The sequence below is a fragment of the Aquimonas sp. genome, from assembly GCF_044377145.1.
Classification (GTDB): Bacteria; Pseudomonadota; Gammaproteobacteria; order Xanthomonadales; family Xanthomonadaceae; genus Aquimonas.
Map to the genome: position 1 here is coordinate 1 of NZ_JBILJQ010000017.1, position 57,671 is coordinate 57,671.

General features: G+C 67.4%; 43 protein-coding genes and 1 pseudogene (1 of these 44 running past the window's edge). 26 read left to right on the forward strand and 18 right to left on the reverse strand.

Annotation, left to right across the window (positions count from 1 at the left end):
* Positions 1-382 precede the first annotated feature (382 nt).
* From fabG to ACIQ7H_RS07505, 8 genes are all read right to left on the reverse strand, one after another.
* Positions 383-1,114, reverse strand: coding sequence for a 3-oxoacyl-ACP reductase FabG (gene fabG, locus ACIQ7H_RS07470; RefSeq protein WP_395789969.1), 732 nt, complete (start codon positions 1,112-1,114; stop codon positions 383-385).
* Positions 1,115-1,378: 264 nt separating this feature from the next.
* Positions 1,379-1,828 carry a phosphotransferase gene (locus tag ACIQ7H_RS07475; RefSeq protein WP_395789971.1) on the reverse strand — a complete coding sequence of 150 codons (450 nt, stop codon included), beginning with the start codon at positions 1,826-1,828 and terminating at the stop codon, positions 1,379-1,381.
* On the reverse strand, positions 1,821-4,184 hold the full coding sequence (locus ACIQ7H_RS07480) for an MMPL family transporter (protein ID WP_395789973.1): 2,364 nt from the start codon (positions 4,182-4,184) through the stop codon (positions 1,821-1,823). The genes ACIQ7H_RS07475 and ACIQ7H_RS07480 overlap by 8 nt, the downstream gene beginning before the upstream one ends.
* A complete protein-coding gene (locus tag ACIQ7H_RS07485) occupies positions 4,174-4,863 on the reverse strand; it encodes a LolA-related protein (protein ID WP_395789975.1) in 690 nt (229 codons plus the stop codon). Before ACIQ7H_RS07485 ends, ACIQ7H_RS07480 begins: the two co-directional genes overlap by 11 nt.
* Entirely contained in the window at positions 4,781-5,767 is a 987-nt protein-coding gene (locus ACIQ7H_RS07490; RefSeq protein ID WP_395789977.1) for an acyltransferase, read from the reverse strand. The genes ACIQ7H_RS07485 and ACIQ7H_RS07490 overlap by 83 nt, the downstream gene beginning before the upstream one ends.
* Positions 5,764-6,069 carry a hypothetical protein gene (locus ACIQ7H_RS07495; RefSeq protein ID WP_395789979.1) on the reverse strand — a complete coding sequence of 102 codons (306 nt, stop codon included), beginning with the start codon at positions 6,067-6,069 and terminating at the stop codon, positions 5,764-5,766. The genes ACIQ7H_RS07490 and ACIQ7H_RS07495 overlap by 4 nt, the downstream gene beginning before the upstream one ends.
* Before the next feature lie 129 nt (positions 6,070-6,198).
* A complete protein-coding gene (locus ACIQ7H_RS07500) occupies positions 6,199-6,876 on the reverse strand; it encodes a ketosynthase (RefSeq protein WP_395789981.1) in 678 nt (225 codons plus the stop codon).
* Positions 6,873-7,142 (reverse strand): phosphopantetheine-binding protein, encoded by a 270-nt coding sequence (locus ACIQ7H_RS07505; protein ID WP_395789983.1) that lies wholly within the window; start codon positions 7,140-7,142, stop codon positions 6,873-6,875. Before ACIQ7H_RS07505 ends, ACIQ7H_RS07500 begins: the two co-directional genes overlap by 4 nt.
* A gap of 164 nt (positions 7,143-7,306) precedes the next feature.
* Here ACIQ7H_RS07505 and ACIQ7H_RS07510 point away from each other — a divergent pair, with 164 nt between their 5' ends.
* The 10 genes from ACIQ7H_RS07510 (at position 7,307) to ACIQ7H_RS07555 (ending at position 23,324) form a co-directional block, all read left to right on the forward strand.
* Positions 7,307-8,611 carry an NAD(P)/FAD-dependent oxidoreductase gene (locus ACIQ7H_RS07510; protein ID WP_395789985.1) on the forward strand — a complete coding sequence of 435 codons (1,305 nt, stop codon included), beginning with the start codon at positions 7,307-7,309 and terminating at the stop codon, positions 8,609-8,611.
* A complete protein-coding gene (locus tag ACIQ7H_RS07515) occupies positions 8,608-9,618 on the forward strand; it encodes a pteridine-dependent deoxygenase (RefSeq protein ID WP_395789987.1) in 1,011 nt (336 codons plus the stop codon). Before ACIQ7H_RS07510 ends, ACIQ7H_RS07515 begins: the two co-directional genes overlap by 4 nt.
* 689 nt (positions 9,619-10,307) lie before the next feature.
* Positions 10,308-12,611 carry an N-6 DNA methylase gene (locus ACIQ7H_RS07520; protein ID WP_395789989.1) on the forward strand — a complete coding sequence of 768 codons (2,304 nt, stop codon included), beginning with the start codon at positions 10,308-10,310 and terminating at the stop codon, positions 12,609-12,611.
* Positions 12,608-13,645 carry a virulence RhuM family protein gene (locus tag ACIQ7H_RS07525; protein WP_395789991.1) on the forward strand — a complete coding sequence of 346 codons (1,038 nt, stop codon included), beginning with the start codon at positions 12,608-12,610 and terminating at the stop codon, positions 13,643-13,645. The genes ACIQ7H_RS07520 and ACIQ7H_RS07525 overlap by 4 nt, the downstream gene beginning before the upstream one ends.
* A complete protein-coding gene (locus ACIQ7H_RS07530; RefSeq protein ID WP_395789993.1) occupies positions 13,642-15,036 on the forward strand; it encodes a hypothetical protein in 1,395 nt (464 codons plus the stop codon). The genes ACIQ7H_RS07525 and ACIQ7H_RS07530 overlap by 4 nt, the downstream gene beginning before the upstream one ends.
* Positions 15,033-15,659: a helix-turn-helix domain-containing protein gene (locus tag ACIQ7H_RS07535; protein ID WP_395789995.1), complete on the forward strand. Its 627-nt coding sequence runs from the start codon at positions 15,033-15,035 to the stop codon at positions 15,657-15,659. Before ACIQ7H_RS07530 ends, ACIQ7H_RS07535 begins: the two co-directional genes overlap by 4 nt.
* A 220-nt stretch (positions 15,660-15,879) precedes the next feature.
* Positions 15,880-18,900 carry a type I restriction endonuclease subunit R gene (locus tag ACIQ7H_RS07540; RefSeq protein WP_395789997.1) on the forward strand — a complete coding sequence of 1,007 codons (3,021 nt, stop codon included), beginning with the start codon at positions 15,880-15,882 and terminating at the stop codon, positions 18,898-18,900.
* A gap of 249 nt (positions 18,901-19,149) precedes the next feature.
* A complete protein-coding gene (locus ACIQ7H_RS07545) occupies positions 19,150-19,272 on the forward strand; it encodes a hypothetical protein (RefSeq protein ID WP_395789999.1) in 123 nt (40 codons plus the stop codon).
* 332 nt (positions 19,273-19,604) lie between these two features.
* Entirely contained in the window at positions 19,605-21,659 is a 2,055-nt protein-coding gene (locus ACIQ7H_RS07550) for a sodium-translocating pyrophosphatase (protein ID WP_395790001.1), read from the forward strand.
* Positions 21,660-22,133: 474 nt separating this feature from the next.
* Positions 22,134-23,324, forward strand: a complete 1,191-nt coding sequence (locus tag ACIQ7H_RS07555) for an SdrD B-like domain-containing protein (RefSeq protein WP_395790003.1) — start codon at positions 22,134-22,136, stop codon at positions 23,322-23,324.
* Positions 23,325-23,830: 506 nt separating this feature from the next.
* Here ACIQ7H_RS07555 and ACIQ7H_RS07560 read toward each other — a convergent pair.
* Positions 23,831-24,766 (reverse strand): serine hydrolase domain-containing protein, encoded by a 936-nt coding sequence (locus tag ACIQ7H_RS07560; RefSeq protein WP_395790005.1) that lies wholly within the window; start codon positions 24,764-24,766, stop codon positions 23,831-23,833.
* 341 nt (positions 24,767-25,107) lie between these two features.
* Positions 25,108-26,199, reverse strand: a complete 1,092-nt coding sequence (locus tag ACIQ7H_RS07565; protein ID WP_395790007.1) for a helix-turn-helix domain-containing protein — start codon at positions 26,197-26,199, stop codon at positions 25,108-25,110.
* 193 nt (positions 26,200-26,392) lie between these two features.
* Between ACIQ7H_RS07565 and ACIQ7H_RS07570 the strand changes: the two genes are divergently transcribed.
* The 3 genes from ACIQ7H_RS07570 (at position 26,393) to ppa (ending at position 29,998) form a co-directional block, all read left to right on the forward strand.
* The gene (locus tag ACIQ7H_RS07570; RefSeq protein WP_395790009.1) at positions 26,393-27,391 is read left to right on the forward strand and encodes a GlxA family transcriptional regulator; all 999 of its coding nucleotides are present in this window, start codon (positions 26,393-26,395) and stop codon (positions 27,389-27,391) included.
* A gap of 94 nt (positions 27,392-27,485) precedes the next feature.
* Positions 27,486-29,006, forward strand: coding sequence for a serine hydrolase domain-containing protein (locus ACIQ7H_RS07575; protein WP_395790011.1), 1,521 nt, complete (start codon positions 27,486-27,488; stop codon positions 29,004-29,006).
* 443 nt (positions 29,007-29,449) lie between these two features.
* A complete protein-coding gene (ppa, locus tag ACIQ7H_RS07580; protein WP_395790013.1) occupies positions 29,450-29,998 on the forward strand; it encodes an inorganic diphosphatase in 549 nt (182 codons plus the stop codon).
* Between the two features lie 326 nt (positions 29,999-30,324).
* On the opposite strand, the gene ACIQ7H_RS07585 is transcribed toward ppa, so the two are convergent.
* Entirely contained in the window at positions 30,325-32,004 is a 1,680-nt protein-coding gene (locus tag ACIQ7H_RS07585; protein WP_395790014.1) for a hypothetical protein, read from the reverse strand.
* A gap of 704 nt (positions 32,005-32,708) precedes the next feature.
* Positions 32,709-33,716 carry a DUF2333 family protein gene (locus ACIQ7H_RS07590; protein WP_395790015.1) on the reverse strand — a complete coding sequence of 336 codons (1,008 nt, stop codon included), beginning with the start codon at positions 33,714-33,716 and terminating at the stop codon, positions 32,709-32,711.
* A 531-nt stretch (positions 33,717-34,247) separates the two neighbouring features.
* Here ACIQ7H_RS07590 and ACIQ7H_RS07595 point away from each other — a divergent pair.
* The 5 genes from ACIQ7H_RS07595 (at position 34,248) to ACIQ7H_RS07615 (ending at position 39,807) form a co-directional block, all read left to right on the forward strand.
* Positions 34,248-35,891, forward strand: a complete 1,644-nt coding sequence (locus ACIQ7H_RS07595) for a dihydroxy-acid dehydratase (protein ID WP_395790017.1) — start codon at positions 34,248-34,250, stop codon at positions 35,889-35,891.
* A 62-nt stretch (positions 35,892-35,953) separates the two neighbouring features.
* Positions 35,954-36,979 carry a ketol-acid reductoisomerase gene (ilvC, locus tag ACIQ7H_RS07600; protein ID WP_395790019.1) on the forward strand — a complete coding sequence of 342 codons (1,026 nt, stop codon included), beginning with the start codon at positions 35,954-35,956 and terminating at the stop codon, positions 36,977-36,979.
* Positions 36,976-38,736, forward strand: coding sequence for an acetolactate synthase 2 catalytic subunit (gene ilvG, locus ACIQ7H_RS07605; protein ID WP_395790021.1), 1,761 nt, complete (start codon positions 36,976-36,978; stop codon positions 38,734-38,736). Before ilvC ends, ilvG begins: the two co-directional genes overlap by 4 nt.
* On the forward strand, positions 38,720-38,956 hold the full coding sequence (locus ACIQ7H_RS07610) for an ACT domain-containing protein (RefSeq protein ID WP_395790023.1): 237 nt from the start codon (positions 38,720-38,722) through the stop codon (positions 38,954-38,956). The genes ilvG and ACIQ7H_RS07610 overlap by 17 nt, the downstream gene beginning before the upstream one ends.
* Positions 38,947-39,807, forward strand: coding sequence for an aminotransferase class IV (locus ACIQ7H_RS07615; protein ID WP_395790025.1), 861 nt, complete (start codon positions 38,947-38,949; stop codon positions 39,805-39,807). Before ACIQ7H_RS07610 ends, ACIQ7H_RS07615 begins: the two co-directional genes overlap by 10 nt.
* Positions 39,808-40,003: 196 nt before the next feature.
* On the opposite strand, the gene ACIQ7H_RS07620 is transcribed toward ACIQ7H_RS07615, so the two are convergent.
* From ACIQ7H_RS07620 to ACIQ7H_RS07640, 5 genes are all read right to left on the reverse strand, one after another.
* On the reverse strand, positions 40,004-40,585 hold the full coding sequence (locus tag ACIQ7H_RS07620) for a class I SAM-dependent methyltransferase (protein WP_395790027.1): 582 nt from the start codon (positions 40,583-40,585) through the stop codon (positions 40,004-40,006).
* 157 nt (positions 40,586-40,742) lie between these two features.
* A complete protein-coding gene (locus tag ACIQ7H_RS07625) occupies positions 40,743-41,948 on the reverse strand; it encodes a sensor histidine kinase (RefSeq protein ID WP_395790029.1) in 1,206 nt (401 codons plus the stop codon).
* Positions 41,945-42,640, reverse strand: coding sequence for a response regulator transcription factor (locus ACIQ7H_RS07630; RefSeq protein ID WP_395790031.1), 696 nt, complete (start codon positions 42,638-42,640; stop codon positions 41,945-41,947). Before ACIQ7H_RS07630 ends, ACIQ7H_RS07625 begins: the two co-directional genes overlap by 4 nt.
* Positions 42,633-43,682: a type 1 glutamine amidotransferase domain-containing protein gene (locus ACIQ7H_RS07635; protein WP_395790033.1), complete on the reverse strand. Its 1,050-nt coding sequence runs from the start codon at positions 43,680-43,682 to the stop codon at positions 42,633-42,635. The genes ACIQ7H_RS07630 and ACIQ7H_RS07635 overlap by 8 nt, the downstream gene beginning before the upstream one ends.
* A 363-nt stretch (positions 43,683-44,045) precedes the next feature.
* The gene (locus ACIQ7H_RS07640) at positions 44,046-45,380 is read right to left on the reverse strand and encodes a hypothetical protein (RefSeq protein WP_395790035.1); all 1,335 of its coding nucleotides are present in this window, start codon (positions 45,378-45,380) and stop codon (positions 44,046-44,048) included.
* A 320-nt stretch (positions 45,381-45,700) separates the two neighbouring features.
* Here ACIQ7H_RS07640 and ACIQ7H_RS07645 point away from each other — a divergent pair.
* Positions 45,701-45,913: pseudogene (locus ACIQ7H_RS07645) on the forward strand (transcriptional regulator); the annotation flags it as partial.
* 2,154 nt (positions 45,914-48,067) lie between these two features.
* The gene (locus ACIQ7H_RS07650; RefSeq protein ID WP_395790037.1) at positions 48,068-50,062 is read left to right on the forward strand and encodes a VTT domain-containing protein; all 1,995 of its coding nucleotides are present in this window, start codon (positions 48,068-48,070) and stop codon (positions 50,060-50,062) included.
* Positions 50,063-50,127: 65 nt separating this feature from the next.
* Here ACIQ7H_RS07650 and ACIQ7H_RS07655 read toward each other — a convergent pair whose 3' ends face one another.
* Positions 50,128-51,300: a cystathionine gamma-synthase gene (locus tag ACIQ7H_RS07655; protein ID WP_395790039.1), complete on the reverse strand. Its 1,173-nt coding sequence runs from the start codon at positions 51,298-51,300 to the stop codon at positions 50,128-50,130.
* 178 nt (positions 51,301-51,478) lie between these two features.
* Here ACIQ7H_RS07655 and dusB point away from each other — a divergent pair, with 178 nt between their 5' ends.
* The 6 genes from dusB to ACIQ7H_RS07685 all read left to right on the forward strand — a co-directional run.
* Positions 51,479-52,471: a tRNA dihydrouridine synthase DusB gene (dusB, locus tag ACIQ7H_RS07660; protein ID WP_395790041.1), complete on the forward strand. Its 993-nt coding sequence runs from the start codon at positions 51,479-51,481 to the stop codon at positions 52,469-52,471.
* Positions 52,472-52,532: 61 nt separating this feature from the next.
* Complete coding sequence (locus ACIQ7H_RS07665; RefSeq protein ID WP_395790043.1) at positions 52,533-53,759, forward strand: ABC transporter permease; 1,227 nt, start codon at positions 52,533-52,535, stop codon at positions 53,757-53,759.
* On the forward strand, positions 53,756-54,937 hold the full coding sequence (locus tag ACIQ7H_RS07670) for an ABC transporter permease (protein WP_395790044.1): 1,182 nt from the start codon (positions 53,756-53,758) through the stop codon (positions 54,935-54,937). The genes ACIQ7H_RS07665 and ACIQ7H_RS07670 overlap by 4 nt, the downstream gene beginning before the upstream one ends.
* Positions 54,938-55,157: 220 nt before the next feature.
* Positions 55,158-56,075 carry an EamA family transporter RarD gene (gene rarD / locus ACIQ7H_RS07675; RefSeq protein WP_395790046.1) on the forward strand — a complete coding sequence of 306 codons (918 nt, stop codon included), beginning with the start codon at positions 55,158-55,160 and terminating at the stop codon, positions 56,073-56,075.
* 180 nt (positions 56,076-56,255) lie between these two features.
* Complete coding sequence (locus ACIQ7H_RS07680; RefSeq protein WP_395790048.1) at positions 56,256-56,537, forward strand: accessory factor UbiK family protein; 282 nt, start codon at positions 56,256-56,258, stop codon at positions 56,535-56,537.
* Positions 56,538-56,558: 21 nt separating this feature from the next.
* A protein-coding gene (locus ACIQ7H_RS07685; protein WP_395790050.1) for a YifB family Mg chelatase-like AAA ATPase crosses the window boundary here: on the forward strand, positions 56,559-57,671 show its 5' portion. 393 nt of this gene lie beyond the right edge of the window; 1,113 of the gene's 1,506 nt are visible here — the first part of the coding sequence; the start codon lies at positions 56,559-56,561; the stop codon falls past the right edge of the window.

Consider the following 57,671-nt stretch of genomic DNA (forward strand, 5'->3'; position numbering starts at 1 on the left):
GCCCGAAGGGTCGCCGGCAGGGATGCCGGCGAGGTTTTCGACAGGCCATGGATGGCCTGTCCGAAAACCCCGACCGAATCACGCGTACCCGGAGTGCAGGATGCACGCAGGGCGCGGACGTGGGGTGCCCTTCTCTTTGGTTACTTTCTCTTGGGCAAGCAAGAGAAAGTGACTCGGCTGGCCCGCAGGGCCAACCGAAAGCTCTTGATCTTGATCTTCGCCCCGACCACGACAAACATCCGAAACAAGCGATACCGAGGTCGCAGCACCGCTCCGGTGGGTCAAGACCCACCCTATGCAATCCAGCAAAAACGAACCTCAGCCCGAGGACAGGCAACTGCCATGCGCCGGCAGTGACCAGGCGCAAGCACCCCTCACCCCCTCACCCCATCCCCCCATTCACCCCAATCACCTGACCATTGACGTAAGACGCACCGTCGGACGCTAGGAACGCGACAACAGAGGCGACCTCCTCGGGGCGACCCGCGCGGCCGGCAGGCACCGTGGTCTTGATCATCTCGGGCGGAAACGCATCCGCCGCCATGCTCCCGGCGATGACCCCGGGTGCGACCACATTCGCGGTGATGCCGCGGCTGGCCATCTCGCGGGCCAGCGACAGGGTGGCGCCGTGCAGGCCCGCCTTGGCCGCGGCGTAGTTGGTCTGGCCACGATTGCCCAGCACGGCGGCCACGGACGAAATGCTGATGATGCGGCCCCAGCGGGTGCGCGCCATCGGCAGCAGCAGCGGTTGGGTGACGTGGAAGAAACCGTGCAGGCTGACATTGATCACGCGCTTCCACTGCGCCTCGCTCATGCCCGCCATCGGCGCGTCGTCGTGGATGCCCGCGTTGTTGACGACGATCTGGATCGGCCCTGCTTCGAGCATCGCCGCGGTGGCCGCGCTACAGGCCTCGGCGTCGGCCACATCGAAGGCGATCGCCTCAGCCGACAGCCCCGCAGCGCGCAGCTCGTCGACCAGGGCCTGGGCACGGTCAAGACCGCTATTGGCGTGAACATAAACATGGTGGCCGGCGGCCGCCAGCGCGCGACAGATCGCGCTGCCAAGATCGCCGCTACCGCCGGTGACCAGCGCGCGCTTCTGGGGGGTCGTCATGATTGCGTTTTCCAGATCAGCAAAGTCGAAGCCGGGCGCGATGCACGGCACATTGAAACCAGCGCGAATCGTAGGTTGGGTTGAGCCAAAGGCGAAACCCAACATCGCCACCTTGGACGCTTGCGCCGACAATGGAGCGCAGGCATTTGGGCCGCGCTGCGCTTAGGCCAACCTACCAACAGCACACCCCACCCCGCCGGCTCTTGATCCCGAGTCCCGAATCCCGAATCCCGATCGCAGAACTCCAGCCGCCGCTACACCGCCCTAAGCCTCCGGCCTCCGCAACACCGCCGCGCGACCGTTGGCAATCAGCTCGCCGGCGTGTTCGATCCGGAAGCTGCACTGCCAACCGGCGCCACTGTCGGAAACGTCCTCGGCGTAGACGTCCAGCGGCCCCGCAAGGTCGTCGATGCGCTTGCACAGCAGCTCGACGCCACGCAGCGACACCAGCAGGCCGGGCGGCGCGGCGTGGCCCGCGCGCGCCGCCAGCAGGCCGCCGTGCACGGCCATCGCCTGCGCGCCGTACTCGCACAGGTGCAGAGCAGACAGCTCGCCATCGCGGCGCAGCGGATTGTCCGCTGCACGGTGCGAATCGGTTTGCGCGTGCAGGCGGGTGTCGTCGAAGGCGATCACCCGTTCGAGCAGGCACATGCGGCCGGCGTGCGGAATCAGCGCCTCGATGTCGGCACGGCAGGACGGCAGGGACTCAAGCACGAGCGGAGTCCGCAGTCGGTGTGGATGGCCTCGCCAAAAGCAGCAGGCAAAGCACGAAATGGCAGCACACGCCCAACGCGACCGTGCTGCCGATTGCGCGCAGTACCGGGATGCTGGACAGGCCGAGCAGGGCGAACACCAGCAGGGTTGAGATCGAACACACCAGCAAGGCGTGCAGGGTGCGGCGCTGGATCTCGGCGGAGTGGCTGGCGTGCTCGAAGAACAGCGCGTAGTCGAGGCCCAATCCCGCCGCCAGCACCAGCGAGACCAGATGGAACAGGGTCAGCGGCACGCCCGCGCCGTGCAGGATGGCCAGCAGCAGGGCGGTACCGAGCGCCATCGGCAGCAGCACGCGGGCGGCGCGGCGCAGATCGCGCAGGCCCGCCCACACGGTCAAGGACAACAGCAGGGCCGCGCCGACCAAGGCCCACAGCACCTGCCCGCGCCAGGCACTGGCCAGCGATTCCGCGGCGGCCTTGAGGTCGAGTGCGCTCAAGCCCGGATGTGCGTCCGCCAGCGCCTGCAGTGCCGCTGGGTCACGCACGCCGCTGAGCGATACCAGCGCCAGCGCGCGACCCTCGCGTTCGACCAGCAGCGCGCCGGCACGCAGTTCCAGCGGCGTGCCGGCGAGGTCCTGCAGCCGCAGCGGCGGCAGCGTGCGGGCATGTTCGACCTCGGCCAGGAAGGCGTCGAACGCACCCGGTTTGAACGGCGTTCCGGCCTGTGCGCTGGCCAATGCCTGGGCCAGCGCAGCCGGCTCCGGCAATGCGGCGCGGCGTGTCGCCTGCACGGCCGCGCTGGGCAGGTAGCGTGCAGCAAGGTCAAAACCTTCGATCGCGCCGGCCGCGCGCAGATCCTGCAGTGCCGGCAGCAAGCCTTCGCTGCGCTGCAGCGCCTGCTCGGCGTCGGCGGCGTCCTGCACCAGCATCCAGCGCACATCCGGTGCGCCGAGCTCAGAGCGCAGGGCGCGGTCGCGGGCCAGCAGTTCGGGCGGCACCGGCGTGAGTCGGGCCAGATCGTCCTGCCACCACGGCGCCGGCCCGAACAGCAGCACCAGCGCGCACCCTGCCGCCAGCAGCGGCGCCAGCCAACGCATCCGCGGCACGCGCTGCAGGGCGCCCTGCAGCCGGCGCGGCCAGACCCCGTCGCCGACATCACGCCGCACCGGCCCCAGCAGCCGCGGCAGCGCGTAGCGGGTGGTCAGCGCCGCGGTGCCCAAGCCGACGATGGTGAACACCGCCAGCTGCTGCAGCCCGGGCACGCCGGAGGCGAAGAAGGTCAGATAGGCCACGCAGGTCGAGCCCACGCCGGTGGCCAAGGTCGGCCACAGCGCGCGCGCCGAAACCTGCGCAGGCTCGCCCAGCCGGCGATGACTGAACAGATGGACCGGATAGTCCTGGGCCACGCCGATCAGGGTGAAGCCGAATGCGAGCGTGATGCCGTGCACCTCGCCGAACACCAGTGCGGTGGCGAGCAGGCCGGCCACGGCCGCGCTGGCCAGCGGCAGCGCGCCCAGCAGCGGCGCCTGCAGGCCGCGGTAGGCCAGCAGCAGCAGCAGGAACAGGCCGATGCTGGCGGCGCCGCCGAGCAGGGTGGCCTCGCCACGAGTGCGCTCGGCCATCAGCACCGCGAACGCGCCCGGCCCGCTGGCCTCCAAACTGTCGGTCGCGCCATCGCCCTGCCCCGCCAACACCTCGGCATGTGCCGCCTGCAGCACCGCGACTGCGGCCGCCTGGCCCTGCGGATCGAAACCGGCCGCGGTGGTCTCGGCCAGCAGCAGGGCACGCGTGCCGTCGGCGCTGAACCACACGCCGTCGAACAGTGTCGGCGAGTGCTCGGGCGTCCAGGCGTCGAGCACGCGCAGGGTCTCCAGGGTGGGATCGTGTGGCAACAGCGGCGCCACCAGCATCGACGCGGGCGAGCCCAGATCGGCCAAACGCGAACGCAGCGCGGTGTGCAGCGCGGCCGCGTCGAGACTGCCCTCGGACGGGCCGGGCGAGAGCACGAAGCGATAGGCCCGCAACGCTTCGGGGATCGCCTCCAGGCCTTCGTCACCGTTGCCGACCCAGGCGAATTCGGCGCGCTCGATCAGGGCCTCGCGCAGCGCGCGCGAGCGCTCGGCGAGCTGCTCCGGCTCGGCGCCCTGCAGTGCCAACAGCAGCAGGCGCGCGCCCGGGCCTTCGCCCAGTTCATTCATCAGCAGGCGCTGGGCCGGCGTCTGCGGCGCCGGCATGAACAGGCGCAGGTCGCCGCTGGTCTGCAGGAACAGCCCGGCAAACGCGGCCGCCAGAGCGAGCAGCACCGCCCAGGCGAGCGCGAGGGACCAGCGCCGTGCGGCGGTCGCCTCAGTCGGCATGCGTGGATTCCGCCGCCGGGCCGCCGCACAGGGCGATGCGCTCGACCGCCGTCGGCAGCGCCGCCGCGGCGGCAGCGGCCTCGCCCAGCCACAGCCACGACTCCGCCCCATCGGCCTGGCGCAGGTGCATGCAGCGCAGCACAGCCTCGGCTCCGATCAGACGCAGGCCATCGACGCGCTTGGCCAGGCGCCGTTGGTGCGGGGTCAGTTCGAGGCTGAAGCCGGAGGCATCGCCATCCAGACTCAGCGTGTAGTGATGTTCGAGCAGGCTGCGATCGGCTTCGATCAGGGCCTGGAAGCTGGCCAGCAGGCCGCCCAGCTCGGGTGCGCGGCGCAGCGAGAACCGCCGCGGGCGCTCGCCCTCGCGCTCCAGCAACACCTGCTCGGCCTGCAGCGTGGTGCGCTCGCGGTAGGGCAGCTCGACTTCGCGCACCAGGGTGCCCGGTGCAGGACGCGACAGCTGACCCTCGAGCACCAGCACTTCACTCAGTAGGGCGGAACTGCGTTCCTCGCGGAAGCGCAGGTAATCGGCCGCACCCTCGGCGAGCCGTGCCAGCAGCACATCGACCCGGGCAGCGGTCGAGCCGGGCGGCGCGTCAGCGGCGAGGCTCGACAGGCTCGACAGGCTCGACAGCAGGAGCAGCGGGGTGAGCCAGCGGCAGAGTCGGGTGCGGGTCATCGGTACGCCAGAAGTCATAGAAATTGAACCAGTTGTAGGGCGCCAGCCGCACGTAGTGTTCCAGCCGCTCGACATAGCGCTGCTGCAGGCCCAGCAGCTTCTGCGCCCGCTGCGCGCGCGGCAGGTCGATGCCTTCGTCGAACAGCTCGAAGTGCAGCCCGTACTGGCGCCCACCGCGGTACAGGGCGAAACAGATCAGCACCGGCACCTTCAGCGCCGCGGCGATCAGGAAGGGCGCGCTCGGAAACGGCGCCGGCGCGCCTAGAAACGGAATCCACTGCACCGGCTCGGCACCGCGCGCGCGGTCAACCAGCAGGCTGACCAGGGCACCGGATTCGGTGGCATCGCGAATCGCCAGGGTGATCGAAGTACCGTCCTGGCTGGCATCGATCACGGTCTCGGCGATGTCCGGACATAAGGCTTCGAGCAGCTGGGTGACGGTAGCGTTCTGGCCGCGGTCCATCACCACCCGCACCCGCACATCGGGACGCTCGCGCGAGAGCACGCGCAGGGCTTCGAAGCTGCCGTGGTGGGAGCCGAACAGCAGCACCCCGCTGCGGTCGATCCGCTCATGCAGGGTCTCAAGACCGGTGATCTCCAGATCGAAACTGCGGAACTGGCCCGACAGCATGAACACGCGATCGAGAATGGTCGAAGCGAAGCAGTGGATGTGCCGCGCCGCTTCCCACAGCGTGGCCGGGCGACCCAGCACGCGCTCGAGATAGGCGCGCGAGGCGCGCCGCTCCGGCCCGCGCACCAGCATGAAGTACACGGTGATCGGGATCAGCAGCGGCCGGCTCATCAAGCGCCCGCCGTAGCGCGCGATGCTGCGGATCAGCCAGATCGCAAAGCGGCTGCCGCCCTCGGGGCGCTGCTGCCATTGGCCGTCGGCAGGCGCGCTCACGGGCTGGGCAGAACGCGGTCGAACACCAGCTCGCCGCTGGCGATCAGGCTGGATTCGCGCAGCACCCGAAAACGCAGACGTTCGCCGCGCGGCTCGAACTCGACCTCGGCGTCCTGTTCCGGCAGCAGAGCGCTGACGAACTTCACCTGTGGCAAGCGCAGCAGCCGCAGCGGGCCGAAGCATGCGCCGGCCAAGGCCAGAACTGAATCCAGCACCAGCACGCCCGGCACCACCGGCTGGCCCGGAAAATGGCCGGGCAGGCAGGGATGTTCGGCGGCGATGCGCAGCAGCAGCGGATTCATCGGAGCGGCGCGCGCGGGTGATGACACATGAGTCGAGCCCTCAGACATCGAGTGCGTGCGGCCGGTATCGGCGCAGCAGCGGCGAACACCTTAAGCCGCGGAGCGACGGCAGCCGACCTGTGCGATCGCTCAAACACCGTCGGCACGCCAGAACGCCGGCCCCAGGCGGGCGATGCGGCGCAGAAAGCCGACGAAGCCACCGTAGTCGTGACGCGGAAAACGCCGCCCGCGGTAGACGTACTCAGCGACGAACACGATCGCCACGATCGCGTAGTTGAGGAAGTTCGCGAACAGCGACCAGACCGCCAGCGGCACCGCCGGCACCGGGGTGATGCCGAATGCGTGCAGCAGGCCAGACGGGGTCGCCAGCAGCGCCAGCAGCAGGTTCAGCGTCGCCAAGCTGAGCAGCAGCACCGCCCAGGAGCGGGTCCAGGCGCGTGCGTAGGCCGGCACGTCGGGATGGTGCACCTGACCATCGTTCAGCGCCCGCACGATGCGCTCGATCAGCGGCATCCGCCCAGGCCGCAGGCTGCGCAGAAAGAACAGCCCGGCGGCAGCGTTGAACAATACCGGCGGCAGCATCAGCGGCAGATGCGCGTGACCGCTGCGCAACAGAAGTGCCAGACCCAAGGCGGCGAGGATCAGCACGCCCAGCCACAGCGGCGGACGCGCGCGCAGCGGCAGGCTCAGCAGCAACACCAGACAAGCGACAGCAGCGGTGGCCAAGGGCAGCGATTGCCACAGCGCCGAGGCATGCGCGAGCAGCGGGAATGCCAGCGCCAGAACCAGAGCCAGCAAGCGAATCACGCGGCGCGGTGCTGCTCGACGTGCGCCGACAGCGAAGCCAGCGAGCCGAAGATGCGCCGGTTGTCGGCATTGTCCGAGCGCAGCTGGAAGCCGTAGCGCTTGGAGATCGCCAGCGCCAGCTCCAGGGCATCGATGGAATCCAGCCCCAGACCATCGCCGAACAACGGCGCCTGCGGGTCGATCGATGCGGCTTCGACGTCTTCCAGATTCAGGGCTTCGATCAACAGCTCGGCAAGCTCGAGTTCGGCAGGCGTTTGGTTGGACATGGGCTTCGATGCGATGGGAGGAGGACGTAGCGCGCAGGCTGCCCTGAATCTACGGAAAACAGCGCCAGACTGTGGCAGCCCGGTTCGCCAGCGGGCGCGGAGTGTATCATCCGTGCCACTCGACACCGCCCCTCCGCACCCCTGTCCGGCCGCCCCTGCAGACCATGAGTTCCAGCACACAGACCGAAGCCAGCACCGCGCTCGACGTCGTGGTGATCGGCGGTGGTCCCGCCGGCAGCACCGCGGCCACCCTGCTCGCGCGTCGCGGCTGGCGCGTCGGCCTGTTCGAGAAGGGCCGCCACCCGCGCTTCCACATCGGCGAGTCGCTGCTGCCGATGAACCTACCGGTGCTGGAGCGACTCGGCGTGCTTGACCAGGTCGAAGCGATCGGCGTGCGCAAACCGGCGGCCGATTTTCCGTCCGAGGGCGGTGGCTACAGCAGCTTCGCGTTCTCGCGTGCGCTCGGCACGGTGCCTGACCACGCCTTCCAGGTGCGACGCGACCAGTTCGACGATCTACTGTTCAGCAATGCAGTTGCCAGTGGTGCCCAGGCGCAGCAGGACACCGAAGTGCTCGGCATCGAACGCGAGCCCGATGGCCGCATGCAGCTGCGCCTGCGCGATGCCGCCGGTGAGCGCGTCGTGCGCTGCCGCTACGTGGTCGATGCCAGCGGCCGCGACACCCTGCTCGGTCGACAATTCGGGCTCAAGCGCGCCAACCCGCGACACCGCTCGGCCGCCGTGTTCGCCCATTACCGCGGCGTCGCCCGCCGACCCGGCGAGGACACCGGCAACATCACCATCTATCGGCTGGCGCAGGGCTGGATGTGGATGATCCCGCTGCCCGACGACGTGATGAGCGTCGGCGCGGTGTGCACGCCCGAGTTCCTGAAGACCCGCCGCGGTCCGCTCGATACCTTCCTGCATGACACCGTCTGCGCGAACCCTGAGGCGCGCTCGCGGATGGCCGGTGCGGAGCGCGTGTCCGAACCCGAGGCCACCGGCAACTACAGCTATGCCTGCGGCCGCATCGCCGGCCCGGGTTGGGTGATGGCCGGTGACGCCTACGCCTTCGTCGATCCGATCTTCTCCTCCGGCGTGTTCCTGGCGATGCACGGCGCCGAACGCGCGGCCGATCTGGTCGACGGCGTGCTGCGCGAACCCACGCGCGAGGCCGCACTGCAGGCCGACTATCGCAAGCGCATCGACGGCGGCATCGGCGTGTTCAGCTGGTTCATCGAGCGCTTCACCACGCCGGTGATGCGCGAACTGTTCCAGAACCCGCGCAATTTCTGGCAGATCGAACAGGCGGTGATCTCGATGCTGGCCGGCAACGTGTTCGACCACCCGGGCGTGCTGCGTCGGTTGAAGGCGTTCCGGCTGATCTACGCCGCTACCGCCCTGCTGCAGCGCCTGCGCGGTGCAACGCGTCAGATCGCATCCACCACAGCGGCCACGGCACCGCGATGAACGCGCAGGCCCTGCACCCTCCGGCATCGGCAGCCTTGATGCCGAGCTACGCCTTCAGCCGCGATCCGCGCAGCCTGCTCGGGCCACGCACACTGGCGGTGTTCGGCTTCGGCAGCGCGGCGCCGGCAGCCGCGACGGTGGGCGATCCGCGCTATGTGCGGGTCGGACTGCAGCCGCTGGACGGCCCGGCGCCCTATGAGGTGTGGACCGTCGACAGCACCGTTGAGCTCTGGCGCGACGGCCCGCTGGCCGGCGCCCGCAGCACCGACTTGAGCTTCGGCCACCTGCAGTCGAGCGAAGAAGCGGCCGGCACCGTCGACTGCGCCGAGCAGGCCTATCACTTGCTGGACCAGCACCGCAGCACGGTCGGCAACGCGCATCCGCATCTGCTGCGGATCTGGAACTATCTGGATGCGATTACCGATGGCGACGGCGACGATGAACGCTATCGGCAGTTCTGCATCGGCCGCGCAAATGCGCTGTCGATCGCCGACCGTGCGCTGCCCGCGGCCACCGCGATCGGTCACCGCCTGGGCGACCGCAGCCTGCAGGTCTACTGGCTGTCGGGCTCTCAGCCAGGCCGCGCGGTCGAGAACCCGCGCCAGCTGCCGGCCTATCGCTATCCGCGGCGCTATGGCCCGCGCTCGCCCAGCTTCGCCCGCGCCATGCTCGGCGCCGATGCTGCCCGGCTGCCGCTGCTGCTGTCGGGCACCGCAGCCGTGGTCGGCCACGATTCGCTGCATCCGGAATCGGTCAGCGATCAGCTGCGCGAAACCTTCCGCAATTTCGACAGCCTGCTGGCCACCGCGGCCCGACAACAGCCCGGCCTCGCCCTGCATTTCGACGCCTCAAGCCTGCTCAAGGTGTACCTGCGTGACGCCGAAAGTCTGCCTGAAGCCCGCAGCCTGCTAGCCCGCCTGCTGCCCCCAGATGTGCCACGACTGATTCTGGAAGGTGACATCTGCCGGCGCGAGCTGGCGGTGGAGATCGACGGCTTTCACGGGTAGCGCATTGCGTGTGCGCGTGCGGGACTCGGCCGCGCACCCCAAGCAGCGCCACGCTGCTCTCCATAGGGTTGGTCTTGACCCACCGCAGCCGCACGCGCGACGCACCCCACGCCTTCGCAGGGCGTACCGATGCGCGGCAGCAACCGCCTTGCCCGGCGCCCCGCGGCGGACGGCGCAACGCGCGGTCAAGGACTTCAATCGGCTTCGTCAGACCCGGACGTGGCGCCGGTGTGCGAAGACCCACCCTATGCACTTCGCAGGCGACAGGCCGCCTGCGGGCAGCACGCAGTTGCGGCGGCGCAGCGACCACTTCCGACCTGGCCCAGCCCTCGCGCACAGCGCTCGGGCGTTCGGCGGCGCGCGCGGCATGCCGCGCGAACGCGCCGCCTGCCTTCGGCCCAGCCCTCGCGCACAGCGCTCGGGCGTTCGGCGGCGCGCGCGGCATGCCGCGCGAACGCGCCGCCTCACCCACAATCCCCGCTCTTTCGGTTTTCCGCTGCACCCACGCCACGCCCGCGCTGCGATAGCGTATGACCTCACTCAAGCCCTGCGATCACAGCGCCAGCTGTACTTCGGAGTGAGAATCGGTCGATTGAAATGGTGCCGTCGGGTTACAACCCGCGGAACCGAACAGAACCACCATAGGGGGCGTGCCTCCCTGCCATGAATGCGAAGGAAGCAACTGCCTGATGGACCAAGCCACCCACAACAAGATCGTCTCCTTCATCTGGGGCATCGCCGACGACGTGCTGCGCGACCTGTTCAAGCGCGGCAAGTACCCCGACGTGATCCTGCCGATGTGCGTGATCCGGCGCATGGATGCGGTGCTTGAGCCCACCAAGGCCACGGTGCTCGAAACGAAAAGGATGCTCGACGATGCGCGCATCACCGAACAGCGCGCCGCGCTCTGTGATGCCTCGGGCCAAGCCTTCTACAACACGTCGAAATTCACTTTGCGTGATCTCACCTCACGCGGTAGCCAGCAGCAGTTGCTCGCTGACTTCGAGGACTACCTCGACGGCTTCTCGCCCAACGTCCAGGACATCCTCGAGAACTTCAAGTTTCGCAACCAGCTGCAGACGCTGTCGAAGGCCGATGCCATCGGCACCCTGATCAACAAGTTCCTGGACCCCGACATCGACCTGTCGCCGGCGGGCATCGACAACCACTCGATGGGCACCGTTTTCGAAGAGCTGGTGCGCAAGTTCAACGAGGACAACAACGAAGAGGCGGGTGAACACTGGACCCCGCGTGACGCCGTGCGGCTGATGGCGAACCTGGTGTTCCTGCCGATCGAGGATCAGATCAAGTCCGGCACCTACCTGCTCTACGACTGCGCCTGCGGCACCGGCGGCATGCTCACCGTGGCCGAGGACACGCTGACCGAGCTCGCCGCCAAGCGTCGGCAGCAGGTCAAGAGCCTGCTCTACGGCCAGGAGATCAACCCCGAAACCTACGCCGTCTGCAAGGCGGACATGCTGCTGAAGGGCGAAGGCGAAAGCGCCGAGCACATCGTTGGTGGCGCGGAGTGGTCCACGCTGGCCCACGATGCCTTCCCCGCCCAAGAGTTCGATTTCATGCTCGCCAACCCGCCCTACGGGAAGAGCTGGAAGAAAGACCTTGAGGCGATGGGCGGCAAGGACGGCATGCGCGATCCGCGCTTCAAGGTCATGCACCAGGGCGAAGAGCTGTCGCTGGTGACGCGCTCAAGCGACGGCCAAATGCTGTTCCTCGCCAACATGGCCTCGAAGATGAACGGCAAGTCGGCGCTGGGCAGCCGCATCGCCGAGGTCCACAACGGCTCGTCGCTGTTCACCGGTGACGCCGGCCAGGGCGAGAGCAATATCCGCCGCTGGCTGATTGAGAACGACTGGCTGGAGGCCATCGTCGCGCTGCCGCTGAACCTGTTCTACAACACCGGCATCGCCACCTACGTCTGGGTGCTGACCAACCGCAAGCCCGAGCACCGCAAGGGCCGGGTGCAGCTGATCGACGCCAGCCAGTGGTTCAAACCACTGCGCAAGAATCTGGGCAAGAAGAACTGCGAGCTCTCGCCCGGAGACATCAAGCGCATCAGCCGAACCTTCCTTGACTTCAAGGAAACGCCCGAGTCGAAGATCTTCCCGAATGCGGCATTCGGCTACTGGAAGGTCACCGTCGAGCGCCCGCTGCGCCTCAACAGCCAGCTCACGCGCCAAGCCATCGAGACCTTGCGCTTCGCCTCCGGCGACGAGGACATCCGCGCAAAGCTGTTCGATGAGTTCGGCGACGACCTCTTCAACCACTTTGCCAAGGTCTCCGCCGCGCTGGAAAAGCGCCTGGCCGACTGGGGCAACGACGAGGACGAAGGCGACGACGAAGAAGGTGCCGGCGGCAAGAAAGGCCTCCCGGAGAAGAAGCGCAAGAAGCTGCTGGACCCCAAGACCTGGGAGCGCGACGCCCGGCTGCTGGAGGCCGCGACCCAGCTTCGCGCAGCCTTGGGCGACGCTGTGTTCGACGACCACAACCTGTTCCGCGACCGCGCGGATGCCGCCCTGAAGCAGGCCGGCATCAAGCTGCCTGCGGCCGATCTCAAGCAGATCCTCAAGGCCGTGAGCTGGCGGGTAGAGACCGCACCACCCGTCATTGCCAAGGCGCACAAGCCCGGCAAAGCGAAGGCCGACCCGCTGCGCGGCCTGTTCGAAGCGAGCGTGGACGGCAAGCCAGCCATCGTCGAGCACGAGCCCGATTCCGACCTGCGCGACACCGAGCAGGTGCCGCTACTGGAAGACGGCGGCATCGAGGCCTTCATCCGCCGCGAAGTGCTGCCCTACACAGCGGATGCGTGGATCAAGGACGACGCCACCAAGATCGGCTACGAGATCAGCTTCACCCGGCACTTCTACAAGCCACAGCCGCTGCGCACGCTGGAGGAGATCAGCGCCGATATTCTTGCGATTGAGAAGGAAGCCGAGGGGCTGTTGGATGGGTTGCTGAAGGGGGCGAAGCCATGAGCGATCTGCCGGAAAAGGCAGAGTTCCTGATCTACCAAGCCGAGAACGGCGCGATCAAGATCGAGGTGCGCTTCGAAGGCGAAACCGTCTGGCTCAGTCAGCAGCTGATGGCCGAGCTGTTCCAGACGACCCAGCAGAACATCAGCCTTCACCTGCAGAACATCTACGAGGAAGGCGAGCTGCAAGCCGAGGCAACTCACAAGGAATTCTTGTCGGTTCGTCGCGAGGGCAAGCGCGACGTGCAGCGCACGCTCGTTTTCTACAACCTCGATGCAATCATCTCGGTCGGGTACCGGATCAAGTCCCGCGTCGCAACGCAATTCCGGATCTGGGCCACCCAACGACTGCGCGAGTACATCGTCAAGGGCTTCGTGCTCGACGACGAGCGGCTGAAGAACCCGGATGTTCCGTTCGATTATTTCGAAGAGCTGACCCGGCGCATCCAGGACATCCGCACGTCCGAGCGCCGCTTCTACCAGAAGATCACCGACATCTACGCCACCAGCCTCGACTACGACCCGACCACCGCGACCAGCATCAGCTTCTTCAAGACCGTGCAGAACAAGGTGCACTGGGCCATCACCGGGCAGACCGCGGCGGAGATCATTCGCGCCCGTGCCGAACACAGCCAACCCAACATGGGGCTGACGAACTGGCGTGGAGCGAAGCCGCGCAAAGAAGACACGGTCATCGCCAAGAACTACCTGAGCGAGCCAGAGTTGGCGGCACTCAACAACCTGGTGGAGCAGTACCTCGTGTTCGCGGAAGGCCAGGCCATGCGGCGCATTCCCATGCGCATGGCGGATTGGATGGCCAAGCTCGACGGCTTCCTCAGGCTCAACGAGCGCGACATCCTCACCCACGCCGGGCGCATTTCCCACGAAGAGGCGATCGGTCACGCCGCCTTGGAGTACGACGCGTTCCATCGCGAGCGCCTCGCCGAGAAAGCCGCCCAACCCGACGACTTCGACCAGACGATGCGCGCGCTGCCGAAGGCGAAACCGCCAGGCAAGAAGAAACGGAAAACGCCATGATCGCCGACCTCAAGCCGTATGCGGACTACAAGGCGTCGGGGCTGCCGTGGCTTGGGCAGGTGCCGGGACATTGGGATGCTTTACCGCTCGCCGGCCTTGCTCGGCTGAAGTCGGTCGTGAATCAGTCAGAGCGGCAGCTTCTATCCGTCTACTTGCAACGCGGAGTCGTCAAGTTTTCCGATGTCGCTGAGAAGAGGACGAATGCAACCAGTGAAGACGTAAGCAAATATCAAGCAGTAGATCCTGGAGATTTAGTGCTGAACAACCAGCAAGCCTGGCGTGGCTCTGTTGGAGTCTCCGATCACTCAGGAATCGTTAGTCCGGCGTACCTCGTCCTTGCGCTGTCCAAGTTATACTCGGCCCCTTACGCGAATCTACTGTTTCGTGACCAGAGCATGGTTTCCCAGTATCTGGTCTGCTCGAAGGGCGTTGGCACAATTCAGCGCAACTTGTATTGGCCCCATCTCAAACGTGTGGGCGTCATTGTCCCCCCGCCCGACGAGCAGGCGGTGATTGTGCGGTTTCTGGACTGGGCGAACGGGCGGTTGGAGCGGGCGATCCGGGCGAAGCGGAAGGTGATCGCGCTGCTCAACGAGCAGAAGCAGGCCATCATCCACCGAGCCGTCACGCGCGGCCTCGACCCTGACGTCCCCCTCAAACCCTCCGGTATCCCATGGCTCGGGGATATTCCGCGGCATTGGGAGGTGCGGCGAATCAAGTATCTGCTGCGTGAAGTCGATGAGCGCTCCACTACCGGTTCCGAGCCTCTGCTTTCGATGCGCATGCACCACGGCTTGGTGCTGTTCGCGGATCACTTCACTCGCCCGCCGCAGGCAGCCACCCTTGTGGGATTCAAGATCGTACGCCCGGGGCAGTTCGTCGTGAATCGGATGCAAGCAGGCAATGGGGTGATCTTCGCATCGAGCCTGACAGGCCTGGTTAGCCCAGACTACGCGGTCTTCGACCCGATTGGTGACGCCAACGTGGACTTCCTCGGTGAGTTGTTCCGTAGTCGGAACGTTCGGGTGAAGTTCCGTGCGGAGTCCAAGGGTCTGGGCACTGGGACGTCGGGTTTCCTGCGTCTCTACAACGACCGATTGGGCGCGATCCATGTAGCGTTGCCTCCAATTGAGGAGCAAGGTGCAATCCTCGCGGGACTGGCTGGGGAGTTGTCCGGCGCAAACACGATCATCTCCCGCCTCGAACGCGAAATCGAACTCCTCCGCGAATACCGCACCCGCCTCGTCGCCGATGTGGTGACCGGCAAGCTCGACGTGCGCGAAGCTGCTGCGCGCCTGCCCGTCGAGGCGCCGCTTGAAACCATCGAGGACGACAGCGACCTCAGCGACGAGGCCGAAGCCGAAGCCGCTGACGAGGAGGCCATGGTTTGACCAGCGACCGGCCCGCCGATTACCTCGTGAGTCTGGTGCATGAGCTGTGCGCCTTGCCCCGCGAGACCGAGTGGGTGGAGTTCAAGCAGAACGATGCCGAGCCGCAGACCGTCGGCGAGTACCTCTCGGCCTTGGCGAATTCGGCGGCCCTGGTGGGCAAGGCGTTTGCTTATCTGGTCTGGGGTGTGCGCGACGCCGACCACGCGGTGGTGGGTACGTCGTTCGATCCTCGTGCCGGCCGCGTGGGCAACGAGGAACTGGAAAGCTGGCTGCTGCGCCTGCTGGAGCCCAAGCTCGACTTCCGCTTCTTTTCGGTCAACGTCGATGGGCATCGGGTGGTGCTGCTGCAGATCGCCCGCGCGGCGCGGCATAGGGCCGACCGCGTGCGTGCCTGCTACCTCCATGCTTGCCTGCGCTACGTGACGCGGCAGGCGATGACCAACGCTTCTTTGCGCCAGCGCCTTGGCATTGATGACAAGAACATCGCATCGGCCTCCCGGATTCTGGGCGAGGCCGTCGACGCGGGCCTGATCGTGATTGCGGACCCGGCAGCGGGCACCCGGATCCGCAGCTACTTGCCGTTCTGGGCTGGGCCGCGGCAGGCCGTGGGAGAGGTTGTTTGATGGATGTTCTTCGCAGGGCTCGCTCAGGAGCAGCTTCAGCAACGGAAGTCGCTGCAAATCAATCAGTTACGGCCGCGCAGATTGCTTGCCGGTTGTTTGATGGAGACGTGATGCGGCCGCCTGCGGACCGGGGGATGATGGCCGCTAAGCCATTGATGGAAATCCACTTGGTGCGTCCAGTGGTAGCTGATGTGTACTTGATGAGGACGAGTGCAGCGTTATGACCACCGACACCAGCGAGAAGGGGCTCGAAACGCTCATCGTGCGGCATATGACCGGCACCGACGGTCTGGCCGTCGCGCCCAGCACGGTCGCGGAGCGCCCGCCGGCCTACGGAGGCACGGGCTACGTCGTCGGCAGTGCGCAGGACTTTGATCGCGCCCATGCGCTCGATGTGCCGCAGCTCTTCGCCTTCCTGCGCGCCACCCAGCCTGAGGCGTTCAAGAAGCTGACCATGGCCGACGCGGATGATCCCAAGGACATCACCCGGCTCAAGTTTCTGGCGCGCCTGTCGGGCGAGATCGGCAAGCGCGGCGTGATCGACGTGCTGCGCAAGGGCGTGGGCCACGGGCCGCTGCACTTTGACCTGTTCTACGGCACGCCCTCGGCGGGCAACGCAAAAGCCGAAAAGCTGCACGCGCAGAACCGCTTCTCGATCACCCGCCAGCTGGCCTACAGCATGGACGTGACGCGCCGCGCGCTGGACCTTGGCCTGTTCATCAACGGCCTGCCCATCGCCACCTTTGAGCTGAAGAACAGCCTGACCAAGCAAACGGTCGCTGACGCCGTGGAGCAGTACAAGCGCGACCGCGACCCGCGCGAACGCTTGTTCGAGTTCGGCCGCTGCGTGGTGCACTTCGCAGTGGACGACAGCGAGGTGCGGATGTGTACCGAGCTGAAGGGCAAGGCCTCGTGGTTTCTGCCTTTCAACAAGGGCCATAACGACGGCGCCGGTAACCCACCGAATACGCACGGCCTCAAGACTGACTATCTGTGGAAAGAGGTGCTCACGCCGGCGGGGCTGACCAACATCCTGGAGAACTACGCGCAGATCGTCGAGGAGAAAGACCCTAAAACCGGCAGGAAGAAGCGCCGGCAGGTGTGGCCGCGCTACCACCAGCTGCGCCTGGTGCGGCAGGCACTGGCCGATGTGCGCGCTGAAGGCGCCGGCAGACGCTACCTGATCCAGCACTCGGCGGGCAGCGGCAAGTCGAACTCCATTGCCTGGCTGTCGCACCAGCTGATCGGCCTCAAGCGCGACGGCGACCCGACGGGGCGAGCGGTATTCGACTCGGTCATCGTGGTGACCGACCGGCGCATTCTCGACAGCCAGATCCAGGCCACGATCAAGCAGTTCATGCAGGTGGGCGCGACGGTAGGCCACGCGGAGCGCTCCGGAGACCTGCGCAAGTTCATCCAGGACGGCAAGAAGATCATCGTTTCGACGGTGCAGAAGTTCCCCTTCATCCTGGACGAGATCGCGCTGGATGCCGACAGGACCTTCGCCATCGTCATCGACGAGGCGCACTCCAGCCAGGGCGGCAAGACTTCCGCTGCGATGAGCCAGGCGCTCAGTGCACCGGCAGCAGAGGACACCGAACCGGATCCCGAGGACACGGTGAACGCCGCACTGGAGAAGCGCATGGCGGCCCGCAAGATGCTGACCAACGCCAGCTACTTCGCCTTCACCGCGACGCCCAAGAACAAGACGCTGGAGATGTTCGGCGAACCGCTACTGCCTGATGCGGAGGGCAAGGTCAAGCACAGGCCCTTCCACAGCTACACGATGAAGCAGGCGATCGAGGAGGGCTTCATCCTCGATGTGCTGAAGGCCTACACGCCGGTCGACAGCTATTACAAGCTGGTCGCCAAAACCGAAGACGACCCGGAGTTCGATACCAAGCGGGCGAAGAAGAAGCTGCGCCGCTATGTGGAAAGCCACGACCACGCAATCCGGCTCAAGGCCGAGATCATGGTGGATCACTTCCACGAACAGGTGATGGCCACCGGGAAGATCGGCGGCCACGCACGCGCGATGGTGATCTCCAGCGGCATCGAGCGGGCCATCCAGTACTTCCGCGCCTTCAAGGCTTACTTGGTTGAACGCAAGAGCCCGTATCAGGCCATCGTCGCGTTCTCAGGCGAGCACGAATACGAGGGCACCAAGGTGAGCGAGGCATCGCTCAACGGGTTTTCCAGTGGCGACATCGCGGGGAGAATCCAAACCGACCCGTATCGCTTCCTGATCTGCGCCGACAAGTTCCAGACCGGCTACGACGAGCCGCTGCTGCACACGATGTACGTGGACAAGGCGCTGTCGGGCATCAAGGCAGTGCAGACGCTGTCACGCCTCAACCGCGCACACCCGCAAAAGCACGACTGTTTCGTGCTGGACTTCCAGAACAACAGCGAGGGCGTGACCTTCGCCTTCCAGGACTACTACCGCACGACGCTGCTCGCCGACGAGACCGACCCCAACAAGCTGCATGACCTGAAGGGCGCACTGGATGCCGCTCAGGTCTACTCGCCCGAGCAGGTGCAGCAGCTGGTGGCGTTGTTCCTCGGCGGCGCTGAGCGCGACCAGCTCGACCCGATCCTCGATGCCTGCGTGGCGGTTTACGTTGGCCAGCTCGACGAGGATGGCCAGGTCGGCTTCAAGGGCAAGGCCAAGGTGTTCTGCCGCACCTATGACTTCTTGTCGTCAGTGATTGCGTACAGCAACGCTGAGTGGGAGAAGCTCGCGATCTTCCTCAACCTGCTCACTCCCAAACTGCCTGCACCGATGGATGAGGACCTCGCCAAGGGCATTCTCGAGGCAATCGACATGGACAGCTACCGCGTCGAGAAGAAGGCCGCGTTGAAGATCGCGCTGGCGGACGCTGACGCGGAGATCGAGCCGGTTCCGACCGATACGGGTGGCCGGAAGAGCGAGCCTGAGCTGGATCGGCTGAGCAACATTCTGAGCGCATTCAATGAGCAGTTCGGGACGAGTTTTTCCGACTCCGACCGGATCTTTCGCCACATTTGCGACGATATCGCGCCAAAGGTCGCCGCTGATCCAGCCTTCCTGAATGCCAAGGCAAACACGCCGCATACGGCGCGCCTTGCTCACGATCAGGCACTCGGCAAGGCGGCTCAAGGCTCGATGAAGGACTTCACCCAGTTCTACAAGCAGTTCGTCGAGAACGATTCGTTCAAGCGATTCGTTGGGGACATGGTGTACGCGCTCACGAATCCCTAGCACGGCCGTGGCAGGATGCCTCGGGCCAAGCCGACCTTGGCTGTCCGCAGCGTCGGTACAGCTTGCGGCCTGGTCACGCGGGAACGCCGCAAGCGCAGGCCGACTTCCAGCATCACCTGCCCGCACTGCGGCAGTGGCGTGCCGTGTGGCGATGAAGGCGTCGGCCTGGCTGGCAGCTGCGGCTGCGGTGTGTTTTGCGCCGCGGGACCTTACATCAGGGCGCGGACGCGCTACAGCCTCAGAGGCTCAGTGCCTGAGTGCGTGGTCGGCGGCAAGCTCGTCGTGCTGGGCGTCGAAGTGCCGCGCCTGATCCTGCAGGGCGACATCTGCCGGCGCGAGCTGGCGGTGGAGATCGACGGGTTTCATGCTTGAGGGCGGCGATTCGGGGATTCGGGATTGAGCGACCGGCTGGTTCCGCTCTCGCCCCGGTCGTGCTTCGTAGCCAGTTCCCGCAGGCAGCCCTCGACCGATTGACCTTCGGCCATCCCGAATCCCCAATCCCCAAACAAAAACCCTCACCGCCTATACTCGACCCGCTCATCTGATCGAGCGGCGGGCGTTACCGTAAGCCGGGGGGCTTGGGGACACTGATGCAGGGAAAGGCAGCCGGTAGGGGTACCGCTGCCGCCCACACCCTCACTGCGATACGTCTGTATCCGAAGGCCCGCATGCACGGGCCCACAACAGCTTTGGGGAGGGTTCTGATGCTTCAGCAGTACGGATTGTTCGCGGCGATCGCCTGTGCGGTGATCGCCATCCTCTACGGCGCGGTGTCAACGCGCTGGATTCTGGCCCAGTCGGCCGGCAACGAACGCATGCAGGAGATCGCCGCGGCGATCCAGGAAGGCGCGCGGGCGTACCTCAATCGACAGTACCTGACCATTGCGGTGGTCGGCATTGTCCTGCTGATTCCGATCGGCATCTTCCTGGCATGGACCACGGCGGTCGGGTTTCTGATCGGCGCGGTGCTGTCGGGACTGGCCGGCTACATCGGCATGAATGTTTCGGTGCGTGCCAATGTCCGCACCGCCGAAGCCGCACGGCGCGGCTTGAGCGCGGCGATGGACGTCGCCTTCCGCGGCGGCGCCATCACCGGCATGCTGGTGGTCGGCCTCGGCCTGCTCGGCGTGGCCGGCTACTACCTCGCGCTCAGCAAGATGGGCATCGGCACCGAAGACGCCCTGCATGCGCTGGTCGGCCTGGCCTTCGGCAGCTCGCTGATCTCGATTTTCGCGCGCTTGGGCGGCGGCATCTTCACCAAGGGCGCCGACGTCGGTGCTGATCTGGTCGGCAAGGTCGAAGCCGGCATTCCCGAGGACGACCCGCGCAACCCGGCGGTGATCGCCGACAACGTCGGCGACAACGTCGGCGACTGCGCCGGCATGGCCGCCGACCTGTTCGAGACCTATGCGGTCACGGTGATCGCGACCATGCTGCTCGGCTTCCTGATGGTCGACCAGGCCGGCCCGAACGGCGTGCTCTACCCGCTGGTCCTGGGCGGCGTGTCGATCATCGCCTCGATCATTGGCGCCTTCTTCGTCAAGGTGAAGCCCGGCGGCTCGATCATGGGCGCGCTGTACCGCGGCGTGATCGTGTCCGGCGTGCTGGCGGCGATCGCGTTCTATCCGGTCACCACCGAGCTGATGAGCACGGCCCCGGTTGGCGCGCTGAATCTCTACTACTGCGCCCTGGTCGGCCTGGCCCTGACCGGCGCGATCGTGTGGATCACCGAGTACTACACCGGCACGCAGTACAAGCCGGTGCGCGATGTCGCTGCGGCCAGCGTCACCGGCCACGGCACCAACATCATCTCGGGCCTGGGCGTGTCGATGAAGTCGACCGCGCTGCCGGTGCTGGCAGTGTGTGCCGCGATCTGGGGCTGCCATGAGCTCGGCGGCCTGTACGGCATCGCGATCGCGGCGACCTCGATGCTGTCGATGGCCGGCATGATCGTGGCACTCGATGCCTACGGCCCGATCACCGACAACGCCGGCGGCATCGCCGAGATGGCCGAACTGCCGCCGGAAGTGCGCGCGGTCACCGATCCGCTGGATGCAGTCGGCAACACCACCAAGGCCGTCACCAAGGGCTATGCGATCGGTTCGGCCGGCCTGGCCGCGCTGGTTTTGTTCGCCGACTTCACCCACAACCTCGATGCCATGGGCGCCGCCAAGGCGGCCGCGCAGGGCCTGAGCTACGAGGCGATGCGCTTCGATCTGTCGAATCATCTGGTGATCATCGGCCTGCTGATCGGTGGCCTGATCCCCTACCTGTTCGGCGCGATGGCGATGGAAGCGGTCGGCCGCGCGGCCGGTGCGGTGGTGGTGGAAGTGCGCCGCCAGTTCCGCGAGATCCCCGGGATCATGGCCGGCACCGCGAAGCCCGAGTACCACCAGGCGGTCGACATGCTGACCAAGGCGGCGATCAAGGAAATGATGATTCCCTCGCTGCTGCCGGTCGCCGTGCCGGTGCTGGTCGGCCTGCTGCTGGGCCCGCAGGCGCTCGGCGGCCTGCTGATCGGCACCATCGTCACCGGCCTGTTCATCGCGATCTCGATGACCACCGGCGGCGGCGCCTGGGACAACGCCAAGAAGTACATCGAGGATGGCCACCACGGCGGCAAGGGCTCAGACGCCCACAAGGCGGCGGTCACCGGCGACACCGTCGGTGATCCTTACAAGGACACCGCCGGCCCGGCGGTGAACCCGCTGATCAAGATCATCAACATCGTTGCGCTGATGATGGTGCCGCTGCTGTAAGCGGCCCCGTCATCGCAAGACCCACGCGGCCCGCCTTGTGCGGGCCGCGTGCGTTTCCCTACCGCGCCGCCGCAATGCAGGCAGCGATTCACGTGGATGCCGAACACGCGCTTTAGGCGTTGCCCCCAGATCATCGCGCAGCGGCAGCGGCAGGGAGCCTGTCGTCATTGTTCGCATTTGCGTCAGCCGGCCGTGATCTCAGCCGGCTCGGAATCTCGCGCAGGCAGCCGGGCCGCGCCTCGATGGGCTCAGCTGCGCGCGCCACTTCGGGCTCAGCGCAGAGACGCCATGGAACCGGTTGAGGTGCGCGCGCAGAGGCCGCCGGCGCGGCGAGTTTGGCTATGCAGTCGACGGGCTCGAACCGGTGGTGATGCGGTGGGTGATCGAACTGATCCGCAAGGCATCTGAGCCAACCGCTGGGCATGCGCCCGAACCTGCTAGATTGGCGCGTGATCGGCAAGGCGGGAGTCGGACATGCAGAACCTGGCGATGAAGCTGCTCGGCGTGCTCGCCATCGGCTGCCTTGCGTCCGGCGTGCAGGCGGGCGTGACGTCGATCAACGTCGGCAACTTCGTCTGGAACGACATCGACGGCGACGGCATCCAGGACGCGAACGAGCCGGGCATGAGCGGTGTCACGGTGCAGCTGTGGAACGACGCGCGCACCATGCTGATCGCGCAGACGACCACCAATACGAACGGCAACTACACCCTGCTGGCACCGGGTGCCGGAAGCTATCGGGTCCGCGTGGTGCTGCCACTCTCCAGCGACGCCTTCTCGCCGAAAGACGCGGGCGCCAACGATCTGACCGACAGCGACATCAACCCCGCCGGCGGCCTGATCGGGTTCACCGATACGATCACGCTGGCCTCCAACGTGATCAGCACCACGATCCACGATGCCGGCATCGTGCGTGCTCCGGTCGCGATCGGCGATCGCGTCTGGAACGACTACGACGGCGACGGCATCCAGGACAGCGGCGAGCCGGGCATCGCCGGCGCGGCGGTCGAACTGTGGGACGCGTCCAGGACGCTCACGCTGCGCACCACCACCACCGATGCTGCGGGCAACTACGAGCTGCAGGCGCCGGGTGCCGGCAGCTACCGCGTGCGCGTGCTCAAGAGCAGCGCCGATGCGTATTCGCCCAAGGACGTCGGCGCATCGGACCTGCTCGACAGCGACATCAATCCGGGCGGCACCGAAGCCTCGTACACCGATGTGCTGGCTGTCACCGCCGCATTGACCAGCGTCGATGCAGGCATCGTGCGTGCGCCGATCAATATCGGCAACTTCATCTGGAACGATGTTGACCGCGACGGCGTGCAGGATGCCAGCGAGCCGGGACTGGCGGGGGTCATCGTCCAGCTGTGGAATGCCGCACGCACCCAGCTGCTGGACTCAACCACCAGCAGTCCGACCGGCACCTACCTTCTGCAGGCGCCGGGGGCCGGAGACTACCGCGTGCGGGTGGTGCTGCCGACGGTGGCGGACACCTTCTCGCCGCTCGACGCGCCACCCAGCGATCTCACCGACAGCGACATCAACCCGAGCGGCGGCGCGCTCGGTTTCACCAACGTCTACACCTTTGCGTCGAGTGTGATCAGCACGACCAATATCGATGGCGGAATCGAGACCGTGCGACTGTTCAGCAACGGCTTCGAATGAGAACTGTGCGCGTTCTGGTTTGGGCAGCCAAGGCAGGATCCGCTGTGGGTGGTTTCGAGATGCGTCGGTTGACCGGTGCACGGCGGGCATCCGCGTAGCGCGGTTTGGCGCGCGCGCGTTCGCGCTTGTCGATCCACGCGTTTCGCGTCGGATGCCATGGCGTTGCCGCCACCGCCCCGCCGGACGCAGTCGGCAACACCGCCCAGGCGGCCACCTAGCAGCCTGTCGGGCTTTGGGGGTCGAGGCGAAAATCCGACTGCGCGAGGACAGTTTTTCGACGATTCGCGGGCCAATAGTGGGCTCTCTTGGCCAAGAATCGGCGGAAAAATGGACCGCGCAGGCGGATTTGCAGCCCGGCCAACCAAAGTCCGACAGGCTGCTAGGGCAATGCGATCGGTTCGGCCGACCTGGCGGCGCTGGTGCTGTTCGCCGACTTCCCCCACAACCTCGATGCCATGGGCGCCGCCAAGGCCAAGCGGGTGTCGAGGAATCGCGCCAACGTGACCTCAGTCGTGCCGCAAGACTTCGTTCACCCGCTCGAACAGCCCGTAGACATACGGGCGATCGGTCTCGACGCCTCGCCAGAGAAACCAGCCCTGCGCCAGCAGATGCGTTCCGGTATTGCGTCGGTTGACCAGGACGACGCGGCTGACCGGGTCGATGATGATGTACTGCCCGCCCCAGCCGTCGGCGCACAGCAGCCTGCGACCGCTCTGCTCGCGGCTCCACCACAGATAGCCGTAGCCGTCGAAGAAGCCACCGCCGAAGGCTTCCTTCGGATCGGTTTCCGTTGACGAGTGTGCCGCAGTTATCTCACGGATCCATTCCGCGGACACGACGGTCGCACCCCGCCAGCGGCCCTCGGCGGCCACAAGAATTCCAATCCGCAGCAGGTCGTCCGCACTCATGTAGATCACGTACTGGCGCACGCTGGATCCATCGATGCTGTCCCAGTCGACATCTCCGGGCTCGAAGTGCTCCATGCCGAGCGGCCTTGCCAGCCACGCTGCGATCAGCTCTCCGAGCGCCATGCCGGTTTCCTGCTCAAGAATCTCGCCGAGCGCGTTGAACCCCCAGTTGTTGTAGAAGAAGCGCTCGCCCGGCTTCGACGTATGGCGCGCAGGGCGCTGCCAGTTCTGCCCCGAGGCGTCGATGTACACGCCCGACCTCGAACTCAGCAGGTCACGGATCGTCGCTGACTTCTCCAAGGGCGACAGCGGCGTCACGCGGTCGTCGAAGCCGAGGGTTTCGAGACTGTCGTCGAGCTTGATCAAGCGCTTCTCCACTGCGATTCCGTAGAGCAGGGCGAGGATGCTCTTGCGCACCGAATGGGTGTTGATCTTCTCGACCGCCTGGCCCTGCCGCAGCACCAGCTGCTCTCCTTGCGCGATGAGCAAGGCGTCGGAGCGGTGAGCTTCGGCATCGCCCGCCAGGCCGAGCACTTCAGGCGAATTCCAGTGAGGCGACCGCGGGAGGTCGCCGAGTCCCGGTCCCCGCGTGCTCGACGCGCAGCCGAGCGCGAAGAACAGTACGGCCGCCGACAGCAGGAGGGTGGCGAAACGGAAGCGGGGCGGTCCGGATGTCATGGCATGAGCTTGGGTATGGACGGGGGCCCAGACTCCGGTTGCGGCCGCGGCACGCGCCTCCTGCCTGCGAAATGGATGCTCCCACCGAAAATGGGAGGGCTGGCGGTCAGAGCCGGTGAAGGACCCAGACGCGGCCGCGCGCTGCCGCCACGGGCGTCCAAAGGCGGCCGCAGTCGGCGGAGGGTTTTGACATGCTCTCAGCCCTGCTGCCGAAACTCGGTGGGCGACAGGCCGGTCGAGGCCTTGAAGACCCGATAGAAGCTCGACTCCGAATTGAAGCCACTCTCCAGCGAGATCGCCAGCACGGAGACGCTGCGGTACGCGGGGTCGCGCAGCTTCCGCTTCACCGCATCGATGCGGAACGCGTTGACGTAGTTGCGGAAATGCCCGCCGGAGCCCTCCTTGATGACGCGCGAGGTTTCCACTGCGGTCAGGCCCAGGCGCTGCGCCACGTCATTGAGGTTCAGATCGGGCTCGGCCCACAGCTGCTCGGACTGCATCAGCGTCTGCAGCTTCTGATAGGCCTCTGCGACTTTCGAATCCGGTAGAGCGGGCGGCGGCACAGGCTCGGGAAACTGCGGCAGGGCATGCAGCCGGAAGCCGAGGATCCCGACCACATAGACGAGCACGACGTAGAGCACCTGGGCTGCATGGCTAAACACGCTGCGGTCGTCGAACCCGAAGCCGTGGTGGGCGGCGAATGCCACCAGATTGACGATCGCCGTGACCAGCGCCAGCGCCATCCAGCGCTTGAGCAGCAGCAGCAGGTCAGCGAAACGCTGCGGCACCCAGGTCGAGATGCGGGCGTGGTAGCGGCGAATTCGCGCCCAGATCAGGCCCGCCAGCAGCGTGTTGAGCGCGATCGTGAGGTAGTCCTCGATGCGCTTGAACCACGGGTACTGCCACTGCTCGGCGAGCGCATCCAGACGCTGCAGGCTCGGCTCGCCGAACCCCGCGAGATAGACGAGCACCGAGTAGCCCATGAACACGGCCCACGGCAGCAGCCATAGCCCGGCACGCCGGATGGACGCGGGCGAGGCCGCCGTCAGGCTCAACGCGTACAGATAGAACAGAGGGAAGATCGCCAGGTCGAAGCTGAGCGGCAGGCGCCGCAACAGCGGATCCGCTTCCAGCCCGCCCGCGTGCGTCCACAGGCGCAGCAGGGTCAGGGACAGCGCGAGCACGCCGAGCGCCAGCCAGTGCGATCCGTTTCGACGACCCGCATGGATCAGCAGCCCTGTGCCGGTGATCGCCCCCTGGATCACGCCGAGCAGCAACAGTGTTTCCATCCGATGGCCAGACTCCGTATCCGCGTCAATCCCGGCGCCCCATCCACGGCGGCTGACACGCTTTCAGTCTGGAGAGCGCATGAAAGCCGCGCAAGTAGAAGTCCGGGCGCCGACCGGGCACGGCAACCCTAAGTGGCTGGAATCATCGCTTCCTTGTCTTTCGGACCTGCCTCGCCCGGCGCAGACTGCGGACATGAAGCCTTCCGATCGCACCCGCCAGATCGTTCTCCTCGGTTACGACGGGCTGACCGCGCTGGATCTGATCGGGCCCGCGGAAGTGTTCGCGACGGCGAACGAGTGGCTGCGCGAGCGGCGCCCGCGGGCGCGTGGTGGCTATGCCCTGCGGGTGATGAGCCTCGATGGCCCGTGCTTTACGGCGGAGAACGGTCTGCGCTTGGTGGCGGACGCGCTGCTGGAGAACCCGGCACCAGCCGACACCGTGATCGTGCCGGGCGGCAAGGGCCTGCGCGAACCCGCGCGGCTTGCGCGCGCTGCGGCGTGGCTGAAGCAGCACCATGCGGGCGTGCGACGTCTGGCCTCGATCTGTACCGGCGCCTATGCGCTGGCCGAAGCCGGATTGCTCGATGGCCTGCAGGCGACCACCCACTGGAAGCATGCCGCAGCCTTCGCCGCGCGCTACCCGGCGATTGGCCTGGTGATCGATGCGCTCTACCTGCGCCAAGGTGCGCTGTACACCTCCGCTGGAGTGACTGCCGGCATCGACCTCTGCCTTTCGCTGGTGGAACAGGACCACGGCAGCGACTGCGCGCTGGCGGTGGCGCGCGAACTGGTAGTGCATCTCAAGCGGCCGGGCGGCCAGCGCCAGTACTGCGAGCGCCTGGCCTCGCAGGGCGTGGAGGATGTGCGGCTGAGCCGTCTGACCGCGTGGATCCTCGACCATCTCGACGGCGAGCTGTCGGTGGCGGCGCTGGCCGCTCGCTGCCACTGCAGCGAGCGTCAGCTCTCACGCCTGTTCATGCGCCACTTCGCGCTGTCGCCGGCGGCCTATGTCGAGCGGCTGCGAGTGGAAGAGGCCGGGCAGCGGCTGATCGCGAGCAACCTAGGCATCGAGCGCATCGCCCTCAGCGTGGGTTACCTCAGCGCCGATGTGTTTCGACGCGCTTTCGAGCGCCACTACGGCATCGCGCCGCTGCAGTACCGCGCACAGTTTCAATCCCGACCCACACCCTGAGGCTGTCGACATGGCTCCCGCTGCACGCTCTGCCAGATCTGGCCTAACAAGCGCTGGCGCTACACGCGTTCGCGCTTTGCTGTTGCTGCTGTCGATGGCCACCGGTCTCGCCGCAGCAGCGGACGCGAGCGATCACCGCCCGTCTGAGTTCACCGTGGCCGATGCGTTTGCGCGCGCGGCGGTGGAGACGGGAGAGATCCCATCCGCGGCCTATGCCATCGCCCGCGATGGCGTAGTGCTGCATGCCGCCGCGGTCGGCAACGCCGATCGTGAGCGCAAGATCGCGGCGAGCCTGCAGACACCCTATGCGCTGGCGTCCTTGAGCAAACCGATCACCGCGACCGCGCTGCGCGTGCTGCAGCACGCCTCCGGCCTGTCGCTGGACGCACCGATCCAGGAGCTGCTGCCTGCGCTGGCGCCGGAACACGGGCAGGCCGATCCACTGCAGGGCGTCACCCTCGCGCGGCTGCTGCACCACACCGCGGGCTTGGGCACGTATGCGCAGATCCACTACGGCGATGCGATCGATGCAGCCGCGGCCCGGGTATCGATCGCGCAGCGGCCTTACCTGCGCACCGTGCAGACGCCGGGCCGGATCGCCGAGTATTCGAACCTCGGCTACGGCCTGATCGGCGATGCCATCAGCGCGCGCAGCGGCGTCTCCTTCGAGCGCTACCTGCAGCGTGCGGTGTTCGCTCCATTGGCGATGCGCGATGCGTTTGTGGCCGGCACGCAAGCCCATGCGGGCGCGGTCGCCTACGACGCGTCGCTGACACCGATCGGCCCGCTGTGGAACGACACACCGGGCGCGGGCAACGTGTTCGCGAGCGTCGACGACCTGCTGCGCTTCGGCGCCTTCCATCTGGACCCTTCGCGCTTCGAGGCGATGCTCGCGCTGCTGCCAGCAGCGCAGGTGATGGCCATGCGTAGCCCCGACAGCGACGGCGCCGCGCACCCGCTGTATGGCGAGGCCTGGTACGGCCAGGGCTGGTACGTGCGCGGCCCGGTCGCCGCACCCCAGCAGATCTGGCACGAAGGCGGCATGCCCGGCGCGAGCACCCTGCTTGCGCTCTATCCCGAGCAGGGCCTGGTGCTCACCGTGCTGGTCAACCGCAGCGACGCCCAGCCCTTCGTGCATGCACTGGCCGAACGCCTGCTGCGCACAGCCTGGCCCGAAGCGCCTGCACTGGGCTTGGACCCGCTCGCCGGCTTCGCCGCCTTGAGCACACCGACACGCTTCCGCGGCGACTGGGCCGGCACGGTCACGGTCGATGGAGAGGCGCGCAGCGTTCGCCTGCAGATCGATCCCGAAGGCGAGAGCCGGTTCGAGTACCTGTCCGGCGTCGAAGGCGAGACCGCGCCCACCGCTCGGACCTTCCAGGCAATCGTCAGGGAGAACTCGCTGGTCAGCGCCGTGCAGGGGCCCTGGCGATCGGCCGACACGCCAGAGGGCGCGGCCGCGCTGCTGCTGAAGCTGAGCCTGCGCGATGACGACGTCCTCGAAGGCGCCCTGGTGGCCTACGAGGGGCCGGAGCGGCTGCGCGTGCTGCTGCCGTTCGCGCTGACGGTGCGACGGGTTGCGGCAGAGTCAACCGGGGTCGCCGAGGAACGCTGAGCGCATGTGCATTCGACCGCAGAGCGGACCAGCGGACGCGTCGACGGGCGGGTTCACCGGTCGCAATGTGCGGGTGCGGCGGTGATGGGTCTTGTAGCGATTCGTCGCCTGCTCACAGGGCGCGTTGCAGCGGGCCGATGTGGCGGAACGGTGCGGTGAACCGTCGCGCAACCCGCGCGCACAGCGCACGGCTGATCTCCTCGCGAGGCACAACGCCATGTGGATGCTGGCTCGGGCCCGCGGTCTGCGCTGGAGCGGGTCGAACCGACAGCCATCTCCACCAAGGCCGTGGTGCGCCGCAGCAGCCGATCCCGTATCCTTCGCGCCGCGCGGGCGGCCTGCTTGATCCGGGGCCGATCGGGCTACGGCAGCGCGTCGATTCGGGTGCGCGCCTGCTGCCCCCCGCCTCCGACTTTCCTTCCCAACCCCGCAGGAGCCATTCCATGGGCCTCGAACTTGTTGCCTCCGGCCGTGATCTGCCGAACGAGATCAATGTCGTCATCGAAATCCCCAAGGACGCCGAACCGGTCAAGTACGAGGTCGATAAGGACACCGGCGCGATCTTCGTCGACCGCATTCTTTCGACGCCGATGCGCTATCCCTGCAACTACGGCTATGTGCCGCACACCCTGTGCGGCGACGGCGACCCGGCCGACGTGCTGGTGATCCTGCCGCTGCCGCTGATCCCCGGCGCGGTGATCCGCTGCCGTCCGGTGGGCGTGCTGAAGATGACCGACGAGGCCGGCAGCGACGAGAAGCTGCTGGCGGTACCGGTCGACAAGGTGTTTGCCGGCTACACCCATATCCAGGACATTTCCCAGGTCTCGGGCCACTGGCTGGAGCGCATCGGCCACTTCTTCGAGCACTACAAGGACCTGGAGAAGGGCAAGTGGGTCAAGCTGGACGGCTGGGGCGATGCCAAGACCGCCAAGGAAATCCTGATGGAGTCGGTCGCACGCTACAACGCCAGCGACGACAAGCCGAAGTTCTGAAACCGACCCATCCGTGTCACAGCTGCTCGGCGCCCGCCAAGTCGCAGATCGCACTTCAGTCGGCCGCAGCCGCCCGCTTGCGGCCGCTGTTCTTGGCCCGATACAGGGCCTGATCAAGCCGCGGCAGCAGTTCCGCGCTGGCGACGCCAGTGTGCTGCGCACTGCACAGCGCGGCCCGCCGATTGGACAGCACCGGTCAATGCGTCGGTGGCGGCTTCGAGTAAGCCGGCGCACTGGCCTGCGTTGACGCCACTGATCGGGAGCAGGGCGCGCTTGAGACGGAGTCAGCACCGCACTGTCGATCTCTCGGTCCCACGGCCGGCGAGCTATTCGAAGCCGTTCGCGAAAACCGAGTTCCCCGAACGGTCGCCGAAGACAACCTGGGCGCGGCCTTCGATGACCGCGCCGCGATCGGGCGCTGCACCGCTGTAGCCATCGGTGATGTTGGCGATGGCGACGCCAGAGTTCTTCAGGCTGCTGCCGACCGCGGGAGTCGGCAGGTGAGCGGCAGTGACTTCAAGCGAAAAGCTGGTGCCGAGCACGACCGGAGTGACCCAGGGATCCACCGTGGTGATGTGGTCCTGCTCATGGCGTCGAGGCGTGCTTGTGAACACCGGGGTGACGTTCGGCAGGCCACTGCGCGCAGCCGCGAGATTGGCAAAGCTGCCGCCGGATCGCGTCCACCAGACGGCACGGTCGGGAAACCAGGCGTTGTAGCTGAAATCGACCGGGTCATTGCCGCCTGACTCGAATGCGAACAGATCGCCGGTTCCCCGATAGATCATCACGTTGTTGCGGTAACCCCAGGCGCGCTGGGCGCCGTTGTTGAACTGCACCCAGCCCCAGTTGACATGACTGCCGCTGCCGGTCGTCCGGATGATTGTGTTGCTGTACAGAAAATGGCCGGTGTTGGTGCTGTTGAATTTGAAGGGGCTGCGCTGGGTGTTGATCGCGATGTTGCGGGCTGCCAGAAACGGCCCGCCGTACACAGGGTCGAGGGAAACCAGGGTCCCCGAGTTGGTGACACGGTTGTCGTAGAAGCTGAGGTTGCGATGCGCGTAGTCGCCTTCGAGGGCATCGTCGCCCGTGCTGATGATCTCGTTCCGGTAGAAGTGCACGCCCACCGCCTGCGCGCCACTCACGGTGTAGGCAAGACTGTCGCCGAAGCCGCGCAAGGTGTTGTTGAACACCGCGTTGCCAAAGCCCGGCACGCAGATTCCATCGTCGTTCCAGGTGGCATTGGTGGTGATCAGCGACTCGGTCCAGGTGTTGTTGCCGACCAGGGTGTTGTCGTACGCAAGAAACTCGCGAAGCGGCGCGTAGGCCTTGATGCCGACGTCCACCCCGCGGATCGTGGTGTTGCGAACAGTGATGCCGGTCTGGTTCGGCGCGCCGTTCCAGAACTCGATGCCGACCGAGCTTGCCGCGGTGCCGGAATCCACGCCCGTGCCCTGCAGGGTCAGGTTCTCGATCACCAGGTGGTTGGCGCCGAGGACTTGAAACACGAGGCCCGGCTGGCTGCGCTCCAGCCTCACACCGTCGCGGCTGGCGCCGCGGATCACGATCGGCTGCGCGGTGGTGCCGCTGCGAGTGAGTTGCAGATGCCCCGAAAGCGGATAGCTGCCCGGATCGAACTCGATGACGTCACCGGCGACGAGTGCATTCATGGCGGTCTGGATCACGGCGAGGCTTGATCCGGCGGCGATGCGTTTGTTGGCGGCTCCCGCGGCCCCCGGCAGCGGGCGGGTCGAGAACGTGCCCGAGCGCAGCGCGCTCGACGCTTCGCTGGCGATCGTCACCTCGACGTCGTAGCTGGTGCCCGGAGCGAGATCTATGATCGGCCAGGCGAATGCGTCGGGCACGCTGCCCGCCGCCGGCACCTCGGCGAAGGTCGGGCGGATGCGATGCAGCGGATGAGCGATGCGCCATTCAACGGAGCCCGCAGCGCGGTAGCGCACGCTCGCCGAGGCGCCCTGCGGCAGAGCGCCCGTGATGGGCAGGATCAAGGCCAGTTGTTCGGGCGTCGCCGGGCCGTCAAGGGCAAGCGCTCCCAGCGGAAGGTCGCCCGCCCACGCTGACGGGGCGAGCAGAACCGCCCACAGCGCCCAGGCACGCCCGCGTCCTCCGCTTCGAGTGGTCCACATTGCCGCTGTGCGGGCGCCTGGTTCAGTGATCGATGTGAACATCGCGGCAGGCGAGCCGGACTGCGTCGGACGGAGGGTGAACGAAGTGCTCATAACTATCCTTCGCAGGTACAGTCGACCCACATTCGGGTCTAAAAAGTGTGCGTGTGGCTGCTCGCTGCAGCAAATCCTTGGATATCCACGAGGCCGGCGCTGTCCTTGGTCGCCACGCGCTCGAGCCCCGGCTCGATGCGTGCCTCGCGGTCCCTCGATCAGCCAAGGCACTCCGGTTGCCAGCGGCTGCTCCGCCAATAGGATGCCCTTCGTCGGCCGCTCGGGCAGCGCGTCGGTGGAGTAACGCGGCCGATGATCAGTACCGCCAGCGGGCGGCAATTCCAGCCACCGGCCGGCGCAGCGAGCCGATGACGGATCCAGGCCCAGCCTTGCCAGCCTTCGCGGGCTGTCGCGGACAGCGGCGCCGGTGCCAGCGCTTCGGCCAACCGCTCAACCAGCAGCTACTGCGCCCATACCTGCTGCTGCGCCAGGCTCAGCCAGCACCGCGCGGCCAGCAAGGCCTACCGCATGGCTCAGCCGCGCTCCAGCAGTTTGCGCAAATCGATCACCGCGGCATTGGCGCGGGACACATAGTTCGCCATCACCAGCGAGTGATTGGCGAAGAATCCGAACGGCGAGCCGTTCAATACCATCGGGCTACCGAGCGAATGCTGGCTCTCCTCCAGCTCGCGAATGATCTGGCGCAGGCTGATCAGGGCATTCTTGTCGCGCAGCACCTGCTCGAAATCGTGTTCGACCGCACGCAGGAAATGCAGCAGCGCCCAGGTCGTGCCGCGCGCCTCGTAGAACACGTCATCGAGTTCGTTCCACGGCGTTTCAACCATGCGCGGGCTCAGGCCCGGGGTTGACTGGCGTGCTTCCGAATCGCCCGCGAGGTCGGTATCGATGCGGATCTGGCCGACGCTGGCCGACAGCCGCTGCGACAGCGAACCCAGGCGTTTCTCGACCACGGCGAGCCAGTCGGCGAGGTTGTCGGCGCGGGCGTAGAACTGTGCGCCGGATTGATCCGAATCCGACAGCCGGCCCAGGTATTCCTCGACATGCCCGATCGCCTTGCGGTACTGGCCCTCTGACGAGGGCAACAGCCAGCGGTCGCTGGGCGAGGAGAACAGCGGATCGGCTTCGGCGAGGTCGGGATCTTCGGTGCTCTGGGTTTGCGAGCGGCTGAACTCGTTGCGGAAGGCCTTGGCGAAATCGCGGGTCTGCACCAGCGCGCCGAATTCCCAGTTGGGCACGTTGTCCATCAGCACGCCGGGCGGCAACTTGTCGTTGCTGAGATAGCCGCCGCGCTTGTCGAGCAAGGTTTCGGCCACCAGGATCAGGGCCTCGGTACTGATGGTGCCCACCACCACCGAATGCCCGCGCTCGGCAGCCCGCGCCTTGCCGTGGGCCACCACATCCACCGGTGCGGGCTCGGCGTCCCACCACCACATCAGGCCGAGGATCAGCAGCAGCGGCAGCGCGAGCGCCACGATGGCGGTCCACAGCCAAACGCGACGACGAGGAGCTTGGATAGCCATCGATTGATTCTTTCCATGCAGTCTGATGCAGGGCTCGGTCGAGTGTGTTGGTCACGGCGCGAGGGCGTCAAGAAAGCGTTCGAGTTGCGGTGCAAGACGAACTGATCAAACGCTTGGCCGGGCGGGAATCAGGAGCGATCGAGCGCAAGCCCGCCCGCGCGGCAGTGCGCTGCCACTTGGGCTGTCCAGCATGGGTCACCCTCGGCAAACTGAAGTGACCCTAATGCCAAATCAGCTGTTGACAGATTCGGACTGTGCGTGTTTTGCTCCGCAACATGAATCGCCGCCCCGCCCGCATCCAAGCCGCCCGCCTGACGCAGAATCTGCGCCGTGTCCAGCTGGCTGCGACCGCCGGGCTCGCGCTGCTCGTACTCGTACTTCTTATTACCTCGCCAGCCGGTGTGGGATAGGTAGCTACGGTCCGAAACAAGCGCAACACGGACTCGAAGAACCCCAAACCCCGCCCCGGCAACGAGGCGGGGTTTTTTCTTGCCCGCCTCCCACCCTTCCACCGCCACCAGGACTCCCCCCGTGCAGAGCGACGCAATCAAGACCGGTCCCGCCCGTGCCCCCGCCCGCGCCATGCTGCGCGCCACAGGCCTGGACGACGCCGCGATCGCAAAGCCGCTGGTGGCGGTGGTTCATACCTGGTCGGACGTCAGCCCCTGCAACATCAATCTGCGCGAGCTGGCCCAGCACGTCGGCATCGGCGTCAAGCGCGGCGGCGGCACGCCGATCGAGTTCAACACGATTGCGGTCACCGACGGCATCGCCATGGGTTCGGAAGGCATGCGCGCCTCGCTGCCCTCGCGCGAAGTGATCGCCGATTCGATCGAGCTGGCGGTGCGCGGCCACTGCCTCGATGCCGTGGTGCTGCTGGTCGGCTGCGACAAGACCATTCCCGCCGCGGCGATGGCGCTGGGCCGGCTCAATCTGCCCGGCCTGATCCTGTACGGCGGCACGATTCTTCCCGGCCGCTGCAAGGACAAGGCCATCACCATCCAGGACGTGTTCGAGGCGGTCGGTGCGCATTCGGCCGGGCGCATCGACGAGGCCGAGCTGATCGAGGTCGAGAAGGCCGCCTGCCCCGGTGCTGGCGCCTGCGGCGGCCAGTTCACCGCCAACACCATGGCCATGGTGATGACCTTCCTCGGCCTGTCGCCGATGGGCCTGAACGACATCCCCGCACCCGCGCCGGAAAAGCGCGATGCAGCCGAGGCCTGCGGCGAACAGGTGATGCGCCTGTTCGCGAACCAGGGCCCGCTGCCGCGCGAGATCATCACGGCTGAGAGCCTGCGCAACGCCGCGCGCGCGGTCTCGGCCACCGCCGGCTCGACCAATGCCGCCCTGCATCTGCTGGCGATCGCGCACGAGGCCGGCGTGGCCTTCGATCTGGAAGAGTTCCAGGCTGCCTCCGAAGTGCCGGTGATCGCCGATCTCAAGCCCGGCGGCCGCTACACCGCCGCCGAGCTGTACACGATGGGCGGCACCGCGCTGGTGGCCCGCGAGATGAAGGCCGCCGGCCTGCTGGCCGATGCGCCGACCGTCAGCGGCCGCAGCTTCTTCGCCGAGATCGACGCCGCACCCGCCGGCGATCCGGACCAGGACGCAGTTCGGCCGCTGAGCAATCCGATCAAGCCCACCGGCGGCTATTCGATCCTCTACGGCAACCTTGCGCCCGAGGGCTGCATCGTCAAACTGGCCGGCCACGGCCGTCGTCGCCACGAGGGCCCAGCGCGCGTGTTCGACTCCGAGGACGCGGCCTTTGCCGCCGTGCAGGCGCGCGAGATCAAAGCCGGCGACATCGTGGTGATCCGTTTCGAAGGCCCGGCCGGTGGCCCCGGCATGCGCGAGATGCTGGCGGTGACCGCAGCACTCGTCGGCCAAGGTCTGGGCAACGAAGTCGCGCTGATCACCGATGGCCGTTTCAGCGGCGCCACCCACGGCTTCATGGTCGGCCACGCCAGCCCGGAAGCCGCGCGCGGCGGCCCGATCGCGCAGCTGGCCGACGGCGACACCGTGATCATCGACGTCGATCGCCGCGTGCTCGAAACCACCGCCGACCTGTCGCGCCGCATCCCCGCCCGCATCGCCCCGCGTGTTGAGACCGGCGTGCTGGCCAAGTACGCCCGGCTGGTCAGCTCCGCTTCGCGCGGGGCGATCACCACCGGCTGACGCTCCGCACCACCCGCCTCCGCACACCCACCCCACTACGCACCGCCGCCAAGGAAATGACGATGAGCCAGCCGAACAATCCCGCCACCACCCTGCCCCGCGTCGCCATCATCGGCTACGGCAGCCAGGGCCGCGCCCATGCGATGAACCTGCGCGACTCCGGCGCCGACGTGATCATCGGCCTGCGCCCCGGCGGCCCGACCGAGGCCAAGGCGAAAGCGGACGGCTTCACCGTCAAGTCGCCGGCCGAGGCTATCCGCGAGGCCGGCCTGATCGCCGTGCTGACCCCGGACATGGTGCAGCCGCAGCTGTATCGCGAGCACATCGAGCCGAACATCCAGAAGGGCGCCTGCCTGCTGTTCGCGCATGGCTTGAATGTTCACTACGGCGAAATCACCCCGCGCGACGATCTCGACGTCGTGCTGGTCGCGCCCAAGGGCCCGGGCGCGCTGGTGCGTCGCGAGTTCGAGATCGGCCGCGGCGTGCCCTGCGTCTACGCCGTCAATGCCGACCGTTCGGGCAAGGCCGAGCAGCTGGCGCTGGCCTATTGCGCCGGCGTCGGCGGCGCGCGCGCCAAGGCGATCAAGACCACGTTCAAGGAAGAGACCGAAACCGATCTGTTCGGCGAGCAGGCGGTGCTGTGCGGCGGCGCGACGAAACTGGTTCTCGCCGGTTGGGAAACCCTGGTCGAAGCGGGCTACCAGCCCGAGATCGCCTACTACGAGTGCCTGCACGAGCTGAAGCTGATCGTTGATCTGCTCTACGACGGCGGCTTGACCCGCATGCACGAGTTCATCAGCGAGACCGCGCAGTACGGCGACCTGACCCGCGGCCCGCGCGTGATCGACGCCGACACCAAGGCGCGCATGAAGGACATCCTGACCGAGATCCAGGACGGCACCTTCGCGCGCCAGTGGATCGCCGAGTACAAGGCCGGCAACCCCGAGTACCAACGCCTGAAGCAGGCTGATCTGGATCACCCGATCGAGAAGATCGGCAAGACCCTGCGCGCCGAAATGGCCTGGCTCAATGCCGCACCCAAGGCCGCAGAAACCCCCGCCGCCAAACCGCAGGACGCCGCCGCATGAACGCCCGCGCCGCCCGCAGCCTGAGCGCCGAGGCGCCGCAGGCCCAGACCAGTGCTGCGCCAATCGTCGGCTTCAAGCCGGCCAAGAACGGCGCCGAACTGATGGCTCGCTGTCTGGAAGCCGAGGGCACCGAGGTGCTGTTCGGCTATCCGGGCGGCGCGATCATGCCCTTCTACGATGCCCTCACCGGCTCGCCAATGCGCCACATCCTGACCCGCCACGAGCAGGGTGCGGCGCTGGCGGCGAATGGTTTCGCCCGCGCCTCCGGCCGGGTCGGCGTGTGCGTGGCGACCTCGGGGCCGGGTGCGTCCAACCTGGTCACCGGCATTGCCGACGCCTTTCTGGATTCGGTGCCGATGGTGGTGCTGACCGGACAGGTGCCGACCACCCTGATGGGCACCGACGCGTTCCAGGAACTCGACGTTTACGGCATGACCCTGCCGATCGTGAAGCACAGCTTTCTGCTGCGCTCGGTCGAGGACCTGCCGCATGTCGTTCGCGAAGCCTTTCGCATCGCCAAGAGCGGTCGCCCGGGACCGGTGCTGATCGACTTTCCGAAAGATGTGCAGGTCGCCGCGGCCACCCATCTGGCGCCGCTGCCGGCCTCCATCCATGATCCGCTACCGACGCCGCCGGCCGCTCAGCTGGTCGAGGCGATTGCGGCTATCGCCAGCGCTGAGCGGCCCGTGGTCTATTCCGGCCAGGGCGTGGTGCTGGCCGATGCGGTGGCCGAGTTCCGCGCCTTTGTCGACGCCGCGAAGCTGCCAACCGTGCAGACCCTGCGCGGCCAGGGCAACCTGCCGCCGGACCATCCCTATCTGATCGGCATGCTTGGCATGCACGGCACCCGCGCGGCCAATACCGCCGTGCAGGAATGCGATCTGCTGATCTGCATTGGTGCGCGCTTCGATGATCGCGCCACCGGCAAGCTGGCCGAGTTCGCGCCGAACGCGCGGGTGATCCATCTCGACGCCGACCCGGCCGAGATCAGCAAGCTGCGGCGCGCCGATGTGCCGCTGTACGGCGACCTGCGTGAATCGCTGCGTGGGCTGGTCGGCGCACGTTCGAACTGCGAAGACTGGCACCAGCGCTGCCAGCGGATGCGCAGCGTCGGTGCGCCGCGCTACGACGCACCCGGCAAGGGCGTGTACGCGCCGGCCCTGCTGAAGCGAATGTCCGAACTGGCCCCGCCCGACACCATCGTCGCCTGCGATGTTGGTCAGCATCAGATGTGGGTGGCGCAGCACTGGCGTTTCCACCACCCGCGCAATCACCTGACCTCGGGCGCGCTCGGCACCATGGGCTTTGGCCTGCCGGCGGCGATGGGCGCACAGTTCAGCTGTCCGGATCGGCCTGTCGTGCTGGTCTCCGGCGACGGCAGCATCATGATGAACATCCAGGAGCTGGCCACGGTCGCGCGCTGCAAGCTGCCGATCAAGATGATTCTGCTGGACAACAGCTCGCTGGGCATGGTGCGGCAGTGGCAAGAACTCTTTTTCGCCAAGAACTTCAGCGAGATCGACCTCTCCGACAACCCCGACTTCGCTGCGCTGGCCCGCGTGTTCGGCATCCCCGCCGTGCGCCTGGAGCGTCGCGAAGACACCGAAGCCGCGCTGCGCGAACTGCTGGCCACGCCCGGCCCGGCCCTGCTGCACGTGCTGATCGACGCCCGCGCCAATGTCTGGCCGCTGGTGCCCCCCAACCACAGCAATGCGACCATGCTGGACGAGGCCGAAGCGAATGCGATTCCGGCTTGACCTGACCCTGCGACCGGCCGAGGGCGCGCTGCTGCGCGTGCTGGGCACGGCCGAACGCCGCGGCTTTACGCCGCTGGCCATTGAAGGCCAGCGCTCCGAAGACGGCAGCGCCTGGAATCTCGCCCTCACCGTCGAAGGCAAACGCGCCGCCGAAGGTCTGTGCAAGCAGATGGAAAAACTCTACGACTGCCTGGCGGTCAAGGTGATCGAATGTCCCTGAGCATCTGGTACAACGGCGAGATCCGCGATATCGCCTCCACCGGCATCCACCCGCTGGCGCAAGGCCTGCACTACGGCACCGGTGTGTTCGAAGGCATCCGCGCCTACGCCAACCCCGATGGCGCGGCGGTGTTCCGGCTGCGCGATCATCTGGATCGCATGCAACTCGGCTGCGAGGCGCTCGGCATCCGCTTCTCGATCGCCGAGTTCGAAGCCGCCACCCTGGCTGTTCTGCGCGCGAACAAGCATCGCGATGCCTATATCCGCCCCTTGTCGATCTATGCGCGCGGCGGCCTGGGGCTCGATGTCGAAGTTCTGGGCGAAGATGCCCTGGTCGCCTCGATGCCGTGGAAACCGCATCTCGGCAGCGAGCGCGTGCGCCTGACCCACAGCCCGTTCCGTCGCAACACGCGACTGGCGATCCCGCCGCTGAAACTCTGCGGCGCCTACGTCAACTCGATCCTGGCCAAACGAGAGGCCACCTCGCGCGGCTTCGGCGAGGCCCTGTTCACCGACGTCGACGGCCAGGTGGTCGAGTGCACCGGTGAAAACGTGTTCATGGTGAAGGACGGTCGCGTGATCGCGGTCGAGCACCCCGACGCCCTGCCCGGCATCACTCGCGCCACCGTGATCGAACTGGCTGGGGCTGAGTCGCGACCGGTGTCGCTGCAGGAGCTGCAGGACGCCGACGAGATCTTCCTCACCGGCACCTCGGCCGAGATCGCCCAGGTCGGCTGGCTGGATGCGCGCGAACTTGGCGCCAACCCGGTGTCATTGGAACTGCGCCGCCTGTACCAGCGCGTAGTGACCGGACAGGACGCGACGCGCAGCGGCTGGCTGACGCCGTACTGATCGAGCTGCGCGTCGCGCAGGCGGCTACGGCGACGACGACGCTCTCCTGCAAATCTTCGCTGCCGCGACAGCAGGACCGGGGCACGCATCTGCCCCGGACCAGGCCAGCGACGGATCGGATCGCCCGCGCATCACCGCTCGCAAGGATGTTCAGGCATCGACCTGTTTGATCAGGGCTGTTTGTGGCTACCCGTCGCTACACCCGACGCAATGACCAAACGCTGGCCGGTGGCAGGTTGCGTGCCACCCAGGCGACGCGTTGCGCGTGCAACCCGAGCCGCTCGCGAATGGGCGTAGGCACGGGACAGCGCAGCCCGTAGCTGAACTGCACGAAGCGCGCCTGCGGCTGCGCGCAGTCGAAAGCAGCTTGCAGAATGCGTTCTATGACGAGCGCATCCATCGCCCGCAGCGGCAGGCCGGACACGATGCGCGCGACCGGCGCGTCCAGCGCCGATGGCGTCAGCGCCGCGGCATCGCCCTCGATCAGGCGCAGGCCCGGAAAGCGGGCGCGCAAGGCGGCGGCAAACGCCGGAATGCGCTCCACTACGATGAGCTGGTCCAGCGACAGGCCGCTTGCAATAAGGCCGCGGGTAAACACGCCGGTGCCGGCACCAAGCTCCAGCACCGGACCCTGCACCGGTTCGGCCGCACGCAGCATCGCGCGCGCCAGGAACCGGCTGGAAGGTGCCACCGCCCCCACCGTCAGCGGCTGCCGTAGCCAGCGGGCGAGAAACAGGCGCCAGTCGCTGGCGGCAAGCGCGTCATCCGTATCGGTCATCTGCGTTCCTTGCATGTCGCCGCGCAGCTCGCGGCGAATCCAGCCTGCACACCATTGTTCAAGCGAAGCTCAACTTGCCGGATCGCAGCTCCGCCTGTGGCGCGGGCGGGACGCGTGAGCGAGAACACCAGCGCGACCGTCAGCCCGGGCCTGTGCGCTAGCAGTCAGGGTCGACGGGCGGCGACGGCGCTGCTGCCAGACGCACGCAGATCTGATCGCCATCGCTGCGCTCAAGCTGCAGCACCCAGCCGATCCGCGCCAGCAGGCGGCGCGCCAGCTCAAGACCCAGACCGAACCCCGACCGCGCGTCGTCGAGTTCGCAGCGGTTGTGCAGGGCGATTCCGCTGCCGTCCAGAACAATCCGGATCGCGCCCGGTGCGCCATGCTGGATCGCATTCATCAGCACGTTGCCCAGCACCGCCTCGATCGCCGCCAGCGGAAGGCGCCAGCTGAGCTCGGCATCGGCTTCGATGCTGATGCGCTGATTCCGACGCGCGGCCAAGGGCTCGAACTCATCCGCCAGCGCGCGCAAGGTCGGCGTCAGTTCCTGCGGTTCCATCGCTGGAGTCGACTCGCCCAGCCACAGCACGGCGGCGCTGGCCCGCTCCAGCCGCTGCAGGGCGCGGCTCAAGCGCGCTGCCGCTGCGGGCGCCGCCTGCGCGTTCAATCCCGCGAAGGCCAAGCGCGCGCTCTGCAAGGGGGTGCGCAGCTCGTGGGCGAGAAAGCGCAGGGTGTCCTCTTCGCGCTTCAGCGCGGCCAGACGCGCGTCCAGCGAGTCCGCCAGTGCATGGCCGAAACGCTGGAACTCGGCCACCGGCTGCGCATCGGCGGCCGCACGCAGCGAGGCAGCGCCGGGTTCGCGTTCCAAGGCTTCGAGCAGGCCGGCCGCGGCGCCCTCGATGCGACCGACGAAGCGTCGCGCCAGCCAGGCGGCGTGCACAAGCAGCAGCGCAAGCAGCACAACCAGAACCGGCGCCGCACGCCACAGGCCGGTGGTGACGCGAAGTTCGTCCTGCGCCTCGAGTACCAGAAAGCGCGAGCCGAGTGCATCGGGTTTCTGCACGCGCACATGCACGTAGCGGGCGGTATCCAGCCAGAACTCTCGCAGCGCGCCCGGTGCGAGCACCGCCAGGCGCGCATGCATATGCTGAGGGAACTCGTGCAGGCGCTTCAGCTGCACCTGCGGCAGCGGCTCGCGCTCGCCGGCAAGCGCACGTTCGGCGGCGAGCAGGCGCGCGTCGATGAAACTGTCTTCCAGCACGAACAGGGCCACCGCGGCGATCGTGCAGAGGCCCAGCAGCAGGGCGCCGCCGAACAGCGCCCACTGCAGGCCCAGCACGCGCTTCAACGAGCGCTGCCTCATGCCGGCCCTCCGAAACGCACCCCCAGTCCGCGCTCGCTGTGGATCGGCGCCTCACCGAAGCTTTCGCGCAGACTGCGGCGCAGCGCGTAGAGATGCGTGCGCAGATCATCGTCTTCGCCGGGCGTGCCCCACACCGCTTCGCCCAGTTCGGCGCGGCTGACGCAGCCGGGGCTGGCCTGCATCAGGCACTTCAGCAGTCGCGTCGCCGATGCACCCAGCTGCAGCTGTTGCCCATCGCGCTGCAGCAGCCCGCGCTGTGGGTCCAGCCGCCAACCCGCGGCCTCGATCCAGCCGCCGGCGCGTGCCGGCAGATGCCTGGCCAGCGCATACACGCGCGCCACCAGTTCGGCCGGCTCGAAGGGTTTGACGACGTAATCGATCGCGCCGGCCTCGAAGCCGGCCAGCCGGTCTACAAGTGCGCCGCGCGCGGTCAGAAACAGCACCGGCGCGCTGTCGTCGCTGGCGGCCTTCAAGCGCCGGCACAGGCTCAAGCCATCCTCGCCGGGCAGCTGCACATCGAACAGCCACAGATCGAAGCGACCCTCCAGCAGCCGCGCCCGCGCCTCGCGCGCGTTGAACGCATGCTCGACCTCGATGCCGCGGGCCCCAAAGTAGTCGACCAGGCCGGCCGCGATGTCGAGATCGTCCTCGACCAGCAGCACGTGCAGGCGCTCGGGCGCGGCCTCAGGCACGCGTCAACCTCATCAATTCGAGCATGCGCGTGTACTCGCCGCGCATCGCCGCGACCACGCCGTGCATCAGCAGCAGCTGGTTGTCGACTGCGGGCAGCGCCGGCTTGGCCGCGCGTGCCGCATCAAATCCTTCGGCGTGCAGGCGCTGCAGCAGATCGACGGCGTGTTCTTCCGGGCTGCGCGGGCGCGGCGCAGGCGTGGCGCCGAGCGCACGCACCATCGCCTCGGCCAATGCCCAGGTCGACCAGGGGTTCTGGCCGGTGAGGATCCGCCCATCGCTGACGACGTGTTCGAGGTACATCGGCCCTTCGCTGAATTCGGCCTCATCGGCCAGCGCATCCTGCAGCAGAAAGCCCAGCAACTGCACGGGCTCCTGCATGAGGAAGCGCTCTTCGGCATTGCTGAAACCGGTGACCCGACGGCCCTGCAGCAGCGTCCGACCGGGTTCGATCTCGACGTCCAGCAGCGCCGCGGGCCCGTGGCAGACCGCGGCGATCACGCCGCCGCGCGCATGGACCTGGGCCAGGATGCGCTGCAGCGCCGGATGGCGGTGCAGGTCGAGCATCGCGCCCTTGCCGCCGACGATGTAGACGGCGTCGTAGCGCAACGCATCCACGTCATCCAGACGCTGGGTGCTGGCGATGGCGGACCGAGTGCTCGGGTCGTTGAGAAAGGCGTAGTCGGCATCGACCAAGCCATCGTCCACCACCTTGGGCGCCGCGCCGCCGGCCGGGCTGGCCAACTCCACCGCGTAGCCTGCGCCCTCGAACACCCACCAGGCGCGAGACAGTTCGGTCAGCTCGTAGCCCGCCTTGCCTCGGCCATCGAGCAGGCGCTCGGCACTGGTGACCACCGCCAGAATGCGGCCGCGTGGGGGCGAGGGCAGCGCCGGCAGCCAGCCAAGATCCGCACGCTGCGCCTGCGGATCGCCGCCGCTGTGGCTGAAATCAATGCCGGCCCACCAGATCCACAGGCCCAACGCCAGCAGCACCGGCAGCGCGGCCAGCCCCACAACCCAACGCAGCCAAGTCTTGCGCCACATGCTTCATGCCCCTGATCGACGGAAAGCACGAGCGTGCGGGCAGCGTCTCAAGCGGGGCTCAAGCTTTAGAGGCTGGGAATCGGGATTCGGGATTCGGGATCCAGAGCTTGAGCACTTGCGCGGGAACGGGCGCAGTCGCGGAGGTGGATCGCGTCGACGAGGACTACGCGTTCTTGTTCGATGCATTCGCGCGTCGACTCGATCGAAGGCAGGGCTTGAGCCGCCGCTTCCGCCGCCCATCGCCCGCGCACCGCAATCCCGAATCCCGAATCCCGAATCCCGATTCCCGATTCCCGATTCCCGATTCCCGATTCCCGATTCCCGATTCCCGATTCCCGACAACGACGAACGAACGCCCGCGCCTTACTCGGACACCGCCGGCCGATGGGTGAAGAATGCGACTGACACCACGCGGTCGCTGGAAACATCGATGAACAGGCCCTCGCCTGAGCGCGCGCCGCCGCCGTACCAGACCCCGGCCATCCAGGCCGGATCGACCTGGCTGGCGAGACCCTGTGCATCGCAGCGGACGGAGCCGGCATTCGGCAGCAGGCGCTGGAGGGTGTAGCCGCCGCGTCCGAAACGCGCGGAGTTTTCGCCGGTGGAATCCCAGCTGAGCTGACCGCGGCTGCATTCGCTGAACTCGATCTGCAGGCGACCCCAGCGGCGGCGTTGCACCGCGGCGGCATCGAAGACGCTGCCAAACGCCGTGCCGGTGGCGCTCTGCATGTCCTCGATCACCAGCCGGCCGGCCACGGCCGAGCCCGCGCCGACCACCCAGTATTGGCTGCCCACGTGGCTGAGATCGGGGCCGGCGGGCGGTGGCGGCAGCACGGTCAGAAAGGTGGCTCCGACCAGCCCACCCGTGCCCGCTGCAACCAGGTCCGTGCCGACCGCGCCGCTGACGGCATTCACCCGGGTGACGCGGTTGCGTCCGAAGCCGGTGACCAGCAGGGTCTGTGAATCGAGTCGGTCGATTCCCGTCGGGCGGTAGCCCGCGCCCAGATTGGTGAAGACCCGGTCGAAACTGCCGTCGGCGCGGTAGCGGAGGATCTGGTTGCTGCCCTCGCTGGTGACCAGCAGGCCTCCATCGGGCTCGAACAGCAGGCCGCGGGTGCGCCGCAAGCCACCGCTGCCACCACTGATGAACACGGAGGATTGGCCGCTGACAGGATCAAAGCGCAGCACGCTGTTGCTGTCGAACCCCGGTACGTAGATCCAGCCGTCCGGACCGGTCACCAGGCCGTTGTCGGGACCACGCAGACCGCCCGCTCCGGCGGCAAGCGCGGTGGTCGGGCTCGCCCCCGGGCCGGCGAAACGAATCACATCGTTTCGGGTGTAGCGGCCGACGTAGGCGGCGCCCGCGGCATCAAAGCTGATACCGGTGATGCCCGAATCGGCCTCCGTGGTGTAGGGCGTATCGACATGCTCCAGGGTGTCCGCCCGATAGCGCTCCACCCGGCCGAGTGCCTCGGCGATCACATAGACATGCCCCTGGTGCACGCGGATGGCCTGAGCCCCCGCCAGACGGGTCGTGGGGTCGAGGTTGCGCATGTGTTCGCCGGTGCAACCGCTGTAGATGTGCACCGTGGACTCGAAACCACTGACCAATACGCGCGGGCAGTCCTGGGCGTCCAGAGAACCCCAGGGCGCGCACAGCGCCAAGAGGAACAGCGCCGCTGTGTGGTTCGGTTTCATCGCCTGCACTCCGTGGATTGGGAGCGGCAAGCCTGCGGATGCCGCGCGCTAACCGCCTGATTTCGCTCCCGCTTACTTCTCCTTTTTTCCTCCCTGAGCAGCCGTCGGGAGACGCATGCGGGTGCGGGCTTGTTGATCGCCCCGCAGCTGCTACCGTGCGCGGGATGCGTACGCCCCCTGATGATCCACAACGGATCCCGCCTGCATCCGCTGCGCCAGCGCTCGGCCGGGCGCCAGACGACGCCGATGACGGCAAGGCCGTGCTGTGGATCGGTGACTGGGAATTGGACGCCAGCCTGCATCGGCTGCGCCGCGGCGATATGGAAAAGCGGCTGACCCGGCAGCAGGTTGAACTGCTGCAGGCGCTGGCCGAGCGCGAGGGTGAAAGCTGGAGCCGCGAGGCGCTGATCGAGCGCGTTTGGCAGCGTCGCGCCGTGGCCGATGAGGTGTTGTCGCGCGCGGTCGCGCAGCTGCGGCGTCTGCTGGAGGACGATGCACGTCAGCCGGCCTATATAGAAACCCTGCACAAGACCGGATACCGCCTGCTGGTGCCGGTGCGACGCGGAGCCCGTTCGCGGCCCTCACCTGCCGACGCGGCCGACGAGCGGCCCACAGCAGCAACTTCGGAGTTCAAGGCAGAGTCCACCGCCCGCCCCGAAGCCGTTCCCCCAGCACCGAGCCGGGTCGCCGAGGCCGGCGGCACGAACCCGCGGCGATGGCAAATTCGGCCAACAGTCGGCGGCCTGCTGATGCTGATCACGCTGCTTGCAGCGGCATGGCTGCTGCTGCCACAGCGCGTCGTGGGCACGACCGCCCAGCGCCTGGCGCAGGCGGAGAGCTTCATCAGCACCGGCGGCAGGATCGGCCAACCACGATTCTCCAGCGACGGCACGCAGGTGCTGTGGCTGGACCACAGCGCCGATGGCAGCACCTCCACCCTGCGCATCTCGGATGCCAGCGGCCGGCCGCTACAAACCCTGCCGCTGACCAGCAGCGCGCCGCGCAGTGCGGTGTTCGCGGTCGACGGGCGTTCGGTGTACTACCTCGCGCGCACCGACACCGGCTGCGATCTGCGCGAGTATGTTCTGCCGAATGGCCCGGAGCGCGCGCTCGGCAGCTGTCACGACGCCAGCCTCGGCCTCGAAGCCGAACCCGGCGGCAGCGTACTGCTGACCGGCCCGGATGGCGCGCTGCAGCGCCGCTGGACCGACCGCGCGGATGCGCAATCGCTGACCCGCCCTGGCTGCGCGAACTGCAGCGACAGCCACCCGCGCCGGGCGGCCGACGGCCGCATCGCGTTTCTGCGCGGGCACCCGGGGCAGCGCGCCGTCTGGCTGCTTGAACAGGGCGTCGAGCGCAAACTCAGCCGCAATGACGACGGCATTTCCGGGCTGGCGTTCGATCCCCACTCCGCCGACCTGATCGTTGCCAGCAATGCCTTCGGCAGCCCGGCGCTGCTGGCGGTGGACCTTCGCAGCGGCGCCAGCCGCCTGCTCGGTGCGCGCGGGGCGAGCAGTCTCGACATCAGCGTGCGCGGCGAATGGGTGTTCGAACAGCGGCGCTACGAGACCCCGCTGTGGCGGCGCACGGGCAACGCCAACGCTGTGCGCCTGACCCACTCGCTGCGCTTTGACGGCCAGCCCGCGCTGGCGCCGGACGGACGCAGGCTGGCCTACGTCAGCAATCGCAGCGGCTACGGCGGCATCTGGCTGCTGGATCTGGAGACCGGCGCCGACATCGCCCTGCCACTGCCCGCGGCCCGCGCATGGACCCGGCCACGCTGGAGTGCGGACGGCCGCTCGCTGTGGCTGACCCGCTACGACGAGCACGGCATCGATGCGGTCCGCGTCGATCCGGACAGCGCCCGCCTGCTGCCGCTGCCGACAGGCCTGCAGGAGGCCGAAGAGGTCCAGCAGCTGGCCGACGACACCTACATCTTCGCTGTGCGCCGGAACGAACAGCGCAGCCTGAGGGTGCGCCACGGCGCGCACGAGGAAGACGTTGAGGGAAGCACAGGCGTGAGTGCATTCGAGGCCAGCTCAAGCCAGCTGGCGTTCCAGCTGGGCGGCGAGCCCGGCGTCCAACTGCGTCCGCTGCTGCAGGCGACAGCCGGCGTCGACCGCTCGGTGGTGGCGGGATCACCGTGGACCCTGCAGCAGGATCGCCTGCTCTACTACAGCCCGGAACACGGCGGTCAGATCCTCTCGTCGACGAGTGATGGAAGCGCGCCCGAGGCACTGATGTCGAACTTCGGCGCGCGCCCGGAATCTCTGGCTGCCCGGCCGGGCGAGCGCCTCGATCTGATTTTTGGCCGCCTGCTCAAAGTCGAGATCGAACTGATGCGTGTGCCGGCGCCCGCACCACGCTGACAAGACACCGCAGCGTCCGAAATCGGCGCAAGCGCGCATGCTCACGGCGATCAGTGCGTCGATACGGGACGGTTGCGCCACGCACTGCTGGAGCAGCAGACAGGGCGTTCTCCCGCACCAGCGAGCATTGGCACGCGCCGACGCCGAGCGTGACGCTTCGCAATCCGGCGAACGTATCAGCGGCGTCTTTGCGGGTCTGGCGGCGTTGCTCGTCCTCGCCATCGCGCTGTCATGCCTCGTCGTCGTGCCTTGCCGGCCCCGCACATCGACTCGCGGAGAATGTCCGCGGATCGCGAAGCACCACACTACAATCCGCACATGGATTGGATCCGCTGGGACGCACTGCTGGAATGGATCGCCCGCCACCCGGTGGCGGCGGGCGCGGTGATTTTTCTGGTCGCCTTCTGCGATGCCCTGTTGATCATCGGCGTCGCGGTGCCGGCAGCGCCGATCCTGTTTGCGGTCGGCACCCTGATCGGACTGGGCCACATCGACGGCGCCTATGCGGTGGCCTGCGCTGCCGCCGGCGCGTTCTGCGGCGACGGCGTCAGCTACCTGGCCGGGCGCCGCTACGGCGACTCGCTCAAGCTGCGCTGGCCGTTCGCCCAGCATCCCGAGTGGCTGCAGCGTGGCGATGTGTCATTCCGTCGCCACGGTATCAAGAGCCTGTTGATCGGCCGCTTTGTGGGCGCGATCCGGCCCTTCATTCCGGCCATCGCCGGCATGCTGCAGATGCCTGCGCTGCGCTACTGCTTCGCGACCGGGCTTGCTGCCGTGCTTTGGGCGCTGGCCTTCCTGGCGCCCGGCTGGGTGTTTGGCGCCTCGCTGGATCTGGTGGCAGCGGTGGCGGGGCGGCTGGCGATCGTGATCGGCCTGCTGTTGCTGCTGATCGCGGCGATCTGGGCGATCGTGTTCTATCTGTGGCGCTGGCTCGGCCCACGCGCGGAAGGCCTGCTCGGCCGCTGGCTGGCGTGGTCGCACCGGCATCCGGTGATGGGCCGCTATTCGGAGGCATTGATCGACCCGCGCGGGCGTGAATCGCCGGCACTGCTGGTGCTGTCGCTGGCGCTGATCCTGGGCGGCTGGGGCTTCTTTTTGATTCTGGCTTCGGTGGGCGGTGGTTCGGCGCCCTCGCGGCTGGACCTCGGCTTCAACGCCGCGATGTTCGGGCTGCGACATCCGCTGGCCGATCCGCTGATGGGCGTGCTGGCCAGCCTCGGCGATCCACTGCTGCTATTGCTGCCGGTGACCCTGGTGTTCGCTTGGCTGAGCTGGCGCCGGCAGCGGATCGCGGCCTGGCACTGGCTGCTCGCGCCTGCGGTGGGCGCCGTGATCAGCTTCGCGCTCGGCTGGCTGATCGACCTGCCCAAGCCACCCGCCGCCACTGCGGTGGCCGGCTACAGCTTCCCGGCGATGGAAGTGACCCTGGCGACCACTGTCTACGGCTTTTTCGCGGTGCTGATCGCACGCGAGCTGCCGGGCCGCAATCGCGTCTGGCCCTATGTGGTCGGTGCGCTGCTGGTCGGGCTGCTGGGCTTCTCACGCCTCTACCTCGGCGCGCACTGGCTGTCCGACGTGCTTGCCGGCGGATTCCTCGGCCTGCTGTGGACCACCGCACTCGGCATCGCCTATCGGCGCCGCACCGCGCGTGCGTTCTGGGTCAAGCCGGTCGCCTGGCTGTTCTTCGGCAGCTTGGCGCTGATGACGGCAAGCTTGGCCGTGCATCGCGCAGCACAAACGGTCGAGACATTCGACCCACCGCTGCAGCGCAGCGCGATCGACGCCCAGCGTTGGCTCAGCGGCGACCCCACACTGGACCTGCCGCAGCGGCGCAATGAACTGCGTGACCGCGATGCCTGGCCGTTGAACGTGCAGTTCGCAGGCGATCCGGCGGCGCTGTCAGCGCAGCTGCAGGCGCAGGGCTGGCAGGTGATCGAACCCGGCGACTGGCGCGGGCTGCTGCGCATGCTGGACGAGAACGCCAGCGCGGAAACCCTGCCAATCATGCCCGCCACCCACCGCGGCCACGCCGAGCATCTGCTGCTCGGCAAGGCTGGTGCCGATCCCGCTGAGCGGGTGGTGCTGCGGCTGTGGCCTGCCCCCTATGCGCTGGTGCCGGGCGACACACCGCTGTGGCTGGGCAGCGTACACACCCTGCGTTTCTCCAGCCGCGGTGATGGCTTCGTGCGCTATTGGTCGGTGCAGTCCGGTCTGGAGGCACCCAGCGCGGTGTTGACGGCCGACACCGCCGCATTGCAGGTGCCCGCAGTGGGTTCAGTGCTGCGCCTGCGGGAGCCCGAACCGGCACCTTGATGTCCAGCACCTCCGAACCGGATCAGCTCGGAGGTGCAGGCAAAGCCCGATCAGATCGCCGCCCGTCAGATCGCGGCCAGCGCGGCCTCCAGCTCGGCACGCAGATCGGCCAGGTCTTCGACGCCGACGCTCAGCCGCACCAGGTTGTCGTCGATGCCCAGGCGGGCCCGGTTCTCGGGCGGGACGGATGCGTGGGTCATGATCGCCGGATGGTTGATCAGGCTCTCGACGCCGCCCAGGGATTCGGCCAGAGCAAACAACTTGCAGCGCTCCATCATCCGCCGGGTGCCGGCGAGGTCGGTGTTCAGCACCACGCTGAGCATGCCGCCGAAGCCGTGCATCTGGGTCTTCGCCAGCGCGTGCTGGGGGTGCGACTCGAGACCCGGATAGATCACCTTGCTGACCTTGGGATGGTTCTGCAGCCACTGCGCCAGCGCCAGGGCGTTCTCGCAGTGGGCGCGCATGCGCAGGTGCAGGGTCTTCAGGCCGCGCATGGCGAGGAAGCTGTCGAACGGCCCCTGCACGCTGCCGATGGCGTTCTGCAGGAAGGTGAGCTTCTCCTCAAGCTCCGCGTTGGCCCCGACCACCAGCATGCCGCCGACGATGTCGCTGTGGCCGTTCAGATACTTGGTGGCCGAGTGCATCACCAGATCCGCGCCCAGCTCCAGCGGCCGCTGCAGGATCGGGCTGCAGAAGGTGTTGTCCACCGCAAGCAGGATGCCTCGGGCGCGGGCGAACTCCGCCAGCCGCGCGATATCGACCAGCTTCAGCATCGGGTTGGTTGGGGTTTCGCACCAGATCAACTTGGTGTTCGGGCGCACCGCCGCGGCCACGGCGTCGATATCGTTCAAGTCGACGAAGCTGAAATCGAGACCCGCCGAACGCCGGCGCACCCGCTCGAACAATCGGTAGGTGCCGCCGTAGACATCATCCATGCACAGCACATGGCTGCCGGAATCAAGCACTTCCAGCGCGGTCGAGGTCGCGGCGAGGCCCGAGGCGAAGGCATAGCCGCGGCGGCCGTTCTCGAGTGCGGCGACGCAGGCCTCGTAGGCGAACCGAGTCGGGTTGTGGCTGCGCGAATACTCGAAGCCCTGATGGTCGCCGGGGCTGCGCTGGACATAGGTCGAGGTGGCGTAGATCGGCGTCATCACCGCGCCGGTGGTCGGGTCCGGCGACTGGCCGGCATGGATTGCAAGCGTACCGAGGCCCGGGCGGGCGGAAGCGTCGTGGCTCATGGGGATCTGCACTGGAAGGGGGCCGCCGCGGTCTGCGGCGCGGGGCGCAACTCTAGCATCGCGGCGGCGTTGCCCCTGCGTGTCGGCCGGAGTCGCGCGGCGGCACAGCCGCCTGTTGACGTCTCCGGCGCGGTCGCAGCGACGGACTCGAACGCAGCCTGCGTTTACACTCGCGCCCATGCAGATCGGCCCCTACCGCATCGACCCGCCCGTGGTGCTCGCCCCGATGGCCGGCGTCACCGACAAAGCGTTCCGGATGCTTTGCAAACGGCTGGGCGCCGGCTTGGCGGTGTCCGAAATGACCCATTCGGATCCCAAACTGTGGAACACCCGCAAGTCACAGCAGCGGATGGACCACGCCGGTGAGCCGGAGCCGATCTCGGTGCAGATCGCCGGCACCGAGCCCGAACAGCTCGCCAATGCGGCGCGCCACAACGTCGATCAGGGCGCGCAGATCATCGACATCAACATGGGCTGCCCGGCGAAGAAGGTGTGCAGCGCCTGGGCCGGCTCGGCACTGATGCGCGACGAAGCCTTGGTCGGGCGCATCCTCGACGCCGTGGTGCGCGCGGTCGAAGTACCGGTGACCCTGAAGATCCGCACCGGCTGGGCCCGCGCCCACCGCAACGGCCTTGAGATCGCCCGAATCGCCGAGGCCGCGGGCATCCGGGCGCTGGCCGTGCATGGCCGCACTCGCGAGGATCTTTACCAGGGCGAGGCCGAGTACGCGACCATCGCCGAGATCAAGTCGCGGCTGCGGATTCCGGTGCTGGCCAATGGCGATATCGACACGCCCCAGAAGGCCGCCGAGGTGCTGCGGCTGACCGGCGCCGATGCGGTGATGCTCGGCCGCGCGGCGCAGGGGCGACCGTGGATCTTTCGCGAAGTCGCGCATTTTCTGCAGCATGGCGAGGCGCTGCCCGCGCCGCCGCTGACCGAGGTGCGCGATATTCTGCTCGGCCATCTGCAGGCGCTGTACGCGTTCTACGGCGAGGCCCAGGGCCTGCGCATCGCGCGCAAACATCTGGGCTGGTACGCGAAGGAGGCGCCGGATGGAGAAGTGTTTCGTAACCGCGTCAACACAGCGACGACGGCCGAGCTGCAATATGCGCTGAGCTGCGAATGGTTCGAGGCCCGCGCGGCCGGGATGAACTGGCCGCAGGCCGCCTGAACGAAGCACCGGACCACCCCACCACCGCTCCCTGAATTCACCACCGAGGAATGCCGCCACCGTGAAGTACCTCGGTTTGATCTTCGCCGGCCTGTTCCGCAAGAAGCTGCGGACCTTCCTGACCCTGGCCTCGCTGATCGCGGCGTTCAGCCTGCTCGGCCTGCTGCAGTCGGTGAACTCACTGTTTTCCGGTGCGGCCGATTTTCTCGGCGCCAGCCGCCTGATCACCCAGGCCAGCGTCAGTTTCACAACCGCCCTGCCGATGCGCTTTCTGCCGCAGATCGAGGCCGTGCCGGGCGTTTCCGCGGTCAATCACTCGCAGTTCTTCGGCGGCCAGTACCAGGACGGGCGCGGCTTCTTTCCGCAGTTCGCGGTCAATCCGCAGCGGCTGCGCGACACCTATCCCGAATGGGTGATGGACGAAGACAGCTGGCGCCGCTTCATCAGCACCCAGGACGGCACGATCGTCGGTCGCAATCTGGCCAACCAGTACGGCTGGAAGGTCGGCGACATCGTGCCGCTGAACAGCTTCATCTGGCAGAAGACCACCGGCGGCAACAGCTGGGAGTGGCGCGTAGTCGGCATCTTCGATGGCGTCAACGAGGACTGGTCCGAGCGCGCCAACCTGATGTACCTGAACTACGGCCAGTTCGACGAGGCGCGTGCCAACGGCAAGGGCCTGGCCGGGATCTTCGTGGTGCGGATCGCCGACCCCGAGCAGTCCGACCGCATCGCCAGCGTGATCGATGCCAAGTTCGAGAACTCTTCGGACGAAACCAAAACCCAGAAGGAATCCGAGTTCCAGCTCGGCTTCATCCGCCAGCTGGGCGACATCGGCCTGATCGTCAACCTGATCACCGGCGCGGTGTTCTTCTCGATCCTGTTCCTGACCGGCGTCGCGATGAGCCAAGCGGTTCGCGAGCGGATTCCCGAGCTGGCGGTGCTGAAGTGCCTGGGCTTCACCGATCGCCAGGTGATGCTGCTGGTGCTGGCAGAAGCGCTGATGCTCTGCCTGCTCGGCGCCCTGCTCGGGATGCTGCTGGCGAGCGCGGCCACCGGCATCGTTCCGCCGGAGTTCCCGGTGCGCGCCGACCTGCGGGTGTGGCTGATCGCGGCGGCCAGTGTGGTGGTGCTGACCTTGGCGGTCGGCCTGCCGCCAGCGCTGACCGCGCGCCGCCTGAAGATCGTCGACGCGCTCGCAGGACGCACCGACGAATCCGCGTTGGAGCGCGTGCTGCGCCGGCTGGTCGGCGCATTCAGCGGCCGCAATGAGGAGGTGCGCGCATGAGCCGGATGACGCAAGTCCGCGAGGTCACCTTGATGAACCTGCGCTCGATTCCGGATCGCCTGGCCGCTTCACTGGTGATCGTGATCGGTATTGCCGGCGTGGTCGGCGTGCTGGTCGCCCTGCTGTCGATGTCGGCCGGCCTGGGCCAGACCCTCGGCAGCACCGGCGAGCCGGATCAGGTCGTGATCAGCCGCGGCGGCAGCCAAGGCGAGATTTCCAGCGGCATCAGCATTGCCGGCATGACCCTGATCAAGCAGGACCCGGCCATCGCCCGCGGCGCCGACGGCCTGCCGCTGGCCTCCGGCGAACTGGTGGCGATTACCGAGGTGCCGCGCCCAGGCCAGGACAGCGGCGCCAACGTCAGCCTGCGCGGGCTGGAGCCGGTCGGCTTCGAGCTGCGGCCGAAGTACAAACTGCTGGAAGGGCGACGCTTCCGCCTGGGCGTCCAGGAGCTCATGGTGGGCGCCGGCGCCGCGCGTCAGTTTCAAGGCCTTGAGGTTGGACGCGTGCTGCGCTTTCGCGGCTCGGACTGGACGATCGTTGGGCATTTCGAAAGCGGCGGCGCCTACGACAGCGAGCTGTGGACCGACCGCGAAACCGCGCAAAGCGCGTTTGCCCGCACCGGTGTGTCGACGGTACTGGCGCGGCTGCGCAGCGTCGACGGTCTGGAGGCGATGGAGAAGCGCCTGACTACCGATCCTCAGCTTGACGTCGACGTGCGCCTGCAGGACGCCTACTTCGCCGGCCAGAGCGGCAACCTGACCGCGACGATCGGCGGACTGGCCGGCTTCGTCGCCTTCATCATGGGCATCGGCGCGGTGTTCGGGGCGCTCAACACGATGTACTCGGCGGTGTCGGCCCGCACCCAGGAAATCGGCACCCTGCGCGCGCTCGGCTTCGGCGCGCTGCCAGTGGTCACCTCGGTGATGGCTGAAGCCCTGCTGCTGTCCCTGCTCGGCGGCCTGCTCGGTGCGGCAGTCGCTTACCTCGCCTTCAACGGCTACGCAGTCAGCACGCTCGGCGGCGGCTTCACCCAGGTCGCGTTCCAGTTCGCGGTCACGCCTGGGCTGGTCTTGACCGGCCTGGTGATCGCGCTGCTGATCGGCTTCCTAGGGGGATTGGCGCCGGCCCTGCGTGCAGCGCGGCTGCCTGTCACAGCGGCGCTGCGCGGGGGCTGAGGCACGGGCAAGGGTGCGGACCGGATCAGACTGCTGCGCAGACGTCGAGCGCGAGGTCCCTGCAGGCACGGTCGCCCAATGCGGCCCGCCGGTCCATTTCCGACTGTCGCGACTGAACGGCCATTCACACAAGCGCCGCCATACTTCACGCCCCTCCTGACGTGCCCGTCTCCGCCTGCGGCGACTGATTCCGCGCACGCCGCCTGCTCGCGAGCCACCCTTGACCACCCAGCCTGCCCCCATCGATCGCAAAGGCCTTGCGGCCGCGATCGCCGCATTCGTGATCTGGGGCGTGTTCCCACTGTACTGGGCGCTGCTGAAGCACGTTCCGGCGTTCGAGATCGTCGCCCACCGCATCGTCTGGTGCACCGTGTTCGTAGTCGCCTGGCTGTGCTGGGATCAAGGCCTGGGCTGGCTCAGCCGCGCACTGCGCCAGCCGCGCGCCGCATGGATGCTGAGCCTCAGCAGCCTGCTGATCAGCGTCAACTGGCTGCTCTACATCTGGGCGGTGAACAGCGGCCACGTGCTGGAATCCAGCCTCGGCTATTTCATCAACCCACTCGTGAACGTATTGATCGGCGTCGCGGTGCTCGGCGAGCGTCTGCGGCGCGCGCAGTGGCTGGCGGTGGCGCTCGCAGCGGCCGGGGTGCTGTGGCTCAGCCTGCAGCAGGATCGCCCGCCGTGGATCGCGCTCGGCTTGGCCGGTTCGTTCGCGCTGTACGGCTTGATCCGCAAACAGGTCGCCGTGGAGTCGATCCCCGGTCTCGGCGTGGAGAGCGTGCTGCTTTTCCTGCCGGCGCTGGCTTGGCTGTGGTGGGCCGAGCAAGCCGGCGGTGGTGCGATCTTCCACGGCCACTGGGGCACCGATGCACTGCTGATTACCGGCGGCGCGCTCACGGCCGTACCGCTGATCGCGTTCGCCTTCGGCGCCCGCCGCATTCCGTACTCGATGCTCGGCATCCTCCAGTACATCGGCCCGAGCATGCAGTTCCTGCTCGGGATCTTCGTGTTCGGAGAAGCCTTCAGCTCAGTCCAGGCGATCGGCTTTGGCCTGATCTGGCTGGCGCTGGTGGTGTACGCGGCCGAAGGCTGGCGGCAGCAGCGCCGGCGCGGCATGGCCGTGGTGCCGGCAAGCTAGTTGGCCGACCCGCCCGCTGGACGCCCTGAACAGGGGGTTGGCGCGCACGCGGCAGCTGAGACAATCCATTGGACGAATCAGGGGTAAGAAATCTCTTACCCCTAGACGGGCAATTCGCCTAGTTCCGAGTCGCTGGCCGGCGCCTAGACTGGCCCGACACCCGCACATCAAGGACGCACGATGATCCGCCTGAAAGCTCTCGATGATCTTGCTCACCGCCTCAGCGAACTGCTGCCCCCGGGGCTGGAAGACGCCCGCACCGACGTCGAGAAGAATTTCCGCGCCGTGCTGCACTCGGGTTTCAGCAAGCTTGATCTGGTCACCCGCGAAGAGTTCGACGTGCAGCGCGCGGTGCTGCTGCGCACCCGCGAGAAGCTGGCCCTGCTCGAACGCGTGCTGGGCGATCTGGAAGCGCGTATCGACGCGCAGGCGAGCCAATCGCCGCCGCACGCTCGCAATTGATTCCTCAGGACCCCTACGCAGATGGCACTGGCCGTGGTTCACAGCCGCGCGCAGTACGGCGTGAGCGCGCCGCCGGTGCAGGTCGAGGTCCATTTGTCGGGTGGTCTGCCGGGCATGTCGATCGTTGGCCTGCCCGAGACTGCCGTGAAGGAAAGCCGCGACCGCGTACGCGCTGCCTTGATCTGCGGTCAGTTCGAGTTGCCGCAGCGGCGCATCACGATCAACCTCGCACCCGCCGACCTGCCCAAGGACGGCGGCAGATTTGACCTGCCGATCGCGCTCGGCATTCTCGCCGCCTCCGGTCAGCTGCCGGCCAAGGCATTGGAGACGCACGAGTTCCTAGGCGAGCTGGCATTGACTGGCGCGCTGCGGGGAGTCGATGGTGCCTTGCCCGCGGTGCTGGCGGCGGGGCGCGCCGGCCGCTCGATGATTCTGCCGCACGACAATGGTCACGAAGCCGCGCTGGTCTCCGACGGCAGCGCCCTCACCGCGACCAGCCTGCTGGAGGTGTGCGCGTTTCTGCGCGGGCAGTCGACGCTGGAACGTGCGCTGCTGCCGACCGAGAATATCATCGTGTTCGAGGGCCCGGATCTGTCCGATGTGCGCGGTCAGCCCCTGGCCCGACGGGCTCTGGAGATCGCCGCCGCGGGCGGCCACAACCTGCTGATGTGCGGCCCGCCCGGCAGTGGCAAGTCGATGCTGGCGCAGCGCCTGCCGGGCATCCTGCCGCCGCTCGACGAAGCCGCAGCGCTGGAAGTCGCAGCAGTCGCCTCGGTCGGACAAACCCGTATCGACCCCACCCGCTGGCGCGTGCCGCCGTACCGTCAGCCGCACCACACCGCCAGCGGCGTCGCTCTGGTGGGTGGTGGCTCACATCCGCGACCTGGCGAAATCAGCCTCGCCCATCACGGTGTGCTGTTTCTCGATGAGCTGCCTGAGTGGGATCGGCGCGTGCTGGAGGTGCTGCGCGAGCCGCTGGAGTCTGGTCACATCACCATATCGCGCGCCGCGCGCCAAGCCGAATTTCCGGCGCGCTTTCAGCTGGTTGCCGCGATGAACCCCTGCCCCTGCGGCTGGGCCGGCGATCCATCCGGCCGCTGTCATTGCAGCGCCGAGCAGGTCGGTCGTTACCGC

Bases quoted from the DNA above. Each gene is read 5' to 3' on its own strand.
- fabG (WP_395789969.1), bottom strand. From the start codon at position 1,114: ATGACGACCCCCCAGAAGCGCGCGCTGGTCACCGGCGGTAGCGGCGAT.
- ACIQ7H_RS07480 (WP_395789973.1), bottom strand. From the start codon at position 4,184: ATGCCGACTGAGGCGACCGCCGCACGGCGCTGGTCCCTCGCGCTCGCC.
- ACIQ7H_RS07485 (WP_395789975.1), bottom strand. From the start codon at position 4,863: ATGACCCGCACCCGACTCTGCCGCTGGCTCACCCCGCTGCTCCTGCTG.
- ACIQ7H_RS07495 (WP_395789979.1), bottom strand. From the start codon at position 6,069: ATGAATCCGCTGCTGCTGCGCATCGCCGCCGAACATCCCTGCCTGCCC.
- ACIQ7H_RS07505 (WP_395789983.1), bottom strand. From the start codon at position 7,142: ATGTCCAACCAAACGCCTGCCGAACTCGAGCTTGCCGAGCTGTTGATC.
- ACIQ7H_RS07510 (WP_395789985.1), top strand. From the start codon at position 7,307: ATGAGTTCCAGCACACAGACCGAAGCCAGCACCGCGCTCGACGTCGTG.
- ACIQ7H_RS07515 (WP_395789987.1), top strand. From the start codon at position 8,608: ATGAACGCGCAGGCCCTGCACCCTCCGGCATCGGCAGCCTTGATGCCG.
- ACIQ7H_RS07520 (WP_395789989.1), top strand. From the start codon at position 10,308: ATGGACCAAGCCACCCACAACAAGATCGTCTCCTTCATCTGGGGCATC.
- ACIQ7H_RS07525 (WP_395789991.1), top strand. From the start codon at position 12,608: ATGAGCGATCTGCCGGAAAAGGCAGAGTTCCTGATCTACCAAGCCGAG.
- ACIQ7H_RS07530 (WP_395789993.1), top strand. From the start codon at position 13,642: ATGATCGCCGACCTCAAGCCGTATGCGGACTACAAGGCGTCGGGGCTG.
- ACIQ7H_RS07540 (WP_395789997.1), top strand. From the start codon at position 15,880: ATGACCACCGACACCAGCGAGAAGGGGCTCGAAACGCTCATCGTGCGG.
- ACIQ7H_RS07550 (WP_395790001.1), top strand. From the start codon at position 19,605: ATGCTTCAGCAGTACGGATTGTTCGCGGCGATCGCCTGTGCGGTGATC.
- ACIQ7H_RS07555 (WP_395790003.1), top strand. From the start codon at position 22,134: ATGCAGAACCTGGCGATGAAGCTGCTCGGCGTGCTCGCCATCGGCTGC.
- ACIQ7H_RS07565 (WP_395790007.1), bottom strand. From the start codon at position 26,199: ATGGAAACACTGTTGCTGCTCGGCGTGATCCAGGGGGCGATCACCGGC.
- ACIQ7H_RS07570 (WP_395790009.1), top strand. From the start codon at position 26,393: ATGAAGCCTTCCGATCGCACCCGCCAGATCGTTCTCCTCGGTTACGAC.
- ACIQ7H_RS07575 (WP_395790011.1), top strand. From the start codon at position 27,486: ATGGCCACCGGTCTCGCCGCAGCAGCGGACGCGAGCGATCACCGCCCG.
- ppa (WP_395790013.1), top strand. From the start codon at position 29,450: ATGGGCCTCGAACTTGTTGCCTCCGGCCGTGATCTGCCGAACGAGATC.
- ACIQ7H_RS07590 (WP_395790015.1), bottom strand. From the start codon at position 33,716: ATGGCTATCCAAGCTCCTCGTCGTCGCGTTTGGCTGTGGACCGCCATC.
- ilvC (WP_395790019.1), top strand. From the start codon at position 35,954: ATGAGCCAGCCGAACAATCCCGCCACCACCCTGCCCCGCGTCGCCATC.
- ilvG (WP_395790021.1), top strand. From the start codon at position 36,976: ATGAACGCCCGCGCCGCCCGCAGCCTGAGCGCCGAGGCGCCGCAGGCC.
- ACIQ7H_RS07610 (WP_395790023.1), top strand. From the start codon at position 38,720: ATGCGATTCCGGCTTGACCTGACCCTGCGACCGGCCGAGGGCGCGCTG.
- ACIQ7H_RS07615 (WP_395790025.1), top strand. From the start codon at position 38,947: ATGTCCCTGAGCATCTGGTACAACGGCGAGATCCGCGATATCGCCTCC.
- ACIQ7H_RS07620 (WP_395790027.1), bottom strand. From the start codon at position 40,585: ATGACCGATACGGATGACGCGCTTGCCGCCAGCGACTGGCGCCTGTTT.
- ACIQ7H_RS07625 (WP_395790029.1), bottom strand. From the start codon at position 41,948: ATGAGGCAGCGCTCGTTGAAGCGCGTGCTGGGCCTGCAGTGGGCGCTG.
- ACIQ7H_RS07635 (WP_395790033.1), bottom strand. From the start codon at position 43,682: ATGTGGCGCAAGACTTGGCTGCGTTGGGTTGTGGGGCTGGCCGCGCTG.
- ACIQ7H_RS07640 (WP_395790035.1), bottom strand. From the start codon at position 45,380: ATGAAACCGAACCACACAGCGGCGCTGTTCCTCTTGGCGCTGTGCGCG.
- ACIQ7H_RS07650 (WP_395790037.1), top strand. From the start codon at position 48,068: ATGGATTGGATCCGCTGGGACGCACTGCTGGAATGGATCGCCCGCCAC.
- ACIQ7H_RS07655 (WP_395790039.1), bottom strand. From the start codon at position 51,300: ATGAGCCACGACGCTTCCGCCCGCCCGGGCCTCGGTACGCTTGCAATC.
- dusB (WP_395790041.1), top strand. From the start codon at position 51,479: ATGCAGATCGGCCCCTACCGCATCGACCCGCCCGTGGTGCTCGCCCCG.
- ACIQ7H_RS07670 (WP_395790044.1), top strand. From the start codon at position 53,756: ATGAGCCGGATGACGCAAGTCCGCGAGGTCACCTTGATGAACCTGCGC.
- ACIQ7H_RS07680 (WP_395790048.1), top strand. From the start codon at position 56,256: ATGATCCGCCTGAAAGCTCTCGATGATCTTGCTCACCGCCTCAGCGAA.